This window comes from Gilliamella sp. Lep-s35 (assembly GCF_009795845.1).
GTDB lineage: Bacteria > Pseudomonadota > Gammaproteobacteria > Enterobacterales > Orbaceae > Gilliamella.
Map to the genome: position 1 here is coordinate 1 of NZ_WTEX01000017.1, position 52,119 is coordinate 52,119.

General features: G+C 34.5%; 48 protein-coding genes, 1 tRNA gene and 3 pseudogenes. 26 read left to right on the forward strand and 26 right to left on the reverse strand.

What is annotated here, in order from left to right; all coding sequences use genetic code 11:
* Positions 1-174: 174 nt before the first annotated feature.
* The 10 genes and pseudogenes from purT to tsaE all read right to left on the reverse strand — a co-directional run bounded on the left by purT (position 175) and on the right by tsaE (position 10,767).
* Entirely contained in the window at positions 175-1,356 is a 1,182-nt protein-coding gene (gene purT / locus GQ590_RS08335) for a formate-dependent phosphoribosylglycinamide formyltransferase (RefSeq protein WP_160408118.1), read from the reverse strand.
* Between the two features lie 88 nt (positions 1,357-1,444).
* Positions 1,445-2,743 (reverse strand): adenylosuccinate synthase, encoded by a 1,299-nt coding sequence (locus GQ590_RS08340; RefSeq protein ID WP_160408120.1) that lies wholly within the window; start codon positions 2,741-2,743, stop codon positions 1,445-1,447.
* A gap of 19 nt (positions 2,744-2,762) precedes the next feature.
* Positions 2,763-3,689 carry a protease modulator HflC gene (gene hflC / locus GQ590_RS08345; protein WP_160408121.1) on the reverse strand — a complete coding sequence of 309 codons (927 nt, stop codon included), beginning with the start codon at positions 3,687-3,689 and terminating at the stop codon, positions 2,763-2,765.
* 10 nt (positions 3,690-3,699) lie between these two features.
* On the reverse strand, positions 3,700-4,932 hold the full coding sequence (hflK, locus tag GQ590_RS08350) for an FtsH protease activity modulator HflK (RefSeq protein WP_160422574.1): 1,233 nt from the start codon (positions 4,930-4,932) through the stop codon (positions 3,700-3,702).
* A gap of 7 nt (positions 4,933-4,939) precedes the next feature.
* Positions 4,940-6,235 carry a ribosome rescue GTPase HflX gene (hflX, locus tag GQ590_RS08355; RefSeq protein WP_160408126.1) on the reverse strand — a complete coding sequence of 432 codons (1,296 nt, stop codon included), beginning with the start codon at positions 6,233-6,235 and terminating at the stop codon, positions 4,940-4,942.
* A 20-nt stretch (positions 6,236-6,255) separates the two neighbouring features.
* Entirely contained in the window at positions 6,256-6,501 is a 246-nt protein-coding gene (gene hfq, locus GQ590_RS08360; RefSeq protein ID WP_091120447.1) for an RNA chaperone Hfq, read from the reverse strand.
* Between the two features lie 243 nt (positions 6,502-6,744).
* Positions 6,745-7,656 carry a tRNA (adenosine(37)-N6)-dimethylallyltransferase MiaA gene (gene miaA, locus GQ590_RS08365; protein WP_160408128.1) on the reverse strand — a complete coding sequence of 304 codons (912 nt, stop codon included), beginning with the start codon at positions 7,654-7,656 and terminating at the stop codon, positions 6,745-6,747.
* Positions 7,653-9,503, reverse strand: a complete 1,851-nt coding sequence (gene mutL / locus GQ590_RS08370; RefSeq protein ID WP_160408130.1) for a DNA mismatch repair endonuclease MutL — start codon at positions 9,501-9,503, stop codon at positions 7,653-7,655. Before mutL ends, miaA begins: the two co-directional genes overlap by 4 nt.
* Before the next feature lie 35 nt (positions 9,504-9,538).
* Positions 9,539-10,228: pseudogene (locus GQ590_RS08375) on the reverse strand (N-acetylmuramoyl-L-alanine amidase); the annotation flags it as partial.
* Between the two features lie 65 nt (positions 10,229-10,293).
* Complete coding sequence (tsaE, locus tag GQ590_RS08380) at positions 10,294-10,767, reverse strand: tRNA (adenosine(37)-N6)-threonylcarbamoyltransferase complex ATPase subunit type 1 TsaE (protein ID WP_368669156.1); 474 nt, start codon at positions 10,765-10,767, stop codon at positions 10,294-10,296.
* Between the two features lie 127 nt (positions 10,768-10,894).
* Here tsaE and tusB point away from each other — a divergent pair, with 127 nt between their 5' ends.
* The 3 genes from tusB to GQ590_RS08395 all read left to right on the forward strand — a co-directional run bounded on the left by tusB (position 10,895) and on the right by GQ590_RS08395 (position 12,969).
* Positions 10,895-11,176, forward strand: coding sequence for a sulfurtransferase complex subunit TusB (tusB, locus tag GQ590_RS08385; protein WP_160408135.1), 282 nt, complete (start codon positions 10,895-10,897; stop codon positions 11,174-11,176).
* Between the two features lie 118 nt (positions 11,177-11,294).
* On the forward strand, positions 11,295-11,858 hold the full coding sequence (locus tag GQ590_RS08390) for a Sua5/YciO/YrdC/YwlC family protein (RefSeq protein WP_160408137.1): 564 nt from the start codon (positions 11,295-11,297) through the stop codon (positions 11,856-11,858).
* A 4-nt stretch (positions 11,859-11,862) separates the two neighbouring features.
* Complete coding sequence (locus GQ590_RS08395; RefSeq protein WP_160408139.1) at positions 11,863-12,969, forward strand: anhydro-N-acetylmuramic acid kinase; 1,107 nt, start codon at positions 11,863-11,865, stop codon at positions 12,967-12,969.
* Between the two features lie 23 nt (positions 12,970-12,992).
* Here GQ590_RS08395 and GQ590_RS08400 read toward each other — a convergent pair whose 3' ends face one another.
* On the reverse strand, positions 12,993-13,772 hold the full coding sequence (locus GQ590_RS08400) for a Cof-type HAD-IIB family hydrolase (RefSeq protein ID WP_160408141.1): 780 nt from the start codon (positions 13,770-13,772) through the stop codon (positions 12,993-12,995).
* A 1-nt stretch (position 13,773) separates the two neighbouring features.
* A complete protein-coding gene (gene hda / locus GQ590_RS08405; protein ID WP_368669157.1) occupies positions 13,774-14,457 on the reverse strand; it encodes a DnaA inactivator Hda in 684 nt (227 codons plus the stop codon).
* Between the two features lie 700 nt (positions 14,458-15,157).
* Here hda and mnmG point away from each other — a divergent pair.
* Together mnmG and rsmG are read left to right on the forward strand one after the other, a co-directional pair.
* Positions 15,158-17,050: a tRNA uridine-5-carboxymethylaminomethyl(34) synthesis enzyme MnmG gene (mnmG, locus tag GQ590_RS08410; protein ID WP_160408145.1), complete on the forward strand. Its 1,893-nt coding sequence runs from the start codon at positions 15,158-15,160 to the stop codon at positions 17,048-17,050.
* On the forward strand, positions 17,028-17,627 hold the full coding sequence (gene rsmG, locus GQ590_RS08415; protein ID WP_160408147.1) for a 16S rRNA (guanine(527)-N(7))-methyltransferase RsmG: 600 nt from the start codon (positions 17,028-17,030) through the stop codon (positions 17,625-17,627). The genes mnmG and rsmG overlap by 23 nt, the downstream gene beginning before the upstream one ends.
* Positions 17,628-17,670: 43 nt before the next feature.
* On the opposite strand, the gene GQ590_RS08420 is transcribed toward rsmG, so the two are convergent.
* Positions 17,671-18,906 (reverse strand): N-acetylmuramoyl-L-alanine amidase, encoded by a 1,236-nt coding sequence (locus tag GQ590_RS08420; RefSeq protein ID WP_160408149.1) that lies wholly within the window; start codon positions 18,904-18,906, stop codon positions 17,671-17,673.
* 441 nt (positions 18,907-19,347) lie between these two features.
* Between GQ590_RS08420 and miaB the strand changes: the two genes are divergently transcribed.
* The 9 genes from miaB to metF all read left to right on the forward strand — a co-directional run bounded on the left by miaB (position 19,348) and on the right by metF (position 30,932).
* A complete protein-coding gene (gene miaB, locus GQ590_RS08425; RefSeq protein ID WP_160408150.1) occupies positions 19,348-20,775 on the forward strand; it encodes a tRNA (N6-isopentenyl adenosine(37)-C2)-methylthiotransferase MiaB in 1,428 nt (475 codons plus the stop codon).
* Positions 20,776-20,814: 39 nt separating this feature from the next.
* Positions 20,815-21,294, forward strand: a complete 480-nt coding sequence (locus tag GQ590_RS08430; protein ID WP_160408152.1) for a zinc-ribbon domain-containing protein — start codon at positions 20,815-20,817, stop codon at positions 21,292-21,294.
* Positions 21,295-21,318: 24 nt separating this feature from the next.
* Positions 21,319-22,338 carry a PhoH family protein gene (locus tag GQ590_RS08435; RefSeq protein WP_237397840.1) on the forward strand — a complete coding sequence of 340 codons (1,020 nt, stop codon included), beginning with the start codon at positions 21,319-21,321 and terminating at the stop codon, positions 22,336-22,338.
* 10 nt (positions 22,339-22,348) lie between these two features.
* Positions 22,349-24,298 (forward strand): penicillin-binding protein 2, encoded by a 1,950-nt coding sequence (mrdA, locus tag GQ590_RS08440; RefSeq protein ID WP_160408154.1) that lies wholly within the window; start codon positions 22,349-22,351, stop codon positions 24,296-24,298.
* A 2-nt stretch (positions 24,299-24,300) separates the two neighbouring features.
* Positions 24,301-25,407 carry a peptidoglycan glycosyltransferase MrdB gene (gene mrdB, locus GQ590_RS08445; protein ID WP_160408157.1) on the forward strand — a complete coding sequence of 369 codons (1,107 nt, stop codon included), beginning with the start codon at positions 24,301-24,303 and terminating at the stop codon, positions 25,405-25,407.
* A gap of 14 nt (positions 25,408-25,421) precedes the next feature.
* Positions 25,422-26,603, forward strand: coding sequence for a serine hydrolase (locus GQ590_RS08450; RefSeq protein ID WP_160408159.1), 1,182 nt, complete (start codon positions 25,422-25,424; stop codon positions 26,601-26,603).
* A gap of 319 nt (positions 26,604-26,922) precedes the next feature.
* Positions 26,923-27,477: a DUF1440 domain-containing protein gene (locus GQ590_RS08455; protein ID WP_160408161.1), complete on the forward strand. Its 555-nt coding sequence runs from the start codon at positions 26,923-26,925 to the stop codon at positions 27,475-27,477.
* A 174-nt stretch (positions 27,478-27,651) separates the two neighbouring features.
* Positions 27,652-29,925: a 5-methyltetrahydropteroyltriglutamate--homocysteine S-methyltransferase gene (gene metE, locus GQ590_RS08460; RefSeq protein WP_160408163.1), complete on the forward strand. Its 2,274-nt coding sequence runs from the start codon at positions 27,652-27,654 to the stop codon at positions 29,923-29,925.
* Between the two features lie 131 nt (positions 29,926-30,056).
* Entirely contained in the window at positions 30,057-30,932 is an 876-nt protein-coding gene (metF, locus tag GQ590_RS08465) for a methylenetetrahydrofolate reductase [NAD(P)H] (protein WP_160408165.1), read from the forward strand.
* Between the two features lie 40 nt (positions 30,933-30,972).
* On the opposite strand, the gene GQ590_RS08470 is transcribed toward metF, so the two are convergent.
* Together GQ590_RS08470 and GQ590_RS08475 are read right to left on the reverse strand one after the other, a co-directional pair.
* Positions 30,973-31,049, reverse strand: a tRNA-Met gene (locus tag GQ590_RS08470).
* A gap of 660 nt (positions 31,050-31,709) precedes the next feature.
* On the reverse strand, positions 31,710-32,084 hold the full coding sequence (locus GQ590_RS08475; protein WP_160408167.1) for a DUF805 domain-containing protein: 375 nt from the start codon (positions 32,082-32,084) through the stop codon (positions 31,710-31,712).
* 247 nt (positions 32,085-32,331) lie between these two features.
* On the opposite strand from GQ590_RS08475, the pseudogene upp (GQ590_RS12915) reads away from it, so the two are divergent.
* A pseudogene (gene upp / locus GQ590_RS12915) lies at positions 32,332-32,451 on the forward strand (uracil phosphoribosyltransferase); the annotation flags it as partial.
* Positions 32,452-32,466: 15 nt separating this feature from the next.
* Here upp (GQ590_RS12915) and GQ590_RS08485 read toward each other — a convergent pair.
* Complete coding sequence (locus GQ590_RS08485; protein WP_160408169.1) at positions 32,467-32,802, reverse strand: DUF805 domain-containing protein; 336 nt, start codon at positions 32,800-32,802, stop codon at positions 32,467-32,469.
* A 217-nt stretch (positions 32,803-33,019) separates the two neighbouring features.
* Here GQ590_RS08485 and upp (GQ590_RS08490) point away from each other — a divergent pair, with 217 nt between their 5' ends.
* From upp (GQ590_RS08490) to asd, 3 genes are all read left to right on the forward strand, one after another.
* Positions 33,020-33,646: a uracil phosphoribosyltransferase gene (gene upp / locus GQ590_RS08490; protein ID WP_160401131.1), complete on the forward strand. Its 627-nt coding sequence runs from the start codon at positions 33,020-33,022 to the stop codon at positions 33,644-33,646.
* A gap of 126 nt (positions 33,647-33,772) precedes the next feature.
* Complete coding sequence (locus GQ590_RS08495; RefSeq protein WP_160408203.1) at positions 33,773-35,008, forward strand: uracil-xanthine permease family protein; 1,236 nt, start codon at positions 33,773-33,775, stop codon at positions 35,006-35,008.
* 445 nt (positions 35,009-35,453) lie between these two features.
* The gene (gene asd, locus GQ590_RS08500; protein WP_160408171.1) at positions 35,454-36,557 is read left to right on the forward strand and encodes an aspartate-semialdehyde dehydrogenase; all 1,104 of its coding nucleotides are present in this window, start codon (positions 35,454-35,456) and stop codon (positions 36,555-36,557) included.
* Positions 36,558-36,624: 67 nt separating this feature from the next.
* Here asd and GQ590_RS08505 read toward each other — a convergent pair whose 3' ends face one another.
* The 3 genes from GQ590_RS08505 to nagB are packed head-to-tail and all read right to left on the reverse strand — an operon-like array spanning position 36,625 to position 39,848.
* Positions 36,625-37,851 (reverse strand): ROK family protein, encoded by a 1,227-nt coding sequence (locus tag GQ590_RS08505; RefSeq protein ID WP_160408173.1) that lies wholly within the window; start codon positions 37,849-37,851, stop codon positions 36,625-36,627.
* A gap of 36 nt (positions 37,852-37,887) precedes the next feature.
* A complete protein-coding gene (gene nagA, locus GQ590_RS08510) occupies positions 37,888-39,030 on the reverse strand; it encodes an N-acetylglucosamine-6-phosphate deacetylase (RefSeq protein ID WP_160408174.1) in 1,143 nt (380 codons plus the stop codon).
* A gap of 11 nt (positions 39,031-39,041) precedes the next feature.
* A complete protein-coding gene (gene nagB / locus GQ590_RS08515) occupies positions 39,042-39,848 on the reverse strand; it encodes a glucosamine-6-phosphate deaminase (RefSeq protein WP_160408177.1) in 807 nt (268 codons plus the stop codon).
* 246 nt (positions 39,849-40,094) lie between these two features.
* Here nagB and nagE point away from each other — a divergent pair, with 246 nt between their 5' ends.
* A complete protein-coding gene (gene nagE, locus GQ590_RS08520) occupies positions 40,095-41,588 on the forward strand; it encodes an N-acetylglucosamine-specific PTS transporter subunit IIBC (protein WP_160408178.1) in 1,494 nt (497 codons plus the stop codon).
* A gap of 253 nt (positions 41,589-41,841) precedes the next feature.
* Here the strand turns inward: nagE and tusC are convergent, their stop codons facing one another.
* Genes tusC through fkpA form a run of 3 tightly spaced genes read right to left on the reverse strand, consistent with a single transcriptional unit; the run spans position 41,842 to position 43,384 of the window.
* Complete coding sequence (gene tusC / locus GQ590_RS08525) at positions 41,842-42,195, reverse strand: sulfurtransferase complex subunit TusC (protein WP_160408180.1); 354 nt, start codon at positions 42,193-42,195, stop codon at positions 41,842-41,844.
* Positions 42,196-42,207: 12 nt separating this feature from the next.
* Positions 42,208-42,573, reverse strand: a complete 366-nt coding sequence (gene tusD / locus GQ590_RS08530; protein ID WP_368669158.1) for a sulfurtransferase complex subunit TusD — start codon at positions 42,571-42,573, stop codon at positions 42,208-42,210.
* A 19-nt stretch (positions 42,574-42,592) separates the two neighbouring features.
* On the reverse strand, positions 42,593-43,384 hold the full coding sequence (gene fkpA, locus GQ590_RS08535) for an FKBP-type peptidyl-prolyl cis-trans isomerase (RefSeq protein ID WP_160408182.1): 792 nt from the start codon (positions 43,382-43,384) through the stop codon (positions 42,593-42,595).
* A gap of 233 nt (positions 43,385-43,617) precedes the next feature.
* Between fkpA and fabZ the strand changes: the two genes are divergently transcribed.
* The 4 genes from fabZ to rnhB are packed head-to-tail and all read left to right on the forward strand — an operon-like array spanning position 43,618 to position 46,622.
* Entirely contained in the window at positions 43,618-44,064 is a 447-nt protein-coding gene (gene fabZ, locus GQ590_RS08540; protein WP_160400678.1) for a 3-hydroxyacyl-ACP dehydratase FabZ, read from the forward strand.
* 43 nt (positions 44,065-44,107) lie between these two features.
* Positions 44,108-44,887, forward strand: coding sequence for an acyl-ACP--UDP-N-acetylglucosamine O-acyltransferase (gene lpxA / locus GQ590_RS08545; protein ID WP_160408184.1), 780 nt, complete (start codon positions 44,108-44,110; stop codon positions 44,885-44,887).
* Complete coding sequence (gene lpxB, locus GQ590_RS08550) at positions 44,887-46,038, forward strand: lipid-A-disaccharide synthase (protein ID WP_160408186.1); 1,152 nt, start codon at positions 44,887-44,889, stop codon at positions 46,036-46,038. The genes lpxA and lpxB overlap by 1 nt, the downstream gene beginning before the upstream one ends.
* Complete coding sequence (gene rnhB / locus GQ590_RS08555) at positions 46,032-46,622, forward strand: ribonuclease HII (protein ID WP_160408188.1); 591 nt, start codon at positions 46,032-46,034, stop codon at positions 46,620-46,622. The genes lpxB and rnhB overlap by 7 nt, the downstream gene beginning before the upstream one ends.
* Before the next feature lies 1 nt (position 46,623).
* On the opposite strand, the gene GQ590_RS08560 is transcribed toward rnhB, so the two are convergent.
* Positions 46,624-47,223: a YiiX family permuted papain-like enzyme gene (locus GQ590_RS08560; RefSeq protein ID WP_160408190.1), complete on the reverse strand. Its 600-nt coding sequence runs from the start codon at positions 47,221-47,223 to the stop codon at positions 46,624-46,626.
* A gap of 643 nt (positions 47,224-47,866) precedes the next feature.
* On the opposite strand from GQ590_RS08560, the gene GQ590_RS08565 reads away from it, so the two are divergent.
* Together GQ590_RS08565 and GQ590_RS08570 are read left to right on the forward strand one after the other, a co-directional pair.
* Complete coding sequence (locus tag GQ590_RS08565) at positions 47,867-48,631, forward strand: amino acid ABC transporter permease (RefSeq protein WP_160408193.1); 765 nt, start codon at positions 47,867-47,869, stop codon at positions 48,629-48,631.
* The gene (locus tag GQ590_RS08570; protein WP_160408195.1) at positions 48,618-49,322 is read left to right on the forward strand and encodes an amino acid ABC transporter ATP-binding protein; all 705 of its coding nucleotides are present in this window, start codon (positions 48,618-48,620) and stop codon (positions 49,320-49,322) included. Before GQ590_RS08565 ends, GQ590_RS08570 begins: the two co-directional genes overlap by 14 nt.
* A 53-nt stretch (positions 49,323-49,375) precedes the next feature.
* Here the strand turns inward: GQ590_RS08570 and GQ590_RS08575 are convergent.
* Both GQ590_RS08575 and GQ590_RS08580 read right to left on the reverse strand, forming a co-directional pair.
* Positions 49,376-50,337: pseudogene (locus tag GQ590_RS08575) on the reverse strand (transposase).
* Between the two features lie 107 nt (positions 50,338-50,444).
* Positions 50,445-51,167: an outer membrane protein gene (locus GQ590_RS08580; RefSeq protein ID WP_160408197.1), complete on the reverse strand. Its 723-nt coding sequence runs from the start codon at positions 51,165-51,167 to the stop codon at positions 50,445-50,447.
* Between the two features lie 173 nt (positions 51,168-51,340).
* Here GQ590_RS08580 and GQ590_RS08585 point away from each other — a divergent pair, with 173 nt between their 5' ends.
* Positions 51,341-51,724: a helix-turn-helix domain-containing protein gene (locus GQ590_RS08585; RefSeq protein ID WP_034915655.1), complete on the forward strand. Its 384-nt coding sequence runs from the start codon at positions 51,341-51,343 to the stop codon at positions 51,722-51,724.
* Between the two features lie 14 nt (positions 51,725-51,738).
* Here GQ590_RS08585 and GQ590_RS08590 read toward each other — a convergent pair.
* On the reverse strand, positions 51,739-52,119 hold a 381-nt coding region (locus GQ590_RS08590), incomplete at its 5' end, for a hypothetical protein (protein ID WP_160408199.1).

Here is a 52,119-nt window from a genome sequence, read left to right on the forward strand (position 1 = left end):
CTGTTTCTTCTTTTTAAAGAGCTGACAGCTTTTAATTAACCCAACATTTCGCTGTTTTACTTCGCTGTCTCAAGGGTTGCGTATATTACTCACTTCACTTGTGAACGTCAACCCCTATTTTAAAAAATTTTCTTTTTTTAGATTGAGTGATTTTTTTTTGCGCAAAACACGTCTTTATAAGGTTATTTTTAACTGTTTTACTACATTAATCGCTTTATTAAGTGCTTCTTTGACCGTTACCGCTTTAGCTAACGCAACTCCCATTCTTCTTATTCCTTTTACTTCTGGTTTACCAAATAGACGTAAATCAGTTTGTGGCTCACTTAATGCTTTATCTAAATTAGCAAAAGAAACTTGTTTTGAATTCCCCTCTACCATTAAAACGGCTGAAGCGCTTGCCCCATATTGTTCAATAATAGGAATAGGTAGTCCTAATATTGCTCTAGCATGTAATGCAAATTCAGATAAATTTTGTGAAATAAGTGTAACCATACCAGTATCATGAGGACGAGGAGAAACTTCGTTAAACCAAACTTGATCGCCTTTAACAAATAGTTCTACACCAAACAAACCACGCCCTCCTAAGGCATCGGTTATTTTAGTTGCAATATCTTTTGATAAGTTTAATGCCTTGTTAGACATTTGCTGTGGTTGCCAAGATTCTCGGTAATCGCCTTTTTCTTGACGATGTCCGATAGGTTCACAAAATGAAACCCCATGAATATGCCTAACAGTCAATAAGGTTACTTCATAATCAAAATCAATAAAGCCTTCAATAACAACTTTTCCACCACCTGCTCGCCCACCTTCTTGCGCATATTTCCATGAGGACTCAATATCCGCTTCACTTTTTAATAACGATTGCCCTTTACCTGAAGAGCTCATAACAGGCTTAACCAAACAAGGAAAACCAAGTTCTTTAACCGCAGCTTTATACTCTGCTTCATTTGATGCAAACCGATAAGGGGATGTTGGTAAGTTTAATTCTTCGGCGGCAAGTCGACGGATACCTTCTCGATTCATGGTCAATTGTGTAGCTTTTGCGGTAGGAATAACAGTAAATCCATTTTTTTCCAATTCAACTAATGTATTGGTTGCTATTGCCTCTATTTCAGGAACAATATAATCAGGTTTTTCTGTTTCAATGATTTTTTTTAAAGCATCACCATCTAACATATTAACAATATGGTAACGATGAGCAACTTGCATTGCTGGCGCATCGGGATAGCGATCTATTACAATGACTTCACAGCCCAATCGTTGTAATTCAATAACAACTTCTTTAGCTAGTTCACCTGCACCACAAAGTAATACTTTAGTTGAAGTCGGTGATAACGGGGTGCCTAATCTTGTCATAATTACCTTTATGCTTATATCTATTAGCCTATATATTCCAAAATAAAAAATCGGGATATAATCCCGATTATTTTAATATAAAACTAAATTATGCTTCATAAGGATCGCGTAGAACCATTGTTTCGCTACGATCTGGGCCTGTTGAGATTATATCAATTGGCGTTTGAGTTAATTCCTCAATTCGTTTAATATAATCTTTTGCTGCTTGTGGCAAAGCATCATAACTCTTAACGCCAAAAGTTGACTCATTCCAACCAGGCATCGATTCATAGACAGGTTTAACTAAACTCCACTCTTCAGCTGCGGCCGGCGCATTTTTTATCACATCACCGTTCGGCAATTGATAACCAACGCAGATTTTTACTTCTTTAAGACCATCTAATACATCAAGTTTAGTTAAACAAAATCCAGAAACAGAATTAAGTTGTACCGCTTTACGAACAGCAACAGCATCAAGCCATCCAGTACGACGACGACGTCCAGTTGTTGCACCAAATTCATTACCTTGTTTGCAAAGATATTCACCAACTTCGTCAAATAGCTCAGTAGGGAATGGGCCTGCACCAACACGCGTAGAGTAAGCCTTAACAATACCGAGTACATAGCCAACATAACGAGGGCCAAAACCAGATCCCGTTGCCACACCACCAGCTGTGGTATTAGAAGAAGTAACAAAAGGATAAGTGCCATGGTCAATATCAAGTAATGTGCCTTGTGCACCTTCAAACATGATCTTTTCGCCTTTTTTACGGGCATCTTCTAATAAAGCTGGTACATCAGCAATCATTGAGATAAGAATATCGGCAATTGCTAATGTATCATCTAAGACTTTCTGATAGTCTACCGCTTCCACTTTATAATAATTAACTAATTGGAAATTATGATACTCCATCACTTCTTTTAGTTTTTCAGCAAAAGCTTGGCGATCGCGTAAATCACCAACGCGAAGTCCACGACGAGCAACTTTATCTTCATAAGCAGGCCCAATACCACGCCCGGTTGTTCCAATAGCTTTACTGCCACGTGCCCTTTCACGAGCTTGATCTAACGCAATGTGATAAGGCAAAATTAAAGGACATGATTCAGAAATAAGAAGCCTTTCTTTAACAGGAATGCCACTATTTTCTAACTCTTTCATTTCTTTCATCAAAGCATCAGGACATAGCACAACACCATTTGCAATAATGCTTATTACATCATTACGCAAAATTCCTGATGGAATTAGATGTAATACGGTTTTTTCACCATTAATCACTAGTGTGTGGCCTGCATTATGCCCACCTTGATAACGAACAACATACTTTGCTTTTTCTGTGAGTAAATCAACAACTTTACCTTTGCCTTCATCACCCCATTGTGTACCTAACACAACAACATTATTACTCATAGATTATCTACTCACTCACTTAATTATTAGATTTTAATTTCATATACTGCAAAAACTTACTGTCAGAGCTAATAACCATGACATCATTACCAGTAAAGCTTTGTTCATAAGCTTTCAAACTACGGATAAAACTAAAAAATTCTACATCGTTGCTAAATGCATCAGCATAAATTTTAGCCGCGTTAGCATCTCCTTCACCACGAATAGCTTGAGATTGTCGTTCAGCTTCAGATAATATTTTTGCTACTTCTAGTGTAGCTTCTGCCTGTATTTCATTCGCTCTCTTAGCATCTTGAGAATATTGATTATCTTTCATTTTATCATAAATAGATTTAGACTCATCTTGAGGAAAATCAATTTTCTTTATACGAATATCAACAACTTCAATACCAAAAGATTTCATGCTTATTTTATTACTTTCAAAATCTTTTTCAGCCCCATTGGTAATATTTTCTACTGATTTATTTTCAACAGTTTCCTGAATAGGACTATTTAAGGCATTTTTGATGGTCGTCAAGATAGAATTATGAGAACCATTAAGAATATCAGTAGCATTTAGTTTGCCAATTTCAGATTTTAAACAACTATTTAATCGAACTAACAATAAATTTTCAACATTATTATTTCCTATAATAGCTTCGTAGTATCGATTAAAATCAACAACCCTCCACTGTACAAAATAATTAACAACTAAATCTTTATTTTCACGAGTTACGAATTTTTGATCCTGATCTATATTATTTGAATTATTAATAGTTTGGATTTTAGCATCAATAACTTTGACCTTATCCATTCCTGGAATTTTAAAATGCAATCCAGGATCAGATAATTTTATAATTTTATTAAATCGTAAAACAACACCACGAGTCCCTTCTTCGACAACATAGGCACTAGAAAAAAACATACCAACTAAGATCAATATTATAGGAATTAATAATTTGCGCATATTTATCTCCTTACTTTCCCATAAATCGCGGAGTCCGCGCAGTATTGCCAACATTGGATTTATTGGTGTTGTCTTTAGTCTCTTTAGATAATTCCTGTGTTGTCTGAGACTGATCTTTTACTGCTTCAGAAGAATTCGGCATATCTTTACTATTTGAGTTTGATAAAGTACCCGACTTATAATTTTCTTCATTTTTATTTTTTAATAGCTGTTCTACTGGTAAAACCATTAAACTCCCACTTTTATCATTAACTATAATTTTGCTGGTTTTAGCTAATATTCTTTCCATTGTTTCAATATATAAATATTCTTTTGTAAGTTCTGGCGCTACTTTATATTGTGGTAAGATTTTTTCAAAACGAGCAACATCACCAGCCGCTTCAAGCTCCACTTTTACTTTGTATGCATTTGCATTAGCTAGCGTAACAGCAGATTGAGCTTTTGCTTCTTCAATTTGTTTGTTCTTTTTACTAGTAGCGTCATTTATTTTTTGTTTTTTATCTTCTTGAGCTTTTATAACATCATTAAAAGCTTCTTGTACAGTTTTAGAAGAGCTAACTGATTGAAAACTAATATCTACTATACTAATTCCCATATCATAATTACTGATAATATTAGTTAATTCATCTTTTATACGGTTTACTAACACTGAACTGCCATTAGTAAAAACACCATTCATTCCAGATTGATCAAATTCAGTACGCAAAGCACTATCTGCTGCTTGTTGTAGACTATCTTTAACATTAGTGACATTAAATAAATATTTAATAGGATCACTGATACTATATTCTACCTTCATTTCAACAAAGCCTAAATCATCACCGGTTGTTATCATAAAACCATCTAGATTAAAATTGCGCGCACTTTGTGTATCAACTTTATACACTTTATCAATTAAAGGTAGATTCCAATTTAATCCAGGTTGAATAATTTCGTGTTGAACTTTACCAAAGCGAGTAACCACTCCACGTTCATTTTGATTGATAGTATAAAAACCACTCATCCCCCAAATTATAACTAGTAAAATAACTACAGATAGAATAATTTTAGTGGTATCCATCGGTAATTTAATCCCAGATCCACCTCTATTATTACCAAAATTACTTTTTTTAAAGAAGTCTTTAACTTTATCAAATAAACCATTAGACGAATTATTAGTTGGTTTTTTGTTATTATTACCCCATGGATCATTATCTTGTCCGTTGTTACCGGGCTGATTCCACGCCATATTTATATGCTCCATTTAACAATTAGTTACTATTTTGCTTATTGATTAAGTATAACAGATCTGGCTCTTGTTTACAGAGACGATTCCATTCAATTAAAGGCATTCTCACATCCAAATGAAAACTACCATCATCATTAATAAATTCATGCTCTACCGCATTTAGCTGATAAAAACGGCTTCTAAGCCTTGCTAAATAAGATGGTAAGCTCAATTGACAAACTTGAATTTGTTTAGAAAGTCTTTCTTTTAATGCAATAAATAAAAGATCTAATCCTAAACTATTTTGCGCTGAAATCCAAACTCGAATTGGCATACCATGTTCATCTCGATCAATAGTTGGTTGCTTACCTTCTATTAAATCAATTTTATTCATAACAAGTAATGTAGGAATTTCATGAGCATTAATTTCAAGCAGCACTTCATCAACAGCATGCATATTATCCAATAAATTAGGATCTGCTGCATCAATGACATGTAGTAACAATGTTGCTTCTTGTGTTTCAAGTAATGTTGCTTTAAAAGCCGCAATAAGATCATGAGGTAAATGACGAATAAAGCCTACAGTATCAGCTAAAACAACCTCACCAACATCATCAACCATAACCCTTCGTAGCGTTGGATCAAGTGTAGCAAATAGCTGATTAGCAGCATAAACATCGGCATTTGTTAATGCATTAAATAGTGTTGACTTACCAGCATTAGTGTAGCCAACTAAAGATACTGTTGATAAATCAGCTTTATTTCTTGATTGACGATTTTGATTACGCTGTTTTTCAACTTTAGCAAGTCTTGATAAAATTAACTGAATACGATGACGAATCAAACGCCTATCTGTTTCTAATTGAGTTTCACCTGGACCACGTAAACCAATCCCGCCTTTTTGACGTTCTAAATGCGTCCAACCTCGAACTAAACGAGTCGAAAGATGTTGTAACTGTGCTAACTCAACTTGCAATTTACCCTCATGCGTCCTAGCTCTTTGGGCAAAGATATCAAGAATTAATCCTGTTCTATCAACAACGCGACATTTGCACAATTGCTCTAGATTACGTTCTTGAGAGGGAGTTAAAGTGTGATTTACTAAAATAACAGAAGCATCGAGTTGTTTAACTTTTTCAGCTATTTCTTGTGCCTTACCTTCACCAATAAAATATTTGGTCTGAGGGGCTTTTCTTGAGGTTGTTACAATATCGAGAACATCTATTTGAGCTGAAGAAACCAAAACCTCAAACTCTTTAAGATCCCCAATATCACTTTCTTGAGGAAAGAATACATGGACTAACAAGGCGGTTTCACCGCCTTTATATCTTTCAAACAATCAGATTCTCCACCAAAATATCAACTTTCGTCTTCCTCTTGAGGTTGAGATACCAATCCAGAAATAGGTCTAGATGGTACAACTGTTGAGATAGCATGTTTATAAACCATTTGGCTAACAGTATTTTTTAACAAAATAACAAATTGATCAAAAGACTCAATTTGACCTTGCAGCTTAATACCATTAACTAAATAGATAGATACAGGAATATGTTCGCGACGAAGCAAATTTAAATAAGGATCTTGTAATGACTGCCCTTTTGACATAAGTTTATCCTTCAAAATAATTAAATGAATATAAAAAATACATTTATAAGTAATCAATGTATTTTTACATACCGTTTTCAGATACATCTTTAGTATCTACCAAAATAACATAAAAAGCACGTTTCTTGAACCAATCAACTAAAATTTATGCACAAATAACTAAATTTTTACAAAAATGTACATAATTATACAAACAATAGAATTTAAAATTCTACACTTCGACTACCTATAAAAACTATTTTTTTATAATATTTTTTGGATAATTAAGTCTATATTATCATTATTTATCCATGTAATAGGCTGCTTCCAACCACGAAGCCAAGTAATCTGACGTTTAGCTAACTGACGAGTGGCGCAAATACCTTTAAAAACCATTTCATCATAACTGGTATCACCATTTAAATATTCCCACATTTGACGATAACCTACACAACGAATAGAAGGTAAATTTAAATGCAAATCTGATCGCTGCATAAGCGCTCTAACTTCATTTTCAAATCCTTGATCGAGCATTTGTAAAAAACGTTGCTCAATATGCTCATGTAATTGAGATCTATCTTGTGGCATAATAGCAAATTGCATAATATCATATGGTAATGCTTCACCATTTTCTTGTGTAAGTTCTGTTAGGCTTTTACCTGAAATTAAATAGACCTCTAAAGCACGATTAAGTCGCTGGGGATCGTTAGGATGAATTCGTTCAGCTGAAATCGGATCGACTTTTTTTAGATCTTCGTGGATTGCTTGCCAACCTAATTTATTGGCTTTTTCCTCTATTTGCTTACGAATTTCGCTATTAGCTGAAGGAAGCGGAGAAAGACCTTCAATTAAGGCTTTAAAATAAAGCATTGTACCGCCTACTAATAGAGGAATTCGCCCCTTTTCCAATGATTTTTCAATTTCAATCAATGCATCCTGTCGGAAATTTGCAGCTGAATAACTTTCTGCTGGATCGCAAATATCAATCAATTTATGTGGATACTTTTTTTGTTCTTCTTTAGTTGGTTTTGCAGTACCAATATCCATACCACGATAAATTAGAGCTGAGTCGACACTAATAATATCAATAGGATAACGATCATAAAGCATCATAGCAAATGCCGTTTTACCAGAGGCTGTTGGCCCCATTAATGAAATAATTTTTGGTTTATTCATGATAAAACTGATTGAGTTAAAAATTGTATATCAATCGGATATAAAAATGATTCTTGTTGTAACAGATTAATATCCACTTGTTCTAACTGAGCAAGCAACGGAATCACGTTAGCCACACTCCAATTTACTGCATAATTATCATCATACTGACTAGCTAACCAAGCTGCAATTTGAGTTGTTTCGAAAAAATCCTTTTCTGACGATGAGATAAAAGCGATTAAAGCAGGTAACACTTGTTGCCAATTCATAGCTCGCAACATTTTAGGAACATTTTGCAAATACAGTTTTGCTTTATCAATATAAAAATCAAAACCTAAAAAATTCAACTTTTCTTGATAAGAAAAAAGAACTTTCTGCTCTTTATGATTAATTAAAATGGTTAATGGAATAAGCAATTTTTCAGAGTCTTGTGATAATAACTTAATCTCAGTAACTTTTTGTTGAGCAATAGATAATTTCATTAACATTAATTTTTGTTGATTATCTTCATATTTTTCAAGTAAGGCTATATCGGGCTGAATAACCGTTAATACCCGACCAAATTGTACTAATGATGAGCTATCAAGTTGCTGTTGTAATGCTTGTAGCGGCATACTTCGTTTTGGAAATAATGATTCAATAACCGCTTTTTGTGGTTCAGTTATTTCATTTTCTTCCTTTACTAAAATTGGTTTTTCAAGCTCAGATGGTACGACGTCTTGAAAAGGTTCAACATGAACTAACTGACCATACAATGTATTTTCTTTAGCATAATTTTTTATTTTTTTTGTTGGTTTGTTACTTACCTGATAAGATTTGGGGATCGTTTGTTGATTAAAAATATTCTCCCCAGCAGCTTGTCGATTGGGCGTTATTGTTAGCTTTTCTTCTGTTACTGGTAGATTCGAATCAAGAGCCATAACAATAGCTTGATAAACAAAATCATGCACTAATCTAGCTTCATGAAAACGAACTTCATGCTTAGCTGGATGAACATTAACATCAACTTGCTTAGGATCAATTTGTAAAAAAATCACATAGTTTTGTTGTTCATTAGTTCGACTAACATAAGCTTGACGTAACGCATGATTAAGTAATTTGTCTTTGATAACACGGCCATTAACATAAAAATATTGTATTTCATTAACTTCATTACTTGCCACCCAACCCTGAATAAGTAAATCATCGTGCTGCCAATCAAGTTTTATCGCTTTTTGCATAAAAGATCGACCACATACTAATTCAACTCTTTTTTCAAGGGAAGATAAACGATACTGTTTTACTAATTTACCATTATGTTGCAAAGTAAAAGTCACATCAGGACGAGATAGCGCAATACGCCGAATAAACTCCTCAATATGCATAAATTCAGTTTTTTCTGTTTTTAAAAAACGGCGTCTTGCAGGCGTATTGTAAAACAAATCAAGTACTTCAACAGTCGAGCCAACAGGATGTGCAGTAGGTTTAATCACCGGCTCCATATCCCGTCCTTCAGCATAAACTTGCCATGCCTCAGATTGCTCTAAAGTGCGAGAAGTTAATGTCAACCTAGCAACCGAGCTAATACTTGCTAAAGCCTCACCACGAAAACCAAGACTAATAATCGCATCTAAATCATCTAATGAGCTAATTTTACTGGTTGCATGGCGTGCAAGGGCTAAAGCTAATTCATCTTTCGCTATACCACAGCCATTGTCACGAATACGAATTAATTTACAACCGCCTTGCTCAAGTTCAATGTCAATTTGAGTACTACCCGCATCAAGGCTATTTTCAACTAACTCTTTAATAACAGAAGCAGGACGTTCTACCACCTCACCCGCTGCAATTTGATTTGCTAATTGAGGAGAAAGAATATGAATTGCCATTAATGCTGTTCTCCAAATTTTGGATTTTGTTTAACGTAATTTTCTATACCTTGGTAGATAGCTTTAGCAATCTTATTTTGATGAGCATTACTACTTAGTAAGCGTTCTTCACCTTCGTTAGAGATAAAACCAACTTCAACTAAAATCGATGGGATATCTGGCGAACGTAATACGCCTAAGCTTGCATGTTCTGGAGCTGATTTGTGTAGCTTTGTTATCCCTTTCATTTCTTTTAATACTTGTTTTGCTAACTCATACCCCACTCGTTGAGAATAAGAAAATTGGAGATCTAATACGGCTTGACTTAAATGAGGATCATGATCATCGCTAAGCGCATCACCTGCCCCACCAAGTAATTGTGACTGTTTTTCATCTTGTTCAAGCCAACGACCAAGTTCTGTGTCAGCACGTTTAGTTGACAATACCCAGATCGAAGCACCTGTTGCATTCCGATTTGGTGCAGCATCAGCATGAACTGAAATTAATAAATTAGCTTTATTTTTTCGAGCTATTTCAGAACGCTGTGAAACAGAGATAAAATGATCATTGCTACGGGTTAATACCCCTTTAAAATTGGGATCTTTATTTAGCAAGTTAGTAAGTTTTTTAGCGATTGAAAGCGTAACGGTTTTTTCATATAACTTATTTTTCCCTATAGCACCCGAATCTTTGCCGCCATGACCTGCATCAACAGCAATCACCACTTTAGCGGCACAGGCAGAACTACAAAGCAGTAATAATATAAAAAAAGTAAATAGTTTTTTCATTGTCTTTATGTTGTTTATTTCTATTATGATAAATTAATAATCTCACGACCTTTTTCGCTTATAGCCTGAACGCAAGCAGTACGTTCAAGCGCCAAATAAGTCAAATGAATTTCAAGATCCGCGCTTGGCAAGATCCCATTTGCTTGCTGTGGCCACTCAATCAAACAAATTGATCGCGAAGAAAAATATTCACGAATCCCCATATACTCTAATTCTTCTGGATCGCAAAGCCGATATAAATCAAAATGGTAAACTGAAAAATCATCAAATTGATAGGGTTCAACTAATGTATAAGTTGGACTTTTTACGTTACCTACATGACCTAATTGTTGCAAAAAACCACGACTAAAAGTTGTTTTACCTGCACCAAGATCGCCAATTAAATAGATAACAATTGTATCATCATGCTTGGACAAATAGTTTAAACATAGTTTGGCAAGTTTACTACCAAACAAAATTGTTTGTTGCTCATTGCTTAAAATAACTGGTTTCATGATGAATTCTTTGCTCAATAAATAGTTCTTATTATATACTAATAACATCAAAGATGTACTAACCAAAATGAGCTTGATTTTGTAAAAAAGTTTCAGGTAATCCTACGTTTCAGTATAAAAAGTGAAAATAATGCTACATACTATATCAACAGCAAACCAATCAGCCATAAATCTACAATTAATATCAGATCAAGATGTTGTATTGTTCTGGCAAAATGGCGTTATTCTGGCTATACAAAATAACCCATTATTAAATGACATTATAAAAAAAACTAAACACTGTTACGTCATCAACAGCGATATAGAAGCCCGAGGAATAAGAAAAATTATTGATTCAAGGCTTAAAATTATCAATATGCAACAAGTTGTTGAACTTACAACTAACCATTTTCCACAAATGAACTGGGAATGACCATAGGGCATAATACTAAAACTACCCAGTTTTAAAAAGCATGAATCATGCAAATTTGCAAAACCTAAAACCTAAGTTTAATATAAATCTCAATTGTACTCAGCTCGTATTCAAATTTATGGCTAATTTATTAACACTATCGGAAATCAATAATTATTTAAAAAATGGTGAAGTAATTGCTTACCCTACCGAGGCCGTTTTCGGTCTAGGGTGTGATCCTGATTGTGAATCAGCCGTATTAAAACTGTTACAACTAAAACAGCGCTCAGTAGATAAAGGCTTAATTTTAATTGCCAGCCATTACCAACAATTGATCCCCTATATAAATGAATTAGCTATTACTAATGAACAAAAACAGTTAGCACTTACTAACTGGCCTGGTCCTATTACTTGGGTTTTTCCTAAAAATACAAAAACACCTTATTTTTTGACTGGTAAATTCGACACCATAGCAGTACGAGTCACCAATCATCCCTTAGTTTGTAAACTATGCGATCTTTATGGCAAACCGATAGTTTCAACCAGTGCTAATTTATCGAATTATTCTCCTTGTAAAACAGCCATCGAAGTAGCCAAACAATTTGGCCAAAATTTTCCGATTTTAGCAGGCGAAACAGGTAATAGATTACAGCCTTCTCAAATCAGAGATATTCAAACAGGTAACATTATTCGACAAGGATAGATATATGCAAAATTTATATATTGGTGTGATGTCGGGAACCAGCATGGATGGAATTGATATTGCTATAGTTAATATTACCGCAAAAAATGTCACATCAATAGCGAGTAGTTGCTACCCAATGCCCACCAACTTAAAGCAGAAACTATTAACATTATGTGAAACAAAGCAAACCACATTACAAAATTTGGGTGAATTAGATCATCAACTTGGTCAATTATTTGCTGATAGTATCAATCAATTTTTAAAAGACAATAAAATAGATAAACAACAAATAAAAGCAATTGGTTGCCACGGGCAAACCATTTACCATGCACCAAACGGTGAAAATCCATTTACCTTACAAATTGGTGATGCCAATATTATCGCTGCAAAAACAGGCATAACCACCATAGCTGATTTTCGTCGAAAAGATATGGCTTATGGCGGGCAAGGAGCACCACTAGTCCCCGCTTTTCATAAAGCGGTGCTACAAGATCCACAAATCAATCGTGTAGTATTAAATATAGGAGGAATTAGTAACATTTCAGTATTAATTCCTAACCATACTGTTATTGGTTACGATACAGGTCCAGGAAACGTACTGCTTGATTGCTGGATAAATCAAAATCTAGGTAAAAGCTATGATAAAAATGGACTATGGGCAAAAACAGGAAAAGTAAGTCAAGACTTATTGAATAAATTATTTGATGAAGATTATTTCAAAATACCAGCACCTAAAAGTACAGGGCGCGAGTTATTTAATTTACCATGGTTACATAAAAAATTAACAGGAACGGATTTAAAAGCAGAAGATATTCAAGCAACGCTCGTTGAATTAACTTCTTTATCAATTGCAAATGAAATCAAAAAATTATCTATATTAAAAACATTACCTTGTGAGCTTTTAGTCTGTGGTGGAGGCGCTAAAAATCCACTTATTATGCAAAGATTATCAACATTATTACCATCATGGTTAGTAGCAACAACAGATACTAAAGGCATAAATGGTGATGATATGGAAGCAATAGCTTTCGCTTGGCTTGCTTATTGCCGAATCAACAACATTCCATCAAACATTCCAGAAGTGACAGGGGCAAGCCAAGCTGTTTGTTTGGGGGTTATTTATCAATAAACTAAAAAATATATAAATATCGATCAAATCAATCCGAATTTTTGTAATGCCTTAGCAATACCATCATTATCATTGGTATCTGTAACAAACTCAGCTTTTTCTTTTAGTTCATCAACAGCATTACCCATGGCAATAGGATGATCAACCGTTAAAAACATTTCAAAATCATTCATACCATCACCAAATGCATAAGTTGGCACATCAGTGAACCCTTTATTTTGTAATAACTGAGTAATACCATAACCTTTAGATCCACCACGATTAAAAACATCTACACAGTAAGGTGTATTACGAATAAAGGTTAGCTCAGGAAAAACATCTTGATAAAGCTCCTCTCCAGATTCACAAAGTAATAAAAGCATTTGAACAGGTGATTTTAAATAAATCTGATCATCAACTGGCGGAACTTGTTCTTTAATAAAATGGTAGAATTTTTGGGTAGATTGGCTATCTTGTGACACTCGCATCATTTCGTAATTATAAAAAGACAGTGCAATACCTGTTTGCTGTTTAGAATATTGATACAATCGATCGATAACTTCCGTATCAATATCATTAGTAAAAACTTTTTCACCTTTATATAAAACCACTTGACCGTTCATACCAATAATCGAATCAATTTTAGTTTTTTTCATTAAATCAAAAACTTCACAAGGCGTTCTACCTGTTGCAATTATTGGAGTAATATTATTTTGTTTTAATTTTTTTATAGCTTCAAGAGAACTAGACAATACATCAATTTGACTATTAAACAATGTCCCATCTAAATCAAAAAAAACAATCGCCTCAGGTTTTTTATTCATATTACAAATCCAAAATATGTTTAATAAAAGGGATAGTTAACTTACGTTGTTGCGCTAATGTTGCTACTTCAAACTTTTCTAATAAAGAAAACAGTGTACGCATATCACGATTAACACGTTTTAATAAAAATAACCCAACTTCTGTTGATAATTCAAACCCACTTAATTGTGCTCTTAATTGTAAAGCTTTAAGCTTATCATCATCACTAAGTTCTTTTAATTGATAAACTTGTCCCCAAGATAACCTTGAAACCAAATCAGGTAGTATAAAAGAAATTTGTTTAGGTGGTCTGCTTGCGGTTATCAATAATTTACTTACATTTTTTTCAGTCAAACGATTAAATAAATCAAAAATTGCCTCTTCCCAATCTCTATGACCTGCTATTGCATCGATATCATCTAAACAAACTAAATCATAATTATCTAATCCCTGTAAAATTTCAGGGACTAAATGATAATACTGTTTTAGCGGAATATAACTAGCTAATTTATGTTGGCTTGATGCATGTAAAAGGTGAGTTCGACCCGCAGCACTAGCCGACCAAATATAAAAGACATTAAAACCTTCTCTACCTAACAAAGTTTGCAATGACTCAAACAGTAATCGATTATCACCGATATAAAAACTATCAAAAGTTTCATTATTAGGTAATGAAAAAGGCAAAGGTAGCTGCGAAAGAGTAATAAAATAACCTCCCAATATAAATAAAATTATACTAAGTATAAATTTGCTTTTATAAAAATCAATCACTTTTATAGAAAAGAAAAACATCCTACTTTTTAAATCATTTAATATGTATTTTAAGTAGCATAAATACAAGCTAATTTATCCATTAATAAAGAAAATAAAAATAACTAAATTATTCAGCTAAACAAATAGAATAATTTTAAGCTTTATAAAATTATTTCATGTAAATAATAAGATCATAAAAAAGAGTAGATCACTCACCTAAGAGTAAAATAAAAGCAATAAAAGATAAAAATTTAAGCAAATGAATTTATTTTTTGTGGATAACTCTGTGATAAAACGAGATCAAAAGTTGTGATAAGCCTATTAATAACCTAAAAAACAAAATCAACTGTGAATAAAAATAGAACTTATCAACAGAATTAAAATAAAAAAGATCCGATCAATTAACAGAATTAGATGATCAATAAGATCCTATAAAATAATTATAAAAACGAGTTATCAACAAAAAGGATCCACAGTAATAATAATAAAAATAAAAAGATCATCTAAAAGATCTTATTTTATTTAGATCGCGATCAAAATAGATCATTTGACGTAATCAAAAAGATGAGTAAAATTCCCTACGCTAAATAAACCAAATCACCCGATCTAAAATAGAGATCACCTGTACACAAAATAAATACGAGGCTTTTTTATGTTTTATCCAGATCTTTTTGATGTCATCATCGTCGGCGGCGGCCATGCCGGAACAGAAGCAGCCATGGCATCAGCAAGAATGGGACGAAAAACACTACTTTTAACCCATAATATCAATACATTAGGACAAATGTCTTGCAACCCAGCCATTGGCGGTATAGGTAAAGGCCACTTGGTTAAAGAAATTGACGCCATGGGTGGTTTAATGGCTCAAGCTATTGATCATGCAGGGATCCAATTTAGGATCTTAAACAGTAGCAAAGGTCCTGCTGTTAGGGCTACACGAGCGCAAGCAGATCGATCCCTTTATTGTAAAGCAATTAGAACGGCACTTGAAAACCAAGAAAACCTTATGTTATTCCAACAATCAGTTGAAGATGTGATCATTGAAAACGATCAGATCATTGGTGTTAAAACCCAAATGGGAGTTTCATTTAAATCTAAAGCTGTAGTATTAACAACAGGCACATTTTTAGATGGAAAGATCCATATAGGACTTGATAATTATAGCGGTGGACGAACAGGTGATCCAGCTTCGATTGATTTATCAAAATCATTACACCAATATCCATTTAGAATGGGACGATTAAAAACAGGTACTCCACCCCGTATTGATGGAAGAACAATTGATTTTTCAAAATTAGGCACACAATATGGTGATGATCCTGTGCCAGTTTTTTCATTTTTAGGTAATTCAAATGATCATCCAAAACAGATCCCTTGTTATATCACTAGCACAAACGAAAAAACACACGATATAATTAGATCTAATTTAGATCGCAGCCCAATGTATACAGGGATCATTGAAGGTGTAGGACCAAGATATTGCCCATCAATCGAAGATAAGATCATGCGTTTTGCAGATCGTAATTCTCATCAGATCTATTTAGAGCCTGAAGGATTAGATAGCAATGAGATCTACCCAAATGGGATCTCTACAAGTCTGCCATTTGATACCCAGCTTGCTTTTGTTCGTAGCATGAAAGGGCTCGAAAATGCCAATATCGTTAGACCTGGTTATGCGATTGAATATGATTATTTTGATCCAAGGGATCTTAAGCCAACACTTGAAAGTAAAGTGATCAAAGGTTTATTTTTAGCTGGGCAAATCAATGGCACAACAGGCTATGAAGAAGCAGCCGCTCAAGGCATGCTAGCAGGTTTAAATGCAGCTCGTTTTGCGTATGATCAAGATCAATGGCATCCAACACGGGATCAAGCTTACTTAGGTGTACTAGTAGATGATCTTTGCACTCTTGGTACTAACGAACCATATCGTATGTTTACTTCACGTGCTGAATATCGTTTAATGTTACGTGAAGATAATGCAGACATTCGTTTAACGGAAATTGGTCGTAATCTTGGTATGGTAGATGACTATCGTTGGCAGCGTTTTAACGAAAAATTCGAAGCCATTGAGCAAGAAAGAGCACGTCTGCGTGATATATGGGTTCATCCTCATATAGAAACCATTAACGAAGTCAATGCAGTATTAAGCGCTAATTTAACCAAAGAAGCCAACGGTGAAGAACTACTTAAACGGCCTGAAATGAGTTACCAAACTCTAAAATCACTTTCGCTATTTGCTCCTGGATTATCTGATATACAGGCTGCTGAACAGGTTGAAATTCAAGTTAAATATGACGGTTATATTAAACTGCAAATTGAAGAAATTGAACGTCAAAAGCGCAATGAAGAAACATTAATCCCGGCACATATTGATTATGCGGAAATATCAGGATTATCCAACGAAGTGGTTGCTAAATTAAAACAACATAAACCGGTTTCTATAGGGCAAGCTTCGCGCATATCGGGAATAACGCCTGCTGCCATTTCAATGTTATTAGTTTATTTAAAAAAGAAAAATTATGTTAAAAAAGAGACTCACTAATCTAATTGATCAAACAGATCTTTTGATCACTGAATCACAAATAGATCAATTGATCCATTACGTTGAAATGCTTAATAAATGGAATAAAGCTTACAATTTAACAGCTGTACGAGATCCTAATGAAATGTTAGTCAAACATATTATGGATAGCTTAATGGTATCACCTTATTTAACAGGAAAAACCTTTATTGATGTAGGAACGGGTCCTGGATTACCAGGTGTTCCACTCGCAATTATTAACCCAGATAAACAATTTGATCTAGTTGATAGTTTAGGTAAGCGTATTCGTTTTTTAAAGCAGGTTCAGTTTGAATTAAAACTAACAAATATCAACCCAATACAAAGCCGAATAGAAGAGTATAACGATAAAAAGTTTGATGGAGTTATTAGCCGAGCTTTTGCCTCTTTGCAAGATATGCTTAATTGGTGTAAGCACCTTCCTGATCAACACGGATTTTTTTATGCTTTAAAAGGAAGTGATATAGATCCTATTCCTGAAGGTTTTACGCTTAAACAATATATTAAATTGACTATTCCAGAATTAAATGCTGAAAGATGTTTAGTTATTATTAAATAATTTTATACTAACAGCTTATTTAACTTTAAGTATCTTTATAAAATTATTTTTTACGTTTTTTAATATAATCTTTGATTCCATCAAAGATCGCCTTTGATACTTGATTTTGAAAAGCAGCTGTTTTTAATTTTTTCTCTTCAGCTGTATTACTAATAAAAGCCGTTTCGACTAAAATAGAAGGGATATCAGGTGCTTTTAATACAGCAAAGCCTGCTTTTTCAAGAGACGGCTTATGTAGCTTATTAACTTTTTTCATTCTATTTAAAATTGCATTACCAAGTAACACTCCATTACTTAGCGTTGTTTTTTGAACCAAATCTAAAATAGTATTATCTAAATATTTATCACCGCTGCGGCTAACGCCTCCTATTTGATCGGCTTCATTTTGTGTTTGCGCTAAATAACTGGCTGCCGAACTACTTGCTCCACCCGTTGATAATGCAAAAACAGATGAACCACCTACAGAACGATTAGCAAAAGCATCTGCATGAATAGAAATAAACAGATCTGCATGAAGTGATCGGGCTTTAGCAACACGTACTTTTAATGGAATAAATACATCTTCATTACGTGTCATATAGACTTTTATATTCGGTTCTTTTTTAAGTAAATTATAAGTACGACGCGCAATTTGTAAAACGATATCCTTTTCGCGTGTTTTATTGTAACCAATAGCACCTGGATCTTCTCCACCATGGCCAGGATCGAGTACCACAATAACCGGAGCATTTTTATTTTTATTAGTTGTTGATTTTATTTCAGATTGTTTTTTATTTAGATCGCCTTTTTTATATTCTTCTAAAAGCGCAAGTAAAGGGTCGTCATCGGTGCTTGAAGCTGGTTTAGAAGGATAAAGATCCATCACTAAGCGATGTTTAAATTTTGCTATAGGGGACAAAGTAAAAGTATTAGGTTTTACACCCTGTTTTAATTCGATCAAAATTCTAACAGTTTTTGGGTCACGTTGAGCAACACGTATCGATTTAATATAAGGATCATGCTTTAATACTTTTGAAGAAATACTTTTTAAGATGGGATTTAAATTAATATTGTTAATATCAATAGCGATCCTGTTAGGATTACTCAATAAAAAGTTTTTATATTTTAAGCTGATATTTGATTCTAAAGTGATTCTTGTATAGGTTGATGATGGCCAAACACGTACAGCGATAATTTGTGCCATTGTTGCAGCAAAGCCTATACGAGTGACAGATAATAAACAAGTCGCAATAATACCTTTAACTAATAGGCGCTTTGTAGGACTAAATGTCTTTGACATACTTGAGCTAAACACTTTACTTTCTATATGAGTTAGTCGCGAATAATAACATAAAAGATAAAGATCTTAAAAAGAATGATTCTTATCTTCGTCTACTTTTTATAAATAACAGATTAATTTTTTTATACTATAGCTAAATTAATATTTAATAAATAATTTTATTTTTTACTTAGCTTAGCATCAAAAATGCGTTTCATAATAACATAAATAATAAAACGCATAAAAAAAGAATTTAAAAGAGTTATTTTTATATTAAAACGTATAATGTTCCTGAAACTTTTTGATAGAATTTTCAGAAATTAAAAAAATTATCTAATGCTTTGTATTGTCATTTTTTATTTTATTATAGACCCTACAATAACAAAAGATTACAATATGGCACGCTAAAATCGCGGATTTAAACCCGTTTTCATTTTAACAATTAATATAGCTGAGTTATTGATGAGCAAAAAATTACATATCAAAACTTGGGGCTGCCAAATGAATGAGTATGATTCAACAAAAATGGCAGATCTCCTTGAGTCTACCCACGGGTTAACCTTAACAGATAATGCTGAAGAAGCTGATATCTTATTACTTAACACTTGTTCTATTCGGGAAAAAGCTCAAGAAAAAGTCTTCCACCAATTAGGTCGTTGGAAAAATCTAAAACAACATAACCCAAATATCATTATTGGTGTAGGTGGTTGTGTTGCTTCGCAAGAAGGTGCCCATATTCGTAAACGTGCGCCATTTGTGGATATTATTTTTGGACCACAAACTTTTCACCGTTTACCAGAAATGATAGAACAGATAAAAAGTGGTAACGGCAATCATGTGGTTGATGTAAGCTTTCCTGAAATAGAAAAATTCGATCGATTGCCGGAACCGCGTAGCGAAGGTCCAACAGCATTTGTTTCTATTATGGAAGGATGCAATAAATATTGTACTTACTGCGTTGTGCCTTATACTCGAGGCGAAGAAGTCAGCAGACCTTGTGATGATGTAATTTATGAAATTGCTCAACTTGCTGAACAAGGTGTGCGAGAAGTAAATTTACTTGGACAAAATGTTAATGCCTATCGTGGGCCAACGTTTGATGGTGATATTTGTTCATTTGCTGAATTATTACGTTTAGTTGCAGCTATTGACGGAATTGATCGCATTCGCTTTACTACTAGTCATCCAATCGAATTTACTGATGATATTATCGATGTTTATCGTGACACCCCTGAACTGGTAAGTTTTTTACATTTACCAGTTCAAAGTGGATCAGATCGTATATTAAATCTAATGAAACGAACGCATACAGCACTTGAATATAAATCGATTATTCGCAAACTTCGTAAAGTTCGTCCTGATATTCAAATTAGCTCTGACTTTATTGTTGGTTTTCCTGGGGAAACACAAGAAGACTTTGAACAAACCATGAAGCTTATTGCTGATGTAAATTTTGATTTAAGTTATAGCTTTGTCTATTCAGCTCGTCCAGGCACACCAGCAGCTGAAATGGAAGATAACGTATCAGAAGAAGAGAAAAAACAACGTCTGTACATTCTTCAAGAACGAATCAATCAACAAGCCATGCAGTTTAGTCGCCGAATGTTAAATACGGTACAACGTATTTTAGTTGAAGGACCGTCTAAAAAAGATCTGATGGAATTAACAGGTCGAACTGAAAACAATCGAATTGTTAATTTTGAAGGACGTCCTGATATGATCGGTAAATTTGTTGATGTTGAAATTACTGATGTTTACCCAAATTCACTACGTGGTAAAGTCATCCGCACCGAAGATGAAATGGATTTACGTGTAAATGAGTCGCCAATGTCAGTGATATCGCGAACTCGAAAAGAAAACGATTTAGGTGTTGGTATTTATCAACCATAAAAAAATAAAATTTATTAAATAAAAGGATAAGGAGGAAAAATGTTTATTATTTTTGGTAGTCGTGGTAGAGAAGTTAACGAACGTAGTGGGCAATTTAATTGTCCAAATTGCTGTTCGCAACAAAACATTAATACCGATGAAAAACAGCAAAAATACACACAAATAAAAGTAGCAAAATATTTTACGTTGTTTTTTATTCCTATTTTTAGTTATCAAACATTAGGACGTTATATCAAGTGTAATGAATGTAATAGTGATTACAATGAAAAAGCGCTTGAATATATACCGCCAACATTTGAAGAACAAATTGCATCATATGTTGAGCAAGAGTTAAAAAGCGGAACGCCTATTTCAATGTTAGTCAATAAATTAAAAGCGCAAGGGTTGGATGAAAGTCAATCAACAAGTGCAGTTAACAATGTTGTTAACGGAAATATCGTATCTTGCCATCAGTGCAATATGGACTTTTTAAAAGGCATTGAAAAGTGTCCTTTGTGTGAAGGACATATTAGTAATTAATATTAATGATTAGAGGACTTATCTTTGAATATTACGACAAATGAAACCATGTTAGAACCTGCTGATAATCAGCGTCTTAATAGTCTTTGTGGTCCTTATAATGATAATATTAAACAGCTAGAGCGCAGACTTGGTATTGAAATTAATCACCGTGGTAATTTATTTGCAATAACGGGTGATAGTATCTGCGTTCAAGCGACTATTGATATTTTACAATCTCTTTATAAAAATACTAAAATCAAAGAAAAAGTTGTTGATATTGAGCCTGAACAAATACATCTAGCAATAAAAGAGTCAGGTGTTTTACAAAAAAAAAGTGAACACTTACCAGCTTATATTGATCATCAAGGCGGAAAGCTAGTGATGATTAAAACCAAACGGGGTATTATCAAACCTCGAACAGCCAACCAAGCCCAATATATTGCCCATGTTTTAGATTATGACATCTCGTTTGGCATAGGGCCTGCAGGAACAGGTAAAACCTATTTAGCGGTGGCAGCAGCAGTTGATGCGCTCGAAAAACAGCAAATTCGCCGCATTGTACTAACCCGGCCAGCTGTTGAAGCTGGCGAAAAGCTAGGCTTTTTGCCAGGTGATTTAAACCAAAAAGTGGATCCTTACTTACGTCCACTGTACGATGCCTTATTTGAAATGCTTGGTTTTGAAAAAGTCGAAAAACTGATTGAAAAAAGCGTGATTGAAGTTGCACCACTTGCCTATATGCGAGGGCGTACCCTTAATGATGCTTTTATTATTCTTGATGAAAGTCAAAACACCACAATTGAACAAATGAAAATGTTTTTAACCCGTATCGGCTTTAATTCTAAAGCAGTAATTACTGGTGATATTACCCAAATTGATTTACCTCGCCATCAAAAATCGGGATTACGTCATGCGATTGAAGTACTAAGCAAAGTTGATGAAATTAGCTTTAATTTTTTCAATAGCGAAGATGTGGTACGCCATCCAGTAGTAGCTAAAATTGTTAATGCTTATGATAAATGGGAACAACAACATAAACCACAAACAGAAAAAAGCATTTAGTAGAAAGAGTATGATTACCCCTATCTCAAGTAAAAAAAAGAAAACGAATATTCGAGATCATTCAGCTGAAGCAAACTTGTTTTTACGCCGAGCACTGTTTTCTTTTATTGTGATTATTATTTTGATTATCGTATTGATTACAAAATTAGCTGATTTACAAATTTTGAATTATCGTTATTACACAACAAAATCTAATGATAATCGTATCGAAATTATCCCTATTCCACCAAATCGAGGCATGATTTATGATCGTAATGGTACACCATTAGCGATTAATAAAATTACTTATCAATTAAATATCATTCCCGATAAAACTAAAAACCTCAAAGAACAATTTGAGGAATTAAAAAAAATTATTGGCTTGACTGATGAAGATATTGAACTTTTTCAAAAAGAGCGACGCAATTATAGAGCTCATCGCCCAGTACCACTAAAAGATAACTTGACCGAAAAACAAATAGCTCGTTTTGTGGTAAATCAACATCGTTTTCCGTTTGTTTCCATTGTTGGTATACAGCACCGTTATTATCCTTATGGGGCATCACTGACCCATATTCTTGGTTATATTTCTAAAATTAATAGTCAAGATAAACAGCGCTTAGAAGATGCAAATAAAACTAGTGATTATGTAGCTACTTTTAATATTGGAAAAATGGGTATAGAAAAATATTACGAAGATTTATTGCATGGAACTCCTGGTTATGAAAAGGTTGAAGTTAATAGTCGAGGACGCATTGTTCGTCAACTGAATAAAAAACCACCTCAAGCAGGTGAAGATATCTATTTATCTATTAACCTTAAATTACAACTTTATATTGAGCAATTATTGGCTGGACGTAAAGCAGCGGTAGTAGCTATTGATCCTAACAATGGTGAAATTTTAGCTTTAGTTTCTAGTCCAAGTTATGATTCCAACTCATTTGTTGGCGGTATATCGAGTGCTAAATATAGCGAGTTACTAAAAGATCCTAGTAAACCACTTTTCAATCGTGCTTTATTAGGGACTTATCCACCAGCCTCGACTGTTAAACCATTTATTTCTATTGCAGCCTTAAGTGAAGGCCTAGTTACACCAAAAAGTGTGGTTAATGATCCAGGTTGGTGGCAATTACCAGGCACAGAACGACGTTATCGTGATTGGCTAAAATCGGGGCATGGTCGAGTTGATGTATTAAAAGCAATTGAAGAATCGGTTGATACTTATTTTTATCAAGTTGCTTATGATATGGGCATTGATCGCTTAAATTTATGGATGAGTAAATTTGGTTATGGTAAGCGAACAGGCATTGATATATCTCCAAACGAAGAAACGCGAGCAGTAATGCCTAGTCGTGAGTGGAAAATAAAACGACATAAAAATTCTTGGTTGCCAGGTGACACCATTCCAGTTGGTATAGGACAAGGTTATTGGACTGCAACGCCTATCCAAATGGCTAAAGCATTAACAACATTAATTAATAATGGTAAAAGTTATACTCCCCATTTTTTATTATATAAAAGGAGTGATATTTTAACTTCAAATAAACATCAACCAATAATTAATCCTGAAAAATATCTAGAAGATAATAGCTTAGTTGATGTTAAATCAGATTATTGGGAGCTGTCTAAAGAAGGTATGCATCGAGTTATGTTTGGTGCACGGGGAACAGCACGCAAAATTTATACTGATGCAAAATATCAAGCAGCAGGTAAATCGGGAACTGCACAAGTTTATGGCTTAAAGCAAGATGAAATCTATAATGCTCATAAAATTCCAGAACATCTGCGTGATCATGCATTGTTTATTGCTTACGCTCCTTATGATAAGCCAAAAATAGCTTTAGCTATTGTTTTAGAAAACGGTGGAGGTGGTAGCTCAAATGGTGGCGCTGTGGCGCGTAAAATCTTAGATTATTACTTGTTAGGTAATAATTCCACTGAGCTAAATGAACCATTAACCAATACAGGAACAGAGGACTAATAATGAATAATATTAAAAAGAGTTTTTGGCAAAAAATACATATTGATCCCCTGTTTTTTTTATTTATTACGTTATTGCTTGGCTATAGTCTTTATATTCTTTGGAGTGCCACAGGGCAAAGTGTCGATATGATACAAAAACGAGTAATACAAATATTGCTTGGTTTTGTTGTGATGATAGTGCTAGCACAGTTTTCACCCAGAACTTATGAAAAATGGGCGCCGTATCTATATGTTGTTTGTATTTTGATTTTATTACTGGTGGATATTTTTGGTTATACTAGTAAAGGTGCACAACGTTGGTTGGATTTAGGAGGGGTGCGTTTTCAACCTTCTGAAATTGCTAAAATAGCTGTACCACTAATGGTTGCTAAATTTATTCACCGAGATGGGTGTCCACCGCCATTTAAAACTACGCTACAAACACTTACCATAATTGGTGTACCAACATTACTGGTTGCTATGCAACCCGATTTAGGGACTGCTATATTAATTATCATGTCAGGTATTTTTATTATATTTTTAGCAGGCATAAACTGGCGTTATATTCTTATTGCGCTAATTTTAATTGCTATATTTTTACCTATTATGTGGTTCCATTTAATGCATGATTATCAGCAAAAACGCGTACTTATATTCATCAATCCTGAACTGGACCCAAACGGAGCTGGCTATCATATTATTCAATCTAAAACAGCAATTGGATCGGGTGGTATATGGGGAAAAGGTTGGCTTGAAGGCACACAATCGCAACTTGAATTTTTACCTGAGCGACATACCGACTTTATTTTTTCAGTTATCGCTGAAGAGTTTGGTTTTATTGGCTCTATTATTTTATTAATTTTGTTTTTATGTTTAATTGTGCGAGGGCTGTTTATTGCTTCGCAGGCGCAAACAACCTTTGGACGGATCCTTTCTGGTGGGCTTATTTTAGTCTTTTTTATTTATGTGTTTATTAATATTGGTATGGTTAGTGGAATATTGCCAGTAGTTGGTGTACCATTACCGCTAATAAGTTATGGTGGCTCTTCTTTAGTGGTCTTAATGGCTGGTTTTGGCATTATTATGTCTATCCACACACATCGATACATGTTATCTAAAAATATTTAACGGAATTTAAATAAATGAAAAAGAAATTTAAATTATCTTTTGCTTTATTAGTGCTTACAATTTGTTCATCAGTATCAGCTGAAATCGCTTTCCCTATTCCTGCTATTCCACAATTAGACGCTGAAGCTTATATTTTAATTGATGCAAAATCAGGTGAAATTTTAGCTCAATATAATGCCGAGCAGCAGCGCGATCCGGCAAGCTTAACTAAAATGATGACCAGTTATGTGGTGGGGCAAGCATTACAATCAGGTCGCATAAAAAATGATGATATGGTTGTTGTCAGTAAAGATGCATGGGCAACGGGCAACCCTGTTTTAAAAGGATCATCATTGATGTTTTTAGAGGTCGGTAAAACAGTATCAGTTTCTGATCTTAATAAAGGTATTATCATCCAATCTGGCAACGATGCTTGTATTGCAATGGCAGAACATGTTGCAGGAAGCCAAGGTGCATTTGTTAACCTAATGAATGATTATGCAAAAAAAATTGGGTTAAACCATACACATTTTGAAACCGTTCATGGGCTTGATGCGCCAGGGCAATACACAACAGCTAAAGACATGGCTTTTTTAGGGCAAGCATTGATTCGTGATTTACCAGAAGAATATTCTATTTATAAACAAAAAGAATTTACCTATACCCTATCAAAACCACAACTTAATCGAAATGGATTACTTTGGGATACCACATTAAACGTTGATGGAATAAAAACAGGACATACTAATGCTGCTGGCTATAACTTAGTTGCTTCAGCGGTTGATGGCAATACTCGTTTAATCTCAGCGGTACTAGGTGGACGAACCTTTAAAGGGCGTGAAGCAGAAAGTAAAAAGCTCTTAGTCTGGGGTTTCCGCTTCTTTGAAACCGCAAATCCTGTAAAAGCAGGTAATCCACTTGCGACTGAATCAATTTGGTATGGTGATCAAAACAAAATTCAACTTGGTTCACTTAATGGCGCTTATGTAACGGTTCCAAAAGGTCGTTCTGCGGATGTACAAGTTAAATATACAATCGATGATTATATCTATGCCCCAATCACTAAAGGCAATACAGTGGGCAAAATGCAATTTTTATTAGACGGCAAAGTTATCAACGAACAACCACTTGTTGCTTTACAGAATATAGAACAAACAGGATTCTTTGGTGGAATATGGGATTGGATAGGTTTGCAGTTCCATAAGTTATTTAACTAGTTTTTATTGCTATTGTTCTGTAAGAATAAGCTTACAGAACAACCTTATCCTCATCAAAATAATATTATCTGGTCAACAGAACAAAGAAAAATAACCCAATTCTGTCAAAAAGTTTCAGGAAAGCATAACGTTTAAGTAAAAAAACAAAAAATTCTGTTTAAATTGATAAAAATTAACTATCCGAAAACACTTTATAAATAATTCCACCAATTATTACAATAACTTTTACTCCCTCCAATCTTATTTATTTTTCTTTTATCCAAAATTGCATAGGAGTATAATTTGAATATATATTTATTATAACAATGGAAACTTAAGTATGTTTGGAAATAAAACAAATCGTCAAGTAATTATTTGGACAACAATCATTGGTGGTTTTATTAGTGCTTTAGTTAAATGGGGATCAGAGGTTAATATGCCACCGCGCGTTCCAGGTGAAATTTCGCCACCAGCGGCACATATTGATGCATGGCTCGGTTGGCTAGGGATTGATTCTCATTCACTAGATTATATTTATCAAACAGCGACTGTTTCTGGTGCTGTTACGCTTTATCACTGGTTATTCAGTTTTGCTTTTGCCTTTGTTTATGTAGCAGGTGCGTATTACTGGAATAAAATCCGCCTATGGTATGGCGCTGTTTATGGTACGGTTATTACTATCTCTATGCATGGCTTTTTAATTCCATTACTTGGTTTTCGTCACCCCGCTTATGATGCCGAAGGTACAGTTGGTTGGTTATGGAATTTAAATGGTTATGAGCTTTGGAGCGAAATTTTAGGTCATATTTATTGGGGAGCATCGATCGAAGTATGTATGATTGCAGTACTTGCTCACTTTTCAAGACCTATTCATGGCGAGTGGCGTCAAAAATGATTTAAAGTTATAGAATTAGTAATAAATCCTACTATTTAGTGATAGTGGGATTTTTTATTTTATTTGATATAAAAAAAAACTATATCAACCAATAAAAAACAAGAATTATTCAATATCAATTTTTTTTGTTATCTTTTTTATCACTAAAGAAAAACGATAAAAAGGAAATAAAAAATGAATACTGCTGTTATTGGATACCCTCGAGTTGGTAAACTTCGTGAACTTAAATTTGCAACAGAAGCCTATTTTAAAGGTAATAAAACACAAGCTGAATTATTAAACGAAGCTAAAGCGCTACGTGCTGAACATTTAAAGCAACAAGCGTCACAAAAAATCGCGTTTATTTCATCTAATGATTTTTCATTTTATGATGCGGTATTAGATACAGCATGTTTACTTAATGTCATTCCACAACGTTACCAAGATCTTGGTTTGCCTGAACTTGACCGCTATTTTGCGATGGCGCGTGGTTATCAAGGCGTAAAAGGCGACGTTCGTGCGCTTGCAATGAAAAAATGGTTTAACACCAATTACCACTATTTAGTACCTGAAATTGAAGATTCAGTACAAATCAAATTAGCGGGCTGTAAACCATTTGACGAATATCAAGAAGCTAAAGCACTAGGCATTCAAACCAAACCAGTTGTGGTTGGGCCATTAACATTTTTTAAATTAGCGCAGTATTTAGGTAAAAAACAGCTTGTTGATTTTAAAGCCGATATTATTAAAGCTTATCAAGACATCATCCAAAAATTCACAACACTTGGTGCTGAGTGGATCCAAATTGATGAACCTATTTTAGTCACTGACCTAAATAAAGACGATATCGCTTTATTTACCGAACTTTATCAAGCCATTTTATCGGTAAAAGGACAAACTAAGATTGTTTTACAAACTTATTTTGGTGATATACGTGATTGTTATAAAGAACTTATCGCTTTACCTTTTGATGGTATTGGACTTGATTTTGTTGAAGGTAAACAGTCATTAACTTTGCTTGAAAATAATGGCTTTCCTGCTGATAAAGTGTTATTTGCTGGTGTGGTTAATGGCAAAAATATTTGGAAAAACAATTACCAAAAAACCTTAGCATTACTTGGTAAAATCAAACAAAAAGCCGCAAATATTGTAATCAATACTTCTTGTTCATTACTGCATGTTCCTTATACATTGCAAAATGAGACCAAATTAACCATTCAACAACGTGCTTATTTTGCTTTTGCTCAAGAAAAGCTACAAGAACTTGCTGAACTTGGTCAATTATTTAAAGAAGCAAACGCTGAAAATAATGCCGCTTATAAAGCTAACCAAACATTATTTACTCGTGAGCGTGAGGGCGCAAACCAAGCGGTACGTCAAAAAGTGGCTGCATTAAAAGATTCAGACTTTACTCGTTTACCTGAATTTTCAGTGCGTGAAGAGGCGCAGAAAAAGGCCTTTAATTTGCCACTATTACCAACCACTACAATTGGATCATTCCCACAAACGCCTGATGTACGTTTAAATCGTGCAAAATTCAAAAAAGGCGAAATTTGCTTAAATGAATATACTGAATTTAATAAACAAAAAATTGCGCAGTGCATCAAATTACAAGAAGAAATTGGCATTGATGTGTTAGTTCATGGTGAATTTGAACGTAATGACATGGTCGAATATTTTGGCGAAAGTTTGAATGGCTTTGTCTTTACTGAAAAAGCATGGGTACAATCTTATGGTACACGTTGCGTTAAGCCACCAATTGTTTGGGGTGATATTTCACGCTCTAAACCGATTACCGTTGAATATTCAAAATATGCACAAAGCCTGACTGATAAACCAGTAAAAGGCATGTTAACAGGCCCTGTGACTATTCTTAATTGGTCATTCCCACGGGAAGATATTTCACAAAAAGAATCAGTATTCCAAATTGGATTGGCTATTGGTGATGAAGTGTTAGATCTTGAAGCTGCAGGCATTAAAGTTATCCAAATTGACGAAGCTGCATTAAAAGAAAAACTACCACTACGTAAAGCCGATTGGAACAGTGAATACCTTGATTGGGCGATCCCTGCATTTAGATTGGTACACAGCAAAGTACAAGCTGATACGCAAATCCACACCCATATGTGTTATAGCGAATTTGCTGATATTATTAAAGATATTGATGCAATGGACGCTGATGTTATTTCGTTCGAGGCTTCTCGCTCTAATTTACAATTGATTGATGTACTAAATGCAAACAATTTTAAAACCGAAGTGGGGCCAGGGGTTTACGACATCCATTCACCACGCGTACCACCAGTAGCCGAAATCAAAGCAACGATTGAAAAGTTACTAGCGAAGATTGATAACCAAAAATTATGGATCAATCCAGACTGCGGCTTAAAAACGCGTGGCGAGAAAGAAGTGGTTGAAAGCTTGCAACACCTTGTTCAAGCCACTTTAGAAGTAAGAAAAACACTGAACTAAGCACTGTTTTTACAAAGTTATTGTGTTTTTTTAATGCATTGAACTTTGCTTAGCTTTACACTTCCGCCGCCTATTTTGGCGGCGGAAACGTCAATAAGGGAAATAAGCGACCTAACCAATGGATAAAATAAATGAAAACAAATCTATTATTTAATAAAAAAACTGTTTTCTCCTTTGAGGTTTTTCCACCTAAAAAAAACTCGCCATTAGAGACAATTTATAGCACCTTACGGGAACTTGGCTACTTCAAACCTGACTTTATCAGTGTCACTTATGGTGCAGGTGGTAGCTTAAATGGCCAAACCACCATTGATATTGCCCACTCACTCAAACACACTTATGGCATTGAAAGCGTTGCTCATTTGCCGGGGATTAATTTTGATAAAGCTGAAATGCAAAAAATCCTACATGACCTTAAATGTGCAGGAGTTGATAATGTGCTTGCTTTGCGTGGTGACATCAGCCCGAATGTGCAACCTAAAGATGACTTTCGCTTTGCCAGTGAACTGGTGACATTCATTAAAGAAAACGGTGATTTTAACGTGATTGGCGCATGCTATCCCGAAGGACACCTTGAAGCAGCAACACTAAAACAAGATCTGCTCCATTTAAAAGAAAAGGTCAATGCAGGTACCGATCAACTTATTTCACAGCTATTTTTTGATAATGACTACTTTTATGCCTTTTTAGATAAAGCTCGTGATATTGGCATTAATGTGCCAATAGAAGCAGGTATTATGCCAGTAACTAATAAAAACCAAATTGAGCGCATGGTGTCTATGTGTGGGGTGAATTTACCTAAAAAATTCAAACAAATGATGGCAAAATACGAACATCATCCAGAAGCATTTCGTGATGCTGGCATTGCTTACGCAATTGATCAGATTGTTGATTTGGTTTCGCAAGATGTCGATGGCATTCACTTATACACCATGAACAATAGCTACATAGCAAGACGCATTAGCGAAGCAGTATCTACATTGCTAGCGGTACCAAAATCGGAATAGTGAATATAAAAACAGGAAAGTATAAACAATGATTTATAATTGGTTGCGGGGGCTGGATTTGAACCAACGACCTTCGGGTTATGAGCCCGACGAGCTACCAAGCTGCTCCACCCCGCGTCAAAGTGATAGATATCTTATAGTAATAAAATAATAAAGCAAGGACTATTTAGCTAAAATTTGCTATTTTTAAAAATTATTGAGTAAATACAGATTATTTTTCACATAAATACAAAATTAAATAAAATTTTTTAACAATAACTTTAGTTTTTTGTTAAAGCTCATGTAGAAATTCCTCGCGTTGTTTACAGTAATTTGAAAAACACTGTAATAAATATCCATAAAAAAAACAATTAACGTCTTATCACAAACAAAATATGGGCTGATATTATAAAGAAAATAACTGTCACCAATTTGGCTAAACGCTTTATAGCCAGTAGCCTAGCCATTTATAATGAGCTAAAAAAGCCCGATGAAATTTTTTTGTCCTTTTAATTAGTAAATAGTAAACAAGCAAAAATTTTGCCAACTCACCTTCCAACAAACCAATGGAAAAACTACAAGGATGATACTAACTTTGAATTGAGGTGTAGCATAATCAGCAATTATTTAGTTGATGCAAAGGATAGACAATAAAAACTTAAATGATTGATTAATTTTTATAATACGGTTAAACCGCATAAAACGATTTCAGGAAAAACGCCTTATGCGGTTTTAGCAGATTATTTTAACCATGAAGTGTAAACAACTTGGTGTTTTCCTACAGGTTTTATTAGTAAATTATAATCCTTTAGGGTTTTCACCGTATTGGTTGCTACCTGGTGTTGAGTCCATGCATGCGAAAACCAATAAAACAATTGCACCAATAAATGGAACCAAAGCAACTAATGCCCACCAACCAGATCTATCTGTATCATGTAAACGTCGTACTGTAACAGCCAAACTTGGAAGAAATAATGCTGCCCAAACAACAAAACTAATAATATTTGTTACTGACACTAAAGAGGTACTAATTGAAACAAGGATCACGCTGACAATACTTAAAGCAATATTTAAAAGAAAACTGAAAAGCATAAACATCCAATACTCTTGACGGCGAGCTCGCCCATTAAAATTTGTATAATTTTGTTTAATACAACTAATAAACCAATTCATCCTTATATATATCCTTTTTGATAAGTTTTGAAAAAATAATTTAGAGTTTGTTATTCTAATGAAAAAAAATCGAAAATAAAACTAATTTTTATCATTAAATTGAATATTTTTTATTTTTTATCAATTTTATATTGCCTATAAGGCTGTTGATTTCAGGTTTTCATAAAGTGATAACTAAGTTAGAATCATCGCTCAGTGGTTATTTATACTAGCTAACAGATTATAGAAAATAACACTGAGGCCCTCCATGAAAATAGTTGAAGTTAAACACCCCCTCGTCCGTCATAAAATTGGTTTAATGCGTGAACAAGATATTCGCACCAAAGAGTTTTGCGATTTTGATAGTGAAGTTGGTAGTTTGGTGACTAGGCTAATTAACAAACTACATCCCTTTAGGGTTTTCACCATATTGGTTAGGACCAGGAGTTGAATCGGTACACATAAGTTTTAATAGCGTATAAGGTGTTGCAGTCCAAAAGTACCAACCCGGTTTATCAACATCATGCAAACGGCGTACTGTAACTGCGAAATTAGGAACAAATAAAGTCAATGTCAAGCTCAAAGTTAAAACGAGATTATTTTTCATCATATTATCAATAATTATCATCAAAATAATTAGAACAATGTAGATCGAAGAGAACATCCAATATTCTTCACGGCAAGCTCGCCCATCAAAATTTGCATAATTTATTGTAATACAATCAATAAACCAATTCATTCCCTATCCCTTTTTATTTAATAACTGACAACGATTCTAATGAAAATAAAACGAAAATTAAACTGATTTTTATTGTTGATATTTTTACTAATATTTACACTGTCGATAACCTGTTGATTTCAGGTTTTCATAAAGTGGGTATCTGTGTTAGAATTACCTCTCAGTGGTTATTTATACCAACTAACAGATTATAGAAAATAACACTGAGGTTCCCTCCATGAAAATAGTTGAAGTTAAACACCCCCTCGTCCGTCATAAAATTGGTTTAATGCGTGAACACGATATTAGCACCAAAGACTTCCGCGATCTTGCCAGTGAAGTTGGTAGTTTATTAACTTATGAAGCAACGGCTGATCTCCCTACTGAAAAAGTAACCATAAATGGTTGGTGTGGGCCTGTTGAAGTTGAGCAAATTAAAGGTAAAAAAATTACGGTTGTGCCTATTTTGCGTGCAGGCTTAGGTATGATGGATGGTGTGCTTGAGCATATTCCAAGTGCGCGTATTAGTGTTGTGGGGTTTTATCGTAACGAAGAAACGTTAGAACCTGTTCCTTATTTCCAAAAACTAACCTCGGATATTGAAGAGCGAATGGCTTTAGTTGTTGATCCAATGTTAGCAACAGGTGGGTCCATGGTGGCAACCATTGATTTGCTTAAAAAAGCTGGCTGTAAAAATATTAAAGTATTAGTGTTAGTGGCAGCGCCAGAAGGTATCAAGGTATTAGAAAAAGCGCACCCTGACGTTGAACTTTATACCGCATCGATTGATGAAAGATTGAACGAAAAAGGTTATATATTGCCAGGACTTGGCGATGCTGGGGACAAAATCTTCGGCACAAAATAAAATCTCAATTTTTAGACCGGTTTATCCGGTTTTTTTATGCTTGTAAATCAAGCAAGTTAGATAACAAACTTAGTTAAGTAAGAGAGGCGAGATGTGAGCGATATCACAACAAATAAAACAAAAAATATAACATCACAGCATAAGCATTCATGGCAAGATATTTTTACTGGCGCACAGATGTTATTTGTCGCCTTTGGGGCTTTGGTATTAGTTCCTCTTTTAACAGGATTAAACCCAAATGTAGCTCTTTTTACTGCTGGTGTTGGTACGTTGTTATTTCAATTGACAACCAAAGGTAAAGTTCCTGTATTTTTAGCGTCATCGTTTGCTTTTATTGCCCCTATCTCATTTGGTGTTGCACAATGGGGCATTCCTGCCACTTTAGGCGGTTTAGTGGCTGCGGGTTTTGTTTTTATGTTTTTTGCTTTTTTAGTAAAAATCAATGGTAGCCATGTTATTGACCGTATATTACCACCAGTTGTAACTGGTCCAATTATTATGGTTATTGGTTTATCACTTGCACCTGTTGCGGTAGGAATGGCAATGGGTAAAGACATTAAGATGCCAGTCGAAAATTATAAATTGATTATAATATCAATGGTTTCACTATTAACGACTTTAATTGTGGCAATTTGGGCAAAAGGATTTCTAAAATTATTACCTATTATTTCAGGTATTGTGGTGGGATATATATTGTCTTGTTTATTTGGCATTGTCGATTTTCAACCTGTTATTAATGCGCCATGGTTTAAAGTGCCTGATTTCACGTTTCCTGAGTTTCATTGGCAAGCAATTTTATATATGATTCCAATTGTTATTGCACCAACCATTGAACATGTTGGTGATATTATGGCGATTGGTTCGGTAACGGGTAAAGATTATACTCGTGATCCTGGTTTGCAACGCACATTATTAGGTGATGGGCTTGCAACTTCGGCTGCTGGTCTTTTTGGTGGACCGCCTTGTATTACTTATGCTGAAGTGATTGGCGCTGTAACCTTAACCCGAAATTTTAAAACGCGAGTAATGACATGGGCTGCTGTTTGGGCTATTTTAATGTCTTTTGTCGGTAAGATTGGTGCATTTTTAAGTTCAATTCCAACGGTGGTTATGGGCGGTATTATGGTGTTGCTATTTGGCTCTATTGCATCAGTAGGTATTAATATTTTAATCAAACATAAAGTCGATCTGTCTGTATCACGTAATATGTGTATTGTTTCATTGGTTTTGGTGTTTGGTATTGGTGGCATGATTTTTGACTTTGGATCATATGCATTACAAGGTATAAGCTTATGTGGAATTTTAGCCATCGTGTTAAATCTGATCCTACCTAATCAAGAAAAGTCGACAGATACTTATTAAATTCCCCATATATCGTTGGTTATCTTTATCGCCAACGATATTTATAATATCAGCCCATATCTTGTTTGTGATAAGACATTAATTTTGTTTTTTTATGGATATTTATTACATTGTTTTTCAAATTACTGTAAACAACGCGAGGGATTTCTACAACTAAGTGATTGGCAAGCTTGCTGATATAAGATACCTCATAATCCACTGATTATTGTTTGAATTCGATACTAAATTTTGACCATGATGATATTGGTCTCCTATGATTTTTGTTTCTATCATGGAGGTGACTTCCGTCCACTTTTTTGGTGAGGATTAGTTTTTCAATATATAACACACGTTATCATTCCCCCTTATATAAAAATAATTCTTATCTTACTTGTTTTATGGTGATATTTTGTTTTAATAGATAAAAATATCGTTTTATATAACCTTTACTTATTGGAAATAAATTATGAAAAATGTTGGTTTTGTCGGTTGGCGTGGAATGGTGGGGTCTGTGCTTATGCAACGTATGGTTGAAGAGCATGATTTTGATTATATCAATCCTGTTTTCTTTTCTACTTCTCAAGCTGGTCAAGCAGCCCCAACTTTTGGTGGAAAAACAGGTATATTACAAAGCGCAGATAATATTGATGCTTTAAAAGCATTAGATATTATTGTTACTTGCCAAGGTGGTGATTATACCTCAGAGATTTACGCAAAATTACGCGCAACAGGTTGGCAGGGTTATTGGATTGATGCAGCTTCAACGTTACGCATGGAAGATGGTGCAATTATTGTTCTTGATCCTGTAAACAAAGCTAATATTCATGCTGCTTTAGATGGCGGTATTAAAACTTTTGTAGGCGGTAACTGTACGGTTAGTTTGATGTTAATGTCATTAGGTGGGTTATTTGCTGAAAATCTTATAGATTGGGTTTCTGTTTCCACTTATCAAGCGGCATCTGGTGGTGGTGCTCGCCATATGCGTGAGCTATTAACTCAAATGGGTATGCTAAATGCCGAAGTAGCAAAAGAGCTACAAGATCCGCATTCCTCTATTTTGGATATTGAGCGTAAAGTGACACAAAAAATGCGTGATGGTAGTTTACCTACAGATAATTTTGGTGTCCCACTTGCTGGAAGTTTAATTCCTTGGATCGATAAAGCGCTAGATAATGGACAAAGTAAAGAAGAGTGGAAAGGGCAAGCCGAAACCAATAAAATTTTGGGAACAAGTCAGATTATTCCTGTTGATGGACTTTGTATTCGTATTGGAGCTTTGCGTTGTCATAGTCAATCGTTTACGATTAAATTGAAAAAAGATATTAGTGTGCCAGAAATTGAAAAGCTTCTTGCTGCGCACAATGATTGGGTAAAAGTCGTTCCTAATGATCGTGAAATTTCAATGCGAGAATTAACTCCTGCAGCGGTTACAGGTACGTTAACCACACCTGTTGGGCGTTTACGTAAATTGAATATGGGTAAAGATTATTTGTCTGCTTTTACTGTAGGTGACCAACTATTATGGGGTGCTGCAGAACCACTGCGTAGAATGTTACGCATTTTAGCTTAATTTGTCGTAGCTCAAACTTAATTAAAAAAGCCCGAATTATCGGGTTTTTTATATATGGTAAAGTATACTATAGATTCTCTTCAAGTAATGTCATCAGTAGTGAACCATTAAATAAAGCTTGTTGCACTAATGCAAATGCACCAATTGCCGACCTATCATCTAGCGGTGAGCAAGTAATGGTAAGATTTTTGCGTAGTTCTTCTAGACTTTGTGCATTTAGCGCACTATTTACTGCATTTAGTAAGATTTCGGGTGATTTAGTTATTTCACCAGCTAATACGATGCGTTGAGGATTGAAAATATTAACCATAATAGCAACCGCTCTGCCAAGATTTTCACCCGCATCTTTGACAAGTTTGATGGCAAGTTCATCGCCTTGATTAGCATATTGACAGATATGATTGATATCGCATTGCTCGGCAGTAAGTTTTGAAATATAACCTTGTTCAATCATCTGTTTAGCACGGTGTTCAATAGCTTTATTAACGACACGATTTTCTAAGCAACCGAAGTTACCACAATGACAACGTTCACCTAATGCATCTACTTGAATATGCCCTACTTCACAAGCGCTTTGATTGTGATTTGTTAATAATTGCTGATTAACAATAACACCAGAACCTACTCCCCGATGAACACGAATTAATATAGAATCATCGACATTTTGGGTTGATCCAAAATAACTTTCAGCTAATGCTAAGCTTTGAATATCATTCCCAACAAAAATGGAAACATTAAAGTGTTTTTGTAGTATGTCGGCTAAAGCCCATTCTTTTACTTGAATATGTGGCGTATAACGGATAATACCATTGACTGAATCAATTAATCCCGGTAATACAATCGATATCGCGACTAAACATTTTATTTTCTTGCTATTTTCTTGAATAAAATCTTTAATTAATTCAATTAAATAGTCTTGTACCTGTTGCTCGGTAAAGTTAGTAAGCGGATATCTTTTTGATACTAAACATTTTGCACCTAAATCAAATAGCTCTATTGTGACATGTGAACGGCTTAATTGCACCGCAATGGCTTGATATTGTCCATATTTTGCTTCAATTGAAACCGCAGGGCGCCCGCCTGTTGATTGCTGAGCATCGACCTCTTTAATTAGTTTATTTTTAATCAGTTGGCGAGTTATTTTGGTAATACTTGCTGGAGCCAATTGGCTAATTTCAGCCAATTGAATACGAGAAAGTGGTGCTTGCTGAACAATTAAGCGATAAATCATTGCATAATTTAGTTGTTTAATTAATTCAGCATTACCCACTAAGTTCAGATAATTAAATGTCATATATTGCTCAATATTCTTAATCAATTATCTGATATTTTAGCGACTCATCTCTCCGTTAACAACCGTTTTAGCGATTGAAAAATCACGATTAAAAATAACAAGATTTGCAATTTTTCCTTCACTAATACTGCCAAGCTCTTTATCCACACCGATTGCTTTAGCAGGGTAAAGTGTTGCCATTCTTAATGCTTCATCTAAGGCAATACCAACATATTCAACTGCGTTTTTTACCGCTTCAATCATGGTTAATGATGAACCACCCAATGTGCCATTTTCATCAACACAACGACCATCTTTATAATAAATGGTTTTACCTGCAAATACGCCTGATTCTAAATTAGAAGCAGCAAGCAGCATCGCATCAGTAATTAAAATTAAGTGATCTTGTTTGATTTTATGACTATTGCGAATATTTGCCCAACTAACATGTTGACCATCGGCAATGATACCAACATAAACTTCTGGTTCATCATAAATTGCGCCAACTACACCAGGTTCTCGCCCTGAAATATAAGGCATAGCATTAAATAGATGCGTTCCTAAACGAATGCCATCATTAAAGCCACGACGGCAGTCATCATAATGACCATTTGAATGACCAACCGAAACATGAATGCCTGCATTAACTAATTGCTTGATGAAATGGCTTTCAACTCTTTCTGGAGCTAACGTAATGATTTTAATTACATCAGCATTTTCACAAAGGAAATCAATCATTTCTTGTGACGGCTGTCGAATAATATTTTCGTCATGAATTCCTTTTTTTTCAGGGCTGATATAAGGTCCTTCAAGATGCAACCCAAGTGCTTGATTAGGATGCGTAGCTAAGTATTCACGCATCACTTTAACTGCCTTTATCATAAATTCATCAGTTGATGTAATTAACGTAGGTAAATAGCTAGTGCAACCAGAAATAAGGTTTGTGGCCTGCATGGATTGTAATGTTTCAACGCTCAATGCATCAAGCGTTTCATTAAATTGCACACCACCGCAACCATTAACTTGGATATCAATAAATCCTGGCGCCACAATTGCACCTTGTAGATTTTCAATTTTGATATCTGTAGGTAATTGGTTTTGTTTACAGACTTTTGTAATTTTATCACCATCAATAATAACAGCGTGGTTATCAAGGATCTCATAACCTGTATAAAGACGGCAATTTGTTAATGCATACATTGATTTATCCTTTATAAAATGGTCACTTTAAGATTATTCGCTTCCATTTGTTTAAAATATTTTAGCGTTTTTACTTTAAGATCATCAGTACTTGGTTCATCACAAACAATAATTGATGCAGGATGCATTTGTAGAGCACTGACAGTCCAAAGGTGATTAACGGCTCCTTCAACACCAGCTTGTAATGCTAAACTTTTGTTATGGCCACAAACTAATAAAATAACTTCCTGAGCATCCATTAAAGTTGCAACACCAATGGTTAACGCATGTTTTGGTACTTGATTCACGTCATTATTAAAAAAGCGAGAATTAGCAATGCATGTATCTTCTGTTAATGTCTTGATGCGTGTGCGCGAACAAAGTGAAGATCCTGGTTCATTAAAAGCGATATGCCCATCTTGACCTACACCCCCAACAAAAATATTAATTTTACCGTAAGCTTTGATCTTTGCTTCATATTGACGGCACTCTTGATCAATATCTGGCGCATTACCATTTAATATATGGATATTGTTCTTATCAATATCAATATGATTGAAAAAATTTTCGTACATAAATGTGTGGTAACTTTGAGGATGCTCCTCTGGAATACCAACATATTCATCCATATTAAAGGTTACAACATGTTTAAAGCTGACGTTACCTGCTTTATATTGTTTAATCAATTGTTGATACATAACTAATGGTGAACTACCTGTTGGCAGCCCCAATAAAAATGGACGATCTGCAGTAGGTTTAAACTCATTAATTTTATTAACAATGCGCTGTGCAACCCAGGCACCGACTTCTTGTGCGTTTTCTAAAGGAATAAGTCTCATGTGTTGTTACCTCTTGTAATATAATTAAAAACTTTTTTCTTGAAATAAAATATGTTGTCTTTATTTTACTATATTAAACTAATTAATCAAAAAAAATGGTGATTTAAATCACAAAAAAAGAATAATTAATTTGCGAAGTAAAATAAATAATATAGAGTGAAATAATAATACTTAATTATCATCGCTTAAAGATGTAAAATTTTATTACTTTTTATGTACCCCTAATAACTATATGAGGTTAAACTTATGGGAATTTTAGCTTACATGCAACGTATCGGGCGTTCATTGATGGTGCCTGTAGCAGTTCTGCCTGCTGCTGCAATACTACTAGGAATTGGGTATTGGATCGATCCTAATGGCTGGGGGCAAAATAGTATTGTTGCCGCTTTTTTAATTAAATCTGGTGGTGCTATTATCGATAATATGCCAATTTTATTTGCTATTGGTGTTGCTTATGGAATGTCTAAAGATAAAGATGGCGCAGCTGCACTTTCTGGTTTGGTTGGTTTTTTAGTGGTAACCACCTTACTTTCTCCAAATTCTATTGCATTATTTAATGGTATTGACACAAAAGCTGATGACTGGTTAAAGCAAGTTCCAGCTGCATATGGTAAAATAAACAATCAATTTATTGGTATTATTGTTGGTATTATTGCGGCCGAACTTTATAATCGCTTTAGTCGGGTTGAATTACATAAAGCACTATCTTTTTTTAGTGGAAAAAGATTAGTGCCAATTGTTGTTTCAGTTGTGATGCTATTAGTTTCTGCTGTTTTATATTTTATCTGGCCAACGATTTATGATGCACTAGTTGCGTTTGGTAAATATATTAAAGAATTAGGATCTGTGGGTGCCGGTATTTATGGATTCTTTAACCGCTTACTTATTCCTGTTGGTTTACACCATGCCTTAAACTCCGTATTCTGGTTCGACGTGGCAGGTATCAACGATATTCCTAACTTCCTAGGTGGGCAAAAATCAATTGAAGACGGTTTAGCTACAGTTGGAATTACAGGTCGTTACCAAGCTGGGTTTTTCCCTGTTATGATGTTTGGTCTGCCTGGTGCCGCGTTAGCTATGTACCATACGGCTAAAAAAGGCAATAAAGATAAAACTGCATCAATCATGTTAGCTGCTTCTTTTGCTGCATTTTTTACTGGTGTAACCGAACCGCTTGAATTTGCTTTTATGTTTGTTGCACCTGTACTTTATGTTTTACATGCGATTTTAGCGGGTATTTCACTTTATATTGCAGCAGCAATGCAATGGATAGCAGGATTTGGCTTTAGCGCTGGCTTAGTCGACATGTTACTTTCAAGCCGTAATCCGCTTGCAGTCCATTGGTATATGTTAATCCTTCAGGGTCTAGTATTCTTTGTGGTCTACTATGTAGTATTCCGTTTTGTAATTGTAAAATTCAATCTTAAAACCCCAGGCCGTGAAGATGAAGATACGACTGTTTCGTCAACTGAAAGTACCCAGAAAAAACAAGTCATTGGAGATACATCTAAACTTGCTGAACAATATCTAGCGGTTGTTGGTGGGAAAGAAAACCTTACTAACATTGACTCTTGTATTACCCGTTTGCGTTTAGGTGTAAATGATTCAGAATTGGTTGATGAACAAGCAGCTAAAGCACTTGGCGCGATGGCTGTGATCAAACTCGGTAAAACAGGTGTGCAAATTATTGTTGGTACTCAGGCCGAAAAAATTGCCGATGAGATGAAAAAACTTGTTTAGTCAATTAGTATAAAATAAGAACCAAATTAAATAAAACTAATGTAACAATCCACTCTATTTAAATAAGCAAAAAATAGAGTGGATTATTTATTTGATTTAACTTTACAGACTCTTTGCTTTATTTATAAACGCTCCAGTATTTTTTTTATTAAAAACAATCAAATAAAAACTTCAATAAAATCAATGTCTTTTGACCGATTTTTTTAGATATAAGCGTGTTGTTGTGGTATAAGGTTTTGCTTTCAATATAAAATTAGAATCGCAAAATCACATCTTTAGTTGTTAATAGTTGATTTAATAACTGGGTATTAATGACTTTACTTGGAATGTTTCTGGCTATTTGGGTTAAGTTTCTTGATTTCAGTGAAGATTCACAGACATATACATCATCAATATCATAAAGTTCAAGCATGTTTAATGTCGCAATATAATCTCGCATTAAAATGTGATCAGGTTGTTGATTTGGTAATAAATGAAAGACACCATCATCGACAAAAAAAACAGAAACATGATTAATAGCTGATGTGGCTAATGCGATATCAAGTGCTTCTCGACCTTTGGCATTTCCATGAGGTGGTGAGCTGATAATAATTGCTAGTTTTTTCATTTCAGTCTTAATTTAAAATTGAATGGTTCGATCGGTTGTTGAGATTGATTCGCCAAGCTCACCAAGACCGGTTAATTGAAAATGATTAGCTAGGTTATTTTTGATAACACCGCGTCTCTGCGCAGCTGCAACACAAATAGTTAACGTTAAGGTGTGTGTTTTTGCTAATTCTTGCCATGCTGAAACTAAATCAAACTCATCGCTAGCAGGATCTGTATAGCTATTGCCATTATAAACACCATCGGCATAAAAAAAGATGTTTTTAATCTGATGAGGAGTATTAGACAGTAAAGCTTGAGCAAATTGGTATGCGCAATAAGCAGATTGGGTCCCATAAGCAGGACCCATAATAATAAGTGTGTAACTTAATGAATCGATCAAGTGAGTCAGCTGCTTGTTATTCTGCTTGTTCAGGCTCTGATACTGGTTCTTCCCTTGGATCTTCATTTGTGTCATTTTTATCACTATCAATACCTAGTAATTCAACTTCAAACACTAATGTTGATGCAGGTTCGATTCCTGCTTTATTTTCTTGACCTGGAATGCTTTGATCACCATAAGCTAAATCTGGTGGTACGACAAGTTTAATTTTTCCACCAACACCAATCAATTGAATTCCTTCAGTCCAACCTTTTATCACCCCATAAAGAGGGAATTTAGCCGGTTCACCACGATCATAAGAACTGTCAAATTTACGTCCATCAGTTAAAGTGCCTGTATAATGAACGATAACGGTATCATTTTCTGTTGGATGTTGCTCTGAACCATTTTCTAAAATTTGATAAAGCAAGCCTGATTTAGTTTTTTTAACGCCATCTTGTTTAGCAAATTCTTCACGGAACTTGTCACCAGTAGCTGTGTTTTCGGTTTTTTGTTTTTCAAAACGCGCTTTGCTTTCTTCTTGAATTCGTTTGCCAAACGCATTTAAAATGGTTTTAACCTCATCTTTGCTTAGTTGTGATGCACCGTTAAATGTTTCATTAAAACCGCTGATTAAATATTCTTGATCTGGTTTAACTTCATTTTGTTCTAAACTTTCTTTCATATATGTTGCAAACGAAGAGCCTAATGCATAGGCTTCTTTTTGTGAATCAGTTGAAAGAGTTACCTTATCTGATTTTTTATCACATCCTGCTAATGCCAATACAATTGCACCACTTATTAAGGTCATTTTAATTAATGATTTCATTCTACTTCTCCAAGTTAGAAATTCTTTTATATAGTTAATTGAGTTATTATATATTATTTAATGCAAGATAATATAGTGTTTACAAATCATTTATTTAATAAAGCTATGTCATTGTGCTTTTTATAAAATAGGATAAGTCATATTTTGTAATTTTAAATCATCCTTGAGTGAAAGTGGTATCCTCAGTTATAATGCACAAAATTTATAGTAAATAATGTATAAGGATAGCTATTTTGACTACCGAACTTAATACCCTTGATGTTGAAGAAATCATCAGTTTGTTACCTCATCGTTATCCATTTTTAATGGTTGATCGCGTACTTAGTTATGAAAAAGGTAAAACATTAAAAGCCATCAAAAATGTCACGGTTAATGAACCTTTCTTCCAAGGACACTTCCCTAATAAACCCATTTTTCCTGGTGTTTTAATTCTAGAAGCCATGGCGCAAGCAACTGGCATTTTAGCATTTAAAAGTATTGAAGAGCTTTCACCTGGGCAGCTTTATTACTTTGCGTCAATCGATAAAGCACGCTTTAAACGTCCAGTTGTACCAGGCGATCAAATTGTGTTAGATGTTGAATATATTAAAGAACGTCGAGGCATTGCGCTATTCCATGGTGTTGCAACCGTTGATGGTAAATTAGTTTGTGAAGCTGAAATGATGTGTGCTCGCAAGTAACATCGATTTTAGAGTATCTCCAAAGCAGTATTAAGGAACAGCTATGGCAACAGAAATACACCCTAGTTCAGTAATTGAAAAAGGGGCAAAGATTGGTGAAAACGTCAAAATTGGGCCTTTTTGTTTTATTGGTGAACATGTTGAAATTGGTGATGGAACTTTTTTAAAATCGCATGTTGTCGTCAATGGACATACCAAAATTGGTAAAGATAACCAAATTTATCAATTTGTTTCAATTGGTGAAGTAAACCAAGATTTAAAATATCGTGGAGAACCAACGCGCACTGAAATTGGCGATCGTAATATGATTCGCGAAAGTGTGACAATTCATCGTGGCACAGCTCAAGGAGGCGAGCTAACACGTATTGGTAGCGATAATCTATTGATGATTAATGCTCACGTTGCTCACGACTGTCATATTGGTAATCGTTGTATTTTAGCCAATAATGCAACGTTAGGCGGACATGTTCAATTAGATGATTATGTCATTATTGGTGGTATGACTGCTATTCATCAATTTTGTGTAATTGGATCGCATGTTATGGTTGGTGGCTGTTCGGGCGTTGCGCAGGATGTTCCACCTTATGTTATTGCTCAAGGCAATCATGCCACTCCACATGGTGTCAATTACGAAGGTTTAAAACGTCGCGGGTTTAGTAAAGATGCTTTGCAGGCGATTCGTAATACTTATAAGATCCTTTATCGAAATGGCTTGACGTTAGATGAAGCTAAAATTGAAATCGAAACCATTGCAAAACAACATCCTGAAGTTCAACTGTTTGTTGACTTTTTTACTCGTTCTACACGAGGCATTATCCGTTAATGACCAATAAACCATTAACTGTAGCTTTAGTCGCTGGAGAAACCTCTGGCGACATTCTTGGTGCAGGTCTAATTCGTTCACTCAAACATCATCATCCTGATATTCATTTTGTTGGTATTGCTGGTCCTAAAATGCAAGCCGAAGGCTGTGAAGTTTGGTATGAAATGGATGAGTTATCAGTGATGGGTATTGTTGAAGTCTTGGGGCGATTACGCCGAATTTTAGCAATTCGCAAAGATATTACTAGACGTTTAATTGCACTTAAGCCTGATATATTTATTGGCATTGATGCACCTGACTTTAATCTTTCTTTAGAAGGTAAGTTAAAACAAGCAGGCATTAAAACAATCCATTATGTGAGTCCATCGGTTTGGGCTTGGAAACAAAAACGCGTTTTCAAAATTAAGCGTAATACTAATCTTATTTTAGCTTTTTTACCTTTTGAAAAAGCCTTTTATGATAAGTTTGATGTTCCTTGTCGTTTTATTGGTCATAAAATGGCAGACGATATCCCACTTAACCCAGATCAAACAGCAATACGCAAACAATTAGGTATTCCATTAAATTGTCGTTGCTTAGCTTTATTGCCAGGCAGCCGTCATGCTGAAGTAACATTATTATCAGCTCCCTTTTTAAGGGCAGCACTGTTATTACGCCAACGCTACCCAGATTTGCATATTTTAGTACCTTTAGTTAACGCAAAAAGACGACAAGAATTTGAGCAGATTAAAACAGACATTGCTCCCCAACTTGAAATGCAGTTATTAGATGGTCATGCCCGCGAAGCAATGATTGCAAGTAATGCGTCAATCTTGGCTTCGGGCACTGTGGCATTAGAATGCATGCTAGCTAAATGCCCAATGGTTGTTGGCTACAAAATGAAGCCATTTACTTTTTGGCTTGCTAAAAAATTGATTAAAACATCTTATGTTTCATTACCGAATATTTTAGCGGGTAAAGAGATTGTACCAGAATTATTACAACAAGATTGTACTCCTGAAAATATTGTTAATCGCATTATCCCTTTTTTAGAAGGCGATAATGTAGAGCTAAAACAGACATTTTTATCTTTGCATAATCAAATTCGTTGTAATGCTGATAAACAAGCTGCTAAAGCTGTGCTTGATGTATTAAAGGAGCCACATTGCTAGAGTTTACCTATCCAGATGCTACTTTAATTGCAGGGGTTGATGAAGTTGGGCGAGGTCCGCTTTGTGGCGATGTTGTTACCGCTGCAGTTATTTTAGATCCTAACAAGCCCATTAAAGGGTTAACTGATTCTAAAAAACTCACTGAAAAAAAACGAGAACATCTATTTGATATTATTAAACAAGAGGCACTAGCTTGGTGTATTGCAAGAGCATCAGTTGATGAAATTGATAAATTAAATATATTGCATGCCACCATGCTTGCAATGCAACGGGCGGTATCAGGATTACCCATAAAACCCAATTTTGTATTAGTTGATGGCAACCGTTGTCCTGATTTTGGCATCCAAACTCAAGCGGTTATTAAAGGGGATTTGTTGGTTGCAGAAATCAGTGCTGCTTCAATTCTAGCTAAAGTTACTCGTGATCGTGAAATGGTTGAGCTTGATAAATTATATCCACAATACGGTCTTGCTAAACATAAAGGCTATCCAACCAAAGCTCATTTAGCAGCAATAAAAGAACATGGTATTAATCATTTATACCGTAAAAGTTTTGCACCAGTTAAGAGTTTAGCATTATTTTAATTCACCATTGTTTATCAACCGTTGTTAGCAGTGGTGAATTAAACATAGACACGGGTGAAATAACCGTTTCTTGATAGGGGATCTTATTTCCATAACGTTTTTTTATTTTTTGTTTAACGGCTGGCGATGAAAGATTAAATTCTTTGATAGTTTGCAATTGGCCTATTTTTAATTTAAGGGCTCTATTATAGATCTTCCAGACTAATTCTGAGCAATAAATATAACGATCATCCCATCCAAACCAAATATCATATGGTTTATTTTCAAACGTTTGTGCAATTTTTTTTAAATTGTTAACCTCATTATTAGACAGATTATGATCTTTTAAACGCTTAATTATATACTTTTTATTTTTACCACGCGCAATCCAACTATTCAGTGGTGTATAAACAACTTTGTTGGCAGCTTCGAAAACATATGGTTTGCCATTTTTAATCAAAATGATGCCCATATGGCTATATGGCGAGTTTGTTGCTTGTTCAACAGCCAGGCTTTGTCTTGATTGTGAAGATTGAAAAATAATATCTCCATCTTTGGGTGTATAGCTAGCAATACTTATAAAACTAGCAATCAACAAGGTAAGCATAAAAATAAAACGCATTAGGGTTACTTAGAAAACTTACAATATATTGAAGTATAAAACAAATTAGCTACTTATAAAAATACATTTATAAGTAGCTATTGAAGGAAAAAGAGAGAAAAATAACAGTTACTGATTTGACTAAATACTTTATGGTCAGTCGCTAGACCATTGATAACGAACTAAAACCTACTGCCATTTTTGTCAAAAACTTTCAGGAACGCACTGCGTTTATGTAAAAAATCTAAAAAAATCAGACTTAAGTTATAAAAAACTAGCCAAGCAATAAAAAACAGCAGCCCCACATTAAGTGTGGCGATTTATTGGTTTATTTTGCCGGTTATTTTGTAAAAAATATTCAGGAATCTATACCGTTAAACCGAATAAAGCGATTTCAAGCAAAACGCCTTATGCGTTTTTAGCGAATTATCTTAACCATGAGGTGTGAAAACTTGGTGTTTTTCTGCAAATTAACCATCAGTTTATGATTTGGTTTTTCTTCTATTTTTATTAGAAGTAAGCTTTATTAAGCTATTTTATTAGAATATTAAGTTGCAATATTTTGCTCAAAAGTTATTATATTTTTCCACTTTATTTACAATTAGGGCTATCGTAATGATAGTCTTCAACTTTACCAATTAACTAATTTGGACAATAGGTTTTATTGATGGGATTTAACTGGGATCTTATACAAAATTATTTACCAATGTTTATTGATGGCGCAATAATGACGGTGACTTGCACTGTTGTTTGTGTGGTGCTTGGGACTTTTTGGGGCTTAATATTAGGTATTTACCTAGTTGCTCAATGTCGGCATGGTATTTTTAAATATGTGCTGTGTTTACTGGTTAGGTGGCCAACTAAAATTTATGTTAGCGCCATTCGTGGCACACCATTATTGGTGCAGATAATGGTGATTTATTATGTTTTTATGTCTTTTTTGTTACATCCTAATAATGGAATTTTATTGTCAAATTATTTTATTTCGTCACAATTGGCGCAACATTTGTTTATTAAGTATAGTGCATTTATTTCGTGTATTTTGGCGATTACTTTGAATGCTAGTGCTAATATTTCTGAAATATTTCGTGCAAGTATTGAGTCTATCGATAAAGGGCAAATGGAAGCTGCCCGATCGCTCGGTATGGGGTATGTCAGTACAATGATTAAAGTCATTTTGCCTCAAGCCTTTCGCCGTATGTTACCGCCTTTGGGCAATAATGCGATTGCTATTTTAAAAGATTCGTCATTAGGTTCCGTTATTGGACTGATGGATTTGGCTTATACAGCTCGTATCGTAGGTGAGATTAATTCGGTTTATGTTGAGCCTTATTTTGTTATTTTGCTTTTTTATTGGACAATGACATTTTTATTATCACTTCTTGTAAAATATATGGAAAAAAGGTTAAGAAAAAGTGATTCACATTAAAAATCTACAAAAGCAGTTTGGTAATATCCATGTATTACGTGGTATTTCTTGTGATATCCAAGAAAAAGAAGTTATTTCTATCATTGGTCCATCGGGTTCGGGTAAGAGTACTTTTTTGCGTTGTATTAATGCGTTAGAAGATATCACATCAGGCGAAATTATTGTTAATGGTTTTAACGTGCTTGATCCTAAAACCAATATTAATCGTTTGCGCGAATCAGTTGGTATGGTGTTTCAGCGTTTTAATTTGTTTCCTCATATGACTGTGTTGCAAAATTTGATTTTAGCGCCTATGGATGTGAAAAATATGGCGAAAACCGATGCCATTGCTAAAGCCGAAAGTTTGCTTGTTAAAGTCGGTTTGATTGATAAGATTGATGCTTACCCAAGCCAACTGTCGGGCGGCCAACTGCAACGTGTGGCAATTGCTAGGGCTTTGATGATGGATCCTGCTGTGATGTTATTTGATGAGCCTACACTTGTTAGCGAGGTGCTTGCTGTTATGAAGTCGCTAGCACAAGAAGGAATGACGATGATTGTTGTTACCCATGATATGGGGTTTGCAAGAGAGATGTCTAACCGTGTGATTTTTATCGATCAAGGAGTTATTCAAGAACAAGGTTCGCCAGAACAGATTTTCAAAAATCCACAAAATGAACGAACACAGTTATTCTTAAGTAAAGTACTATAATTATTTTGTTCTTGATTATTAAAAATAAAAAAAACATTCAATTTAGAACGGTTTTAGATTGATGACAAACCTCGATATAATTCGGGGTTTATTTTTTTATTTAAACCATAAACAGGATTTTTAATTTGGATTTTATTAAATAAATTAAAAAACAGCCTAAAAAAACGTAACAAAAATAGCTTTATCGCTATTTTCTTGATATTTTGAGCCGTTGCGGCCAATAAACACTGCATTTGAACCTGTGCTCTTCCCCTAAATCTTGCATAGCGATGTCCGTGGTGTTGTTTAGCATCAGCAAAGCTGCACTCTACGGTCTCTTTTCGCCGAGCATAGACTTTTTTACCCCACTGACTTAAACGAATCTCATTGGCTTTCTCTTTATCTGCTTCCCAGATATGGCGTGTGATGACTTTCTGTGTATTTTTACTCTGTGTACACTGTGACAATAACGGACAGACTTTGCAGGTTGCTGCATCAGAATGATAATGACGATAACCTTATATTGACTGGGCTCAACAATACGCTGCTCATTACGTGCCTTGCCTTTATTGGCATTTGCTTTTAGGTGAGTACTGTCCGTATATAAAACCCGACCACTTATCAACCCTTTGGCAATGGCTTGCTCAACAATATTATCAAAAATCTGCTGATAAATTTCACTATCATTAAACCGACGGCGACGATTTTGGCTGAGTGCCTAGGCATCAATCACTTTTTCGGTTAAGCCCATTCCCAGAAACCAACGGTAAGCTAAATTGACCTGAATTTCCTGAACCAGACGACGCTCACTGGGGATACCAAAAAGATACCCCAATAGCATAATTTTAAACAGTCTGACCGGATCTTCTGCCGGACGACCGTTATTAGGCCAATAAAGTGGTGTTACCGCTTCTCGAATAAATTCAAAATCAATGACTTTAGCTATTTTACGAACAAGGCGATTTTGAGGGACAAGCGCATCTAACGAAATTTGCTCTACTTTTTCGGGTGTCGCTGGCGTTGGTTTTTTTAGCATCGAAAAATTCCTTTTAATAATGGACTCTTCTCTATTAGATCAAAGAACTCGCCAAAAAGCGAGTTCTTTGTCATCAATCTGAAAGGGCTATATTGCCCTTTTCTTTGCTAAAATGAATAACGAACACCAATTGTTAAATCAGTTGTGCTAAGTTTTAATGATGAATTTGAGCTATTATCATTAGTTGATACACTTACTTTTCCTCCGTAAGTATATCGAGCCTGTAAATCTGTAGACCAATTGTCCGTTATTTTATAAGAAGCCCCAATACCTGCAGAGTAGGCAAAGCGAGTTTTGCTTTTGGAATCAGTATCGGCATCCTCGTTGTCTCCGCCTTTTACCAGTCCTGTTCGTTCATATTTCAAAAATGCAGTACCAACACCTAGTGATGCATAAGGTGTGAAATCAGTTCCTGTATCAATATCATAATAGGTATTTAACATTAATGTATTCATACGTGTTTTTATGCGTAAATAATAATTAGCAGTTTGCGCATCTCCATCGTCATCGATATATGACACATTTCGCGAATTGGTATTTTTATTTAAATTACCACGTTTAGTAAACATCAATTCAGTGCGAATAGGGATACTAAATTGAGGTTTAAAGTTATATCCAATTCCTACACCGCCACTAAGGACTGTTTTATTTTGAGATCCAAATCTTAAATGACTAGGATTTATATCATCCTCATTAAAGTGATGCTCTATGCTTTTTGCTTTTAGCCAACTTGCACCTATTTGACCATTAATATAAAGGCCTGATGTTTCTGCATAAGAAAAACTACTTATACTTGTTAAAAAAGTTATTGTAATTAACGATTTCTTCATTTTTATTCCTTATTTTGCCGAAATTGACTTTTAAAAGTATAAATTAAAAACGCAAAATCATCAATAATTGATTTGTTTATTTAATTTTGTATCAATAAAAGATATTTAATAAAAAGACTAACATCTCGACAATAAATACCAATTTAAATTTTAGTTATGAGCAAAGACAATTAATGGCAAAAGTACCTGTATCTGATATAGATAAAAAAGTAGGAAAGCGCATACAGCACTGTAGAAAAGAAAATAATTTAACTATAGCTGAGTTATCTGAACGAGTTGAGTTATCAACTCAGCAATTATCTCGCTACGAAAGAGGGATTAATAAAATTAATCTGGATCATTTAACTAAAATTGCACATAAATTAAATACACCAATAAGTTGGTTTCTTATTGATGAAGAACAAAGTTATATCTTTAATAGTTCCAATAAAGTAAGTGAAAACAAAACGGGATATTATTCTACACAAAATGACCTAAAAGCCCGTTTATTACAACGTTGGGATATGTTATCAGTTGAACAAAAACGGGCAATTATCATTTTGATTGATACAATGTAATAAAAAATAAGTTTTTATTTTAAGATTTTAAAACCCTTTGGAGCTTTGTTAGACGTTTTTAAATGATAGGGTGATATATATAAATCAGTAATTGTTTCACCTTTATAGGTCATGATTTCATATATATCAATAACATTACTAATATTATCAGCACCTGTACTTCCTATCCTTTTCCAACTTATTTTTGCACCATTATTTAAACATAGATGAGATAAGTAATCTTCAATTCCCTGTATGCTATTCACAAGAATAGGATTAGTAATACTTAAATCAAATTCACCAAAAGCTTGTGCTATTTTTGAATGGCAACAAAGCAAATCGACATCGTTATAGCATAACAAAACTATGTCAATATTTAGGATTATCAAGATATTATGCTTATTATCAGTGTAAAT

Coding starts and splice junctions, on each gene's coding strand:
- nagE (WP_160408178.1), top strand. CDS start 40,095: ATGGGAATTTTAGCTTACATGCAACGTATCGGGCGTTCATTGATGGTG.
- GQ590_RS08400 (WP_160408141.1), bottom strand. CDS start 13,772: ATGAATAAAAAACCTGAGGCGATTGTTTTTTTTGATTTAGATGGGACA.
- metF (WP_160408165.1), top strand. CDS start 30,057: ATGAAAACAAATCTATTATTTAATAAAAAAACTGTTTTCTCCTTTGAG.
- GQ590_RS08580 (WP_160408197.1), bottom strand. CDS start 51,167: ATGAAGAAATCGTTAATTACAATAACTTTTTTAACAAGTATAAGTAGT.
- lpxA (WP_160408184.1), top strand. CDS start 44,108: ATGGCAACAGAAATACACCCTAGTTCAGTAATTGAAAAAGGGGCAAAG.
- GQ590_RS08430 (WP_160408152.1), top strand. CDS start 20,815: ATGTTTATTATTTTTGGTAGTCGTGGTAGAGAAGTTAACGAACGTAGT.
- asd (WP_160408171.1), top strand. CDS start 35,454: ATGAAAAATGTTGGTTTTGTCGGTTGGCGTGGAATGGTGGGGTCTGTG.
- purT (WP_160408118.1), bottom strand. CDS start 1,356: ATGACAAGATTAGGCACCCCGTTATCACCGACTTCAACTAAAGTATTA.
- hflK (WP_160422574.1), bottom strand. CDS start 4,932: ATGGAGCATATAAATATGGCGTGGAATCAGCCCGGTAACAACGGACAA.
- miaA (WP_160408128.1), bottom strand. CDS start 7,656: ATGAATAAACCAAAAATTATTTCATTAATGGGGCCAACAGCCTCTGGT.
- mrdB (WP_160408157.1), top strand. CDS start 24,301: ATGAATAATATTAAAAAGAGTTTTTGGCAAAAAATACATATTGATCCC.
- GQ590_RS08340 (WP_160408120.1), bottom strand. CDS start 2,743: ATGAGTAATAATGTTGTTGTGTTAGGTACACAATGGGGTGATGAAGGC.
- mnmG (WP_160408145.1), top strand. CDS start 15,158: ATGTTTTATCCAGATCTTTTTGATGTCATCATCGTCGGCGGCGGCCAT.
- GQ590_RS08450 (WP_160408159.1), top strand. CDS start 25,422: ATGAAAAAGAAATTTAAATTATCTTTTGCTTTATTAGTGCTTACAATT.
- mutL (WP_160408130.1), bottom strand. CDS start 9,503: ATGGCAATTCATATTCTTTCTCCTCAATTAGCAAATCAAATTGCAGCG.
- lpxB (WP_160408186.1), top strand. CDS start 44,887: ATGACCAATAAACCATTAACTGTAGCTTTAGTCGCTGGAGAAACCTCT.
- GQ590_RS08420 (WP_160408149.1), bottom strand. CDS start 18,906: ATGTCAAAGACATTTAGTCCTACAAAGCGCCTATTAGTTAAAGGTATT.
- fkpA (WP_160408182.1), bottom strand. CDS start 43,384: ATGAAATCATTAATTAAAATGACCTTAATAAGTGGTGCAATTGTATTG.
- upp (WP_160401131.1), top strand. CDS start 33,020: ATGAAAATAGTTGAAGTTAAACACCCCCTCGTCCGTCATAAAATTGGT.
- GQ590_RS08485 (WP_160408169.1), bottom strand. CDS start 32,802: ATGAATTGGTTTATTGATTGTATTACAATAAATTATGCAAATTTTGAT.
- rsmG (WP_160408147.1), top strand. CDS start 17,028: ATGTTAAAAAAGAGACTCACTAATCTAATTGATCAAACAGATCTTTTG.
- GQ590_RS08455 (WP_160408161.1), top strand. CDS start 26,923: ATGTTTGGAAATAAAACAAATCGTCAAGTAATTATTTGGACAACAATC.
- hflC (WP_160408121.1), bottom strand. CDS start 3,689: ATGCGCAAATTATTAATTCCTATAATATTGATCTTAGTTGGTATGTTT.
- nagB (WP_160408177.1), bottom strand. CDS start 39,848: ATGAGACTTATTCCTTTAGAAAACGCACAAGAAGTCGGTGCCTGGGTT.
- GQ590_RS08560 (WP_160408190.1), bottom strand. CDS start 47,223: ATGCGTTTTATTTTTATGCTTACCTTGTTGATTGCTAGTTTTATAAGT.
- GQ590_RS08475 (WP_160408167.1), bottom strand. CDS start 32,084: ATGAATTGGTTTATTAGTTGTATTAAACAAAATTATACAAATTTTAAT.
- hfq (WP_091120447.1), bottom strand. CDS start 6,501: ATGTCAAAAGGGCAGTCATTACAAGATCCTTATTTAAATTTGCTTCGT.
- GQ590_RS08390 (WP_160408137.1), top strand. CDS start 11,295: ATGGCTAATTTATTAACACTATCGGAAATCAATAATTATTTAAAAAAT.
- metE (WP_160408163.1), top strand. CDS start 27,652: ATGAATACTGCTGTTATTGGATACCCTCGAGTTGGTAAACTTCGTGAA.
- miaB (WP_160408150.1), top strand. CDS start 19,348: ATGAGCAAAAAATTACATATCAAAACTTGGGGCTGCCAAATGAATGAG.
- GQ590_RS08585 (WP_034915655.1), top strand. CDS start 51,341: ATGGCAAAAGTACCTGTATCTGATATAGATAAAAAAGTAGGAAAGCGC.
- tusC (WP_160408180.1), bottom strand. CDS start 42,195: ATGAAAAAACTAGCAATTATTATCAGCTCACCACCTCATGGAAATGCC.
- mrdA (WP_160408154.1), top strand. CDS start 22,349: ATGATTACCCCTATCTCAAGTAAAAAAAAGAAAACGAATATTCGAGAT.
- tusB (WP_160408135.1), top strand. CDS start 10,895: ATGCTACATACTATATCAACAGCAAACCAATCAGCCATAAATCTACAA.
- GQ590_RS08395 (WP_160408139.1), top strand. CDS start 11,863: ATGCAAAATTTATATATTGGTGTGATGTCGGGAACCAGCATGGATGGA.
- nagA (WP_160408174.1), bottom strand. CDS start 39,030: ATGTATGCATTAACAAATTGCCGTCTTTATACAGGTTATGAGATCCTT.
- GQ590_RS08505 (WP_160408173.1), bottom strand. CDS start 37,851: ATGACATTTAATTATCTGAACTTAGTGGGTAATGCTGAATTAATTAAA.